The organism is Aestuariibaculum suncheonense (genome assembly GCF_014596935.1).
Taxonomy (GTDB): domain Bacteria; phylum Bacteroidota; class Bacteroidia; order Flavobacteriales; family Flavobacteriaceae; genus Aestuariibaculum; species Aestuariibaculum suncheonense.
In genome coordinates, this window is sequence record NZ_JACVXC010000005.1 from 191,635 (window position 1) to 248,489 (window position 56,855).

A 56,855-nucleotide genomic window follows, 5' to 3' on the forward strand; every position below is an offset into this window, starting at 1 on the left:
CCTGAAACGGTAATTACCGACTCAGGTTTTAAGCGAACCAATTCATCCAGGTTGGGGAAGGATTCACGACTTAAGCGTACTTGAAAAATCTCGGTACTTGAATCGCGCAAATCAATGAAAATTAATTCGCCGTGATCACGAACACTTGATACCCATCCAGCAAAGGTAACTTCCTGATCAATGCTTTCGTCTATGATATCTGTGATTAAATGGGTTCGGTATTCCTCTTTGATAACGATAGGGATTTCAGGTAAAACTTCTTCCTGTTCTTTTTTAGAAGTAGCCTGAGTTTCTGCTTTTGTTTTTACCGTAGTTTCTCCTGATGAAGTTCCTGAGGTATCTGCTTGTAGGGCACTTAAAATGCCTTCGCGAATCACTTTCCCTGAAGCACCTTTGCCAATAATCGAAATCACTTTTCCGACTAAAATACCAGCTTTACCTTGGTTTCCGGCTTTGATATCGTTGGCAATAGTTTTGTTTTCAGCAATCACTTGAGCGATAGCATTCTGAATTTTATCTTCAGAAATGGTGTTCTCATCAAAATATTGGTTATAATCAAAATGCCTGTCCTTTAAATATTCAGTAATCGCATTTTGAACTAGAACAGAAGTGATTTTTTCAGATTTAAACAACTGAAAAATTTCAATTAAATGTTCAATTCTGTGAATATCTCCGTATTCTTCTGGTTTGATGTTGTTGGTCAATGTTTTGGCAACAAATGACGGGTCTTGAATAACTTCATTAATTGCTACAAAAGTTTCTGAACGTAACGAATCTGCTGTAAAAAATTTCGCATCCTGAGGTAATACGCCACCTTTTATCAAAATAGATTCTACAGCAAACGGAAGTGAACTGACGTCTACATCAATCGATTCCACCACGTCTTTGATGCAAACAAAAGGGAGGTCTGGTTCCGAAATAAAACGGTAATCGGCCTCATATTCCTTTTTACGCATGGTTTTGGTTTGCTTTAAATCGGCATCCCAAAGTACCGTGGTTTGATCGGGTCTGAATTCTTTATGTTCGATGTAATAGTTTAGTTGTTTTTCAACTTCTTCTTTTAAAGCATCAACCATAAACTTAAAGGAGTTTAGGTTTTTTATTTCCGTGCGCGGATTTAAAGCATATGAATGTTTTTTACGGAGTGATACAGATACATCGGATTTAAATTCTCCTTTTTCCAGATTGGCTTCAGAGATTTTTAAATTTTGAACAATACGCTGAATGTATTGCGCATATGTTGAGGCATCTTCAATATGACGAATACAAGGCTCTGTAACAATTTCAATTAGTGGTACACCAGCTTTGTTGAAATCTACCAAAGAAACCGTTTTTTCGTGCATCAATTTCGCAGCGTCTTCTTCTATATGGACTTGTGTTAAGTTTACCGTGAATTGTGATCCGTCGTTACGGAAACAAGACACTTGCCCATCTGGAATAATGGGGTTGTGAAACTGCGTAATTTGTATGTTTTTTGGATTGTCCGGGTATTCGTAATGTTTTCTATCCCATGAAATCACCTCGTTGGAAAAGGTCGATTTTACAGCTTTTCCGAAATAAATTGCTTTTTTAACGGCTTCTTTATTTACGGCAGGTAAAACCCCCATTTGCCCAGTACAAACGGAGCATATATTTTGGTTAGGCGTTTCAATTTCCTGATTAGGGCAAGAACAAAACAGTTTGGTTTTAGTGTTTAATCGTACGTGAGTTTCCAGTCCGATAACCAATTCTAATTCGTAGGCTTTTAAAAGCGCGTCTAATTGTTCTAATTCCATTATATCGTATCTTTTAAGAAGTTAGCAAACTTCAAAACAAGTTCGTCATTCGTTTTTGCGGCTGTAATTTGTAAGCCTGTTTCTGTACCTTGCGGAACCGTTAATGTTGGTAATTGTCCAAGGCTAAAGCCAACGGTATATGCATCGCTTAAATACATGGCGTGCGGGTCTTTTAAACTGTTGCCTATTTCAGGAGGTGTGCTTGGTGTTACCGGAGATAAGATGATATCAACATCTTTAAAATCCTCCTCAAAGTTTTCTGAAATCGCATCGCGAAGGGCTAAACTCTTTAAATAAATTTCATCTGAAAATCCTTGTGATAATACCTGGTTTCCACCAACAATGCGTCGTTTGGTTTCTTCTGAAAAATTTTCAGAACGTGTTACGGCGTAAGATTCTTTTAAGTTTTTATCTTCAATACGGTTACCGTAGTTGGAGCCATCTAAACGCGATAGGTTAGAAGCTGTTTCGGCCATGGCAAGCGTATAATACGTCGATACTAAAATATCGGATTGGAAGAAATCCAATTCTTTAACCTCGATACCTTTTGCTTTTATTTTTTCAATTGTACTTAAAAAGTCTGCTTTAATTTTCGGGTCGATCGCATCACTTTCAATAAAGTTTTTAAAGTAACCTACTGATTTAATTTCAGAAGTATCTGAGATACTGTCGGCGTTAATTTCCGCGGAAGCGTAAGTCGTCTGATCTTTTACATCTTTACCGCTCATCACGTTTAAAATAATACGAATATCTTCAACCGATTTAGCAATTGGTCCAACACAGTCGGTAGATGAGGCATAAGCCATTAGGCCATAACGTGAAATGCGGCCGTAAGTAGGTTTTAGTCCGTAAACATGGTTGTAACCAGCCGGCTGACGAACCGAACCACCAGTATCGCCACCAATAGAAAATACGGTATAATCTTTAGCAACGTTTACTGCCGAACCACCACTAGAACCACCACCAACAAGTTCTGGATTTATAGCGTTTTTTACTGCGCCAAAAATGGTGTTTTCACTTGAAGAACCATGACCGAAACTGTCGCAGTTTTCTTTAACTACAGGGATGGCACCGGCATCTAACAATTTTTGAATCGCCGTTGCTGTATAAGCTGATTTGTAGTTTTTAAGTAAATCGGAACTCGCTGTGGTTGTCGTTCCCTGAAGCATATAAACATCTTTAATACCAAAAGGAATGCCTTCCAACAAGCCAATGGTTTCGCCATTGGTAATTTTAGAATCGACTTTAGCTGCTAAGTTAAGCGCTAAGTCATCTAAAGTAGAATTTACCGTATTATGTGTGTTTGCCTTTAAAGCATTTAATTTTTCCGAAACCAATGCAACACAGGTTATGTCTTTGTTAACCAGTTGTTGGTGAATTTTATGTATTTGAGACTCCATGTGTTATTCTTCTATAATTTTTGAAACCACCAAATAGCCTTTTTTCTCTTTAGGAAAGTTTTCAATAATGATTTGCTTTTCGGTGGTCGAACTTTCAATCACTTCGTCTTCTCTTAAATCGTTTATCGATAGACAATGATTACGATTATTATTAAAAGAGTTATTATTTGTTGGCTGTGCATTTTTAATTACATCAAATAATTTGTTCACGGCCTCACTGGGCTGGGCTCCTTTAATACTCGACAAGATGTCGACGGTCATAATTTTACTCATGTCTTAATAATTTTGGGTTAAAAAAAAGCCTTCCGAACTCGGAAGGCTTTTTTACATATATTTTAAACAATAACCTTCCTGTCCTAACTTTTAGGATTATTGAAATTATTATTGTTATTGATTACTATCATTTTTATTTCTTTGTTTTCAAATATATAGAGAATAAACATACGATACATTATTTTTTTAAGTATCCTGCAAGGTATTATTGAATTGTTAAAAAAGATTAAAATAATTTGTTGTTTGTATAATGAAATGGTTGTTTGTGTTTAATTTTTAAAACCGGACTTAATGAAACGAAATTTGATATTGAAGCACAACCATGCCTTTATAGTCCTTTTGTTCTAAGGATATGGCGTCAAATATCGGGCGATGCTGATATCCAATGCTTATTTTATTGTCGTGAGAGCCTTTTATTAGAAAGTTTACTGTAAAATCATAAACTGTCATGTTATCATTTAAAGCGTCCCAATTGGAATGTTGTATGGCAATATTAGGTTGAATAATTGTAGGAAGGTTTAAAACGTTTGTTTCTTTAAATGCGTAACCAAATTGCCCGTACCAGGTGATTCCTGTTCCAATCATAGGAAATGCAACGCCTGAACCATTAAAGTCGGTTCCACCTCCGGTTGTTGGATTATTCGCTCCAACATTACGGATATAGTCTTTCCCAAAATCATAATTGAAGTAGCCCAAGTAGGCCGTAATGGCATTGCCATTAGATAGCGGAAGATTTAAGAACGAATCTGCTGCATAATGCGAAATGTCATAAATGTTAGTGTCTTCAAGATTGGCATCGCCATCGCTCATGGCTTCGGGTTGAAATTGAAATCCACCACCTATATTAAGGACTTTTTTCTTTTGCAGATAGGTGCCTGTTTGATAAGCCGATTTGTTAGATTCGTGATTAAAAAATTGATATTTTACATATGCCGAAGTTTTTACTCTGGGCTTGTTATTCGCAAAATTAACTGCACCATTGGGAATAGTTTTCACGTAGAAAGGTCTATTAAACGTCATACGGTAATCAAAATGACCTGCCTGACCTTTAATCCAAAGTCCGAACAAACGGCCAATATCATCGTTAATTTCAACAGAATTCAAGGTGAATAGAGGTGAGTCCAGGCCCATAAGCGTTTTGCTGCTTCGTATATTCCATCGGTTAAGGCCTTGCCAACCCGATTTTCCAAAGCCAATTTCAAAGTACTTGGCAAAAGAATATTCTGCATATAAGTCTAAAATACCAATAGGGAAGGTGTCACCCTTAAAATTGTAATTGTTGCCACCAAACATGGCATAAGTATATATTTTCGGGGTTATTTGAGCTGAAATAGGAATGCGTAATCTACGAATGGAAATATCGAAAAATTCTGAAGTCGGTTCACCATGAATTTCTGAGCCTTCATTTAAATCGGAATACCTGAGCCAGAATTGTGAAGTAATATTCCAGTTAAATGTTGGTTTGAATTTATCATTTTCCTGAGCGAATAGTGTTGCAGGGAATATAAATAGGAGTAGTAGGTAAAATATTATAGTCTGGTTGTTTATTTTCATAACAATGGTAAGTTGTTTAAAGGTTACTAAACAAAGTTATTACGAACTAAATGATGAAAATGTGACAAACATCATGTTTACCATGAATTTAAACTTTTTATGCTAAAAAGGGGTGGTTTTTCTTGTGAAAAAGTCATTTTGAAGTGGTATTGTAAACCGTAAATAAGTCTTTAAATGCGTTGTAATTGATTTTTGTAAAATTCAAATTTTACAAAACAAATAAAAACGGCAAAATCAATTTTAAGGCCTTTTTTAAGCGATTTAAGACATTTTTAATTAATTAACAATTGTTGATAATTTATGGATAAAGTCGATAAAAAGCTTTTTGAAAGCTTTGTTATTTCGTATATTTGTTTGTATCGAGAAAATGATGCCTGTGCGTCATTTTTTTATGCGTAAACTAGAACAAAATTTAAGATAATTTCGAAATATGAGCGAAGCAAAAGAAGAATTTAACAAGCATGGCTATTCGGCCGATAGCATCCAGGCTCTTGAGGGTATGGAGCACGTGCGTATGCGTCCGTCAATGTATATTGGAGATGTTGGAGTTCGTGGATTACATCACTTAGTATATGAGGTAGTTGATAACTCGATTGACGAGGCTTTGGCAGGGCACTGTAATAATATAACAGTTACCATTAATGAAGATAATTCTATTACTACTGAAGATGATGGACGAGGTATTCCTGTAGATTTACATAAAAAAGAAGGTATTTCAGCACTTGAGGTTGTAATGACTAAAATTGGTGCTGGAGGTAAATTCGATAAAGATTCCTATAAAGTATCTGGTGGTTTACACGGGGTTGGAGTGAGTTGTGTTAACGCACTTTCAGAGCACCTAAGAGCAACCGTGCACCGTGATGGTAAAGTATGGGAACAAGAGTATGAGCGCGGTAAATCGTTATATCCTGTAAAGCAAATCGGGGAAACCGATAAGCGCGGAACTATTGTGACTTTTAAGCCGGATGCAACTATTTTTCAGCAAACTGTAGAGTATAGCTATGATACATTAGCAAGTAGAATGCGTGAGTTAGCTTACTTGAACAAAGGCATCACTATCCATTTAATAGATAGACGAGCAACCAAAGAAGATGGGACGTTTGAAGGTGAAACTTTTCACTCAGAAGAAGGTCTTAAAGAATTTATTAAGTATTTAGATGCTACTCGTGAGCCTTTAATGAAAGATGTAATTTCTTTTGAAGGCGAGAAAAATGGGGTGCCTGTAGAGGTAGCTATGGTGTACAATACATCGTATGCTGAAAATTTACACTCTTACGTAAACAACATCAATACACACGAAGGAGGAACACATTTATCAGGGTTCCGTCGTGGGTTGACGCATACATTAAAGAAATATGCGGATGAATCAGGTATGTTAGACAAGTTAAAGTTTGATATTGCGGGAGATGATTTTCGTGAAGGTTTAACAGCGATTGTTTCGGTAAAAGTTGCCGAGCCTCAGTTTGAAGGACAAACCAAAACGAAATTAGGTAACCGTGAAGTATCTGCTTCTGTAAGTCAGGCGGTTTCTGAAATGTTAGCCGATTATTTAGAAGAACATCCAGATGATGCTAAGATTATTGTTCAAAAAGTGATTTTAGCAGCTCAAGCACGTCACGCGGCTCAAAAAGCACGAGAAATGGTTCAGCGTAAAACCGTTATGAGTATTGGCGGTTTACCAGGAAAATTAAGTGACTGTTCGGAGCAGGATCCTTCAAAATGTGAAGTATTCCTTGTCGAGGGAGATTCGGCAGGAGGTACAGCAAAACAAGGTCGTGACCGTGCGTTTCAGGCGATTTTACCTTTACGTGGTAAGATTTTAAACGTTGAAAAAGCGATGTCGCATAAAGTGTTTGAAAACGAGGAGATTAAAAATATTTTTACTGCTTTAGGGGTAACCATTGGCACTGAAGAAGATAGTAAAGCCTTAAACTTATCGAAATTACGTTACCACAAGATTGTAATCATGTGTGATGCCGATATTGATGGTAGCCACATTGCGACGTTAATATTGACATTCTTTTTCCGTTACATGAAAGAACTTATTGAAGAAGGTCACGTGTATATTGCAACACCACCTTTATATTTAGTTAAGAAAGGTAACAAAAAGCAATATGCTTGGAATGATAAAGAACGTGATGCTATTACAGAAGAATTTGGTGGTAGTGTGAGCGTTCAGCGTTATAAAGGTCTTGGAGAGATGAACGCAGAACAACTTTGGGATACGACTATGAATCCTGAATTCAGAACACTGCGTATGGTTCAAATTGATAATGGTACTGAGGCTGATAGAATTTTCTCTATGTTAATGGGTGATGAGGTGCCACCGCGTAGAGATTTCATTGAAAAGAATGCAGTTTATGCGAATATTGACGCTTAATTTATAGTATTGAATATATTGAAAAGGTCGCTTATTTTAAGCGACCTTTTTTTATTTTATATGTTTTTTTGAAATTTATAAAATACCTAAACGAACACCAGGTGTGCTTAGGCGAACGCTGGTGTTAAAGGAGCGTTGTCTTGGAGCATTGTAATAATAATGATATTGATATCTGTAGTAATAAAATGATGCGTGCTGATAATAATGATCACTATGGTGACAATGATTGTTGCAATGGGTGTAATGTTCGGCATAAGCATCCTGTTTGCCTTTCATATAGGCTTTATATGCTTTTTTATCACGACGTTTTAAGGCTTTTTCATAGTCTTTTTGCTCTTCCCAAAATGTGGTTTCATCGGCTTTGGTTTTCGCTGAAAATTGCTGCTCAAATTTAGCGTCTTCCGCGGCACGTTTCTGATAATACGATGTTTTATCTTGCGGGTTTTCATTTTGTTCCTGAGCTTGCAGATTAAAAGAAAAGCTTAACGCTAGTAGTATTGCTGATGTTTTAAAAAGTTTCATAGTCCTTATTTTATGTTTTACATGACGCTCTAAGGGCGTTTCATTAATAAGACAACTATATTTAGTTTTTCCCTACCGCAGTTTTATGCAAAACAAAAAAAGTCAGCTTAATTTTAAGCTGACTTTTATTAGGACGGTAAGATGGGATTTTAAAAATCGAATCCCACTGAAAATTGCCATACACGGTTTTTAGGGTTTCCATCATCATAAATGTCTCCCATACCTAGGTGGTATCTTATGCCAAATGAAACGCCGGAATCGGTTTTAAAGCCGCCTCCAAAGTTTACGCCCCAATCAAAATTATCAGGTTCTGTTTCTCGATATCCATCAAAAAATAAACCTTTATATTCTTCTTTATGTGACACGGCTAGGCCTACTTGTGGTCCGACTTCTAAAAAGAAGTTATCAGCAGGGTATAGTTTTAGCATTAAGGGCAGGTTTAAATAATCCAGTTTTTGCGTGAAAGTTGCATTGCTGTTTTCGAGTTCGTAACCTTGTTGTGAGTATAAAAATTCAATTTGGAGGGCTATATTTTCATTGAGAAAAGATTCGCCGTAGAATCCAATGTGGAAACCGTGGCGTTGTCCTGTTTCGTAGTCGTTATCATATTGCACGGCAGCTAAGTTGTAGCCTCCTTTTATACCAAAATTTGAATCTTGAGCAAATGTGTTTAAGCTAAAAACTAAAGCACAAACAATTGTAAAAAATAAATTTTTCATGAGTGTAGGTTTAATTAAATTAATGAGTTATTTGCCGCCGTTTGCTTGTAAATCGGCCAGGCATTTCGGGTCTAGTTGCGGTACTGTTCCGGCATTAAAAAGGTTGCCAAGGCTTGATGAGCTTTCGGCTGCCCAGTACATTAAGCAGCTTTCAACATCGCAATGTTTTTCGTGTTCAGGATCTTCGTGGTCTTCGGTCATGGCGGTGCCTAAATTGGTAAGTCCTAAGATGTGACCAAATTCGTGGTTAATGACCGTAGATTCTAAAGTAATTCGGTTAGGTTCGTATCTACTATCACTAAATCCGTGTAGGGTTTCTTCGTAAATAACGAAGGAAGTATTTCGGTATGCTGTGCCTAATACCACGCTGGTGTCGTCATTCTGGTCGGACTCACCATCGGCAAAAAACATCCAAATAGCTATTTGGTCTTCGGTATTGTAAAGTGTGCGATTTTTGTCTTCAATAGCCGCAATTTCTTTGGTGGTATAAGGTGATTCTCCGGGTGATGCAATAGCCCGTTTTTCTACGGTAATACCTCCGGGTTTGTAAATTCGAGCGTTTAAAAAATTTTGAAAGTTACTAATGGCGGTTGATGTAGGAGCAAAACCTTCAACATAAACTAATTCTATGATTAAGCTTTTATAGGTGTCATCAGAAAGAATATCGAAAGCAGAGCTTCCTGTTGCCTGCTGATTTTCAATTTTAAAATTGGTTGAATTGCTAGAGTTGTCTTTGGTACACGAGCTAAAAACCAATGCAGCCGTAAGTAATAGAAGTAGTTTGTGTTTCATGATTGTAAATATAACTTTTTTTAAAAACAGCCACCTGTTTTAGGTGGCTGTTTTATCATAACATACGTTAAAAATGTAGGTATGGTTCTAAATTTTCACAAGCACAAGTTTTAGTAATGAAGTCGTCGAGCTTTCTAATGTTATGGTGTTTTCGTCATAATTGGTTACTGTCCAGGTTTTATTTAATAAGTTTAGAGAGGTATTGCCCAAGAAGCTTAATTCCAGCATTACTTCTAATTCTGAATCTACCATATAAGACCCATTAACCGTGTTTAAAGAATTATCGGCAACAACACTTAAATCGTTAGAGAAAGCTATGGTATAGTCTACAAAATCGCTGGTTGTGTCTATACCGGCCACAAGAAATGATTCAACTTTAAAACTGGTATCTGCCAAAATTTCTTCTAAAGTTTTCGCATCTTCTTCAGCTTCTTCCATAGTTTTTTCGGTAGCTGTACACTCATCAATACGGGTTTGTAAATCGGCGTCACTTGAAATTTCAATAGTACTATCGCCATTGATTGTTGCTGTGATTGGGTAAGAAATACTGTAGCGTTCGTCGTCACCCATACTGCTCATGTAAGTATAAAGCGCCTGATCGGTTTCTACAACAAAACTGCCAGTTTGTTCAGCATTTATATCAAAAGTTAATATAGTAACCGGGTAGTCGATGTTTAAACAGTTAATAGCTTCTTCAGCATTGGCTTCGGCTTCGGTACATGCATCCATTAGGGCGTTGTATTCTGCTTGACTGTTTATCGTTGCTTCGGTATAATTGCTAAGTTGAACAGTTAAAGGGAAGTGTAAAATAACGGTGTCTTCATCGTTAGTAATTGCTCCCAAAATGTTTAAGACTAGAGATAAATCTAACTGACTTAATAAAGTAATTTCCTGATTATTTACAGTAGCGGTGTAGGGGTACATGATAGACGAGCAGGAGATGCCATCTACAAAATCGTCAAAGCTTCCGTCGTACATTGAAGTACGTTCAAAATTACTCGTTGCCGTAGAGTTGGCAGAGTTTGTGTTCGGGTTTAGTCCGCTTTCGCTATCAATTTCATCCTGACAAGAGGTTAAGGTTAATGTTGCGGCTAAAACTAAAGATGTAATGAATTTTAATTTTTTCATGATCAATTTTTTAGGGTTGTATTTTTCTTTTTTCAGCAAATTAATTTTGCATTTCTATAGGTTAGACACCCACAAGAAAATTTACCCTACCCCTTTTTTTTAAAAATTTAAAAATAATGCAATTGCTCTAATTTTAATATATTGTCACACCTTAATAACCAATTGAACTAAAAAATAACATGTTCTTTATTGGAGAGCATGCCTCAATTTTAAAATTAGAATGGAAAGTAACGAAAATAAGCTTTGTGAAGAAACCTACTTTAATACCTTTTATTTACAACATGTGCAGTCGGCTTCTAACTTTGCATATTACAAGTGTGGCGATAGCGACTCAGCTTTAGATTTTGTTCAGGATGCTTTTTCTAAAATCTGGGAGAATTGTTCTAAAATCGATTTTACAAAAGCAAAAAGTTATTTGTTTACTACGATTAATCATTTGTTTTTAAACAAGGTCAAACATGCTAAAGTGGTTATGCAATATGCTAAGGCTGTACCTTATATCGATCAAACTAACGAAAGTCCGGAGTATATTTTACAGGAAGAAGAGTTTAAAAAGAAGTTACAAGATGCGATTGCTTTGTTAACCGAAGCACAACGAGAAGTGTTCTTGTTGAATAGAATTGAAGGAAAAAAATATCGGGAAATAGCAGAGTTATTAGGTGTGTCCCAAAAGGCAGTCGAGAAACGTATGTCGGGAGCTTTAAAGGTTTTGAGGGAACATATTGAAAATATTTAAAAGACGGGTAGGGTAAATTAAAAGCTAAGTGTCTTAAAATTGTAAGCTAGAAAAATGAAGAATAATAATGACATATTAAAATGGTTTGATAATGAGTTAAGTGAGCAGGAGTTTTTAGAATTAAAACAAACTGAAAATCTTGAAATACTGGAAAAAATAGCTCATTATGCTAAACATATGCAAGCGCCTGAAGTCGATGCTCAGGCAGCTTTGACGGCATTTAGAAATCGAAAGTTACGTAAAAAATCACCAAAAGTGATAACTTTTAATTTTAATACCGTGTTGAAGATTGCTGCTATTTTAGTAGTTATGTTAACGTCATCTTATTTTTTATTTTTTAATAATGATGTAAACTTTGAAACTGAAATAGCCCAAACCGAAACGCTCACTTTACCCGATGGATCGGAGGTTATTTTAAATGCTGCTTCAAAATTGCATTATAGTAAAAAGGAGTGGCAATCTAATCGCTTACTGGATTTAGACGGCGAAGCTTTTTTTAAGGTTCAAAAGGGAGAAAAATTCACAGTTAATACGTCTGCAGGGACTGTTCAGGTTTTAGGAACTCAGTTTAATGTTAAAAAACGTACGGGTTATTTTGAAGTACAGTGTTACGAAGGTCTGGTAGCTGTAAATTATAATAGTAAAATAGTAAAACTATCACCGGGAAAATCATTTAGAGTGGTTGATAATACTATTCAATTGGTGGACGATTTTAAAGCTGAAATACCATCTTGGCTACAGGAAGAATCATCTTTTGATAATGTGCCTTTAGGTGAAGTTCTTAAAGAGTTACAACGCCAGTATAGTATAATAGTAACATTGCAAAACGTAGATGAATCGGTATTGTTTAAAGGAGCATTTACTCACAAAAATTTAGAAATTGCTTTGAAGTCTATAACAATTCCTTTAGATTTAAATTATAAAATTGAAGGCAAGCATGTTGTACTTTCAAAGAAGTAAACACCTTAAAATAGTTTTTTGTGTTGTTCTGTTTGTAAGTCATTTTGGTTACGGACAGAACGCTGATAAAATCAAATTATCCCAGTTTATAGCAACAGTTGAACAGCAGTTTGATGTTAAGTTTTCTTATGCGTCTCAGGATGTATCTGATATTTTTATCAAAGCTCCACAATACGAATTAACACTTCAGCAGGTTATAGAATATCTAAACGTCAAAACCCTTTTAAATTTTCAGATTTTAGATAATCGTTATGTGACGGTTTCAAAAACAGATAAGCAGATTTCTGTTTGTGCCCAGGTGTTTGCAGCGGAAGATAAACAGCCGTTGTTTGGAGCATCCATTTATATTAAAAATTCACAAACAGGAACGGTGACTGATGATCAGGGCTATTTTGAATTGAAAACCATTCCTGTGGAATCCGTTATTACCTTGTCTTATTTAGGATATAAGGACGTTGAATTGAATGCCGTTGATTTGTTTTTAGGTAATCCATCCTGTAAATCAATATTTCTGGAAGAAAACAGCGAGCAACTTAATCAGGTTGTGATCACGAAGTTTTTAACAAACGGAATACAAAAGTTGGTGGATGGAAGTACCGTATTAAACACAAAGACCTTTGGAATTTTACCCGGATTAACCGATCCTGATGTGCTACAGTCTATTCAGGCGTTGCCAGGAATTGAAAGTGTAAACGAAAGCATAGCCAATATCAATGTGCGTGGGGGCACCAATGATCAGAACTTAATCTTGTGGGATGGTATAAAAATGTATCATTCCGGTCATTTTTTTGGATTGATTTCTGCCTATAATCCCAATTTAACGGAGAAGGTTACGGTAACAAAAAACGGTACAAGTAGTGAGTTTAGTGATGGTGTGTCGAGTACGATTGATATGCGAACAAAAAACACCCTTACGAATAAGTTTTCTGGTGGTTTTGGCGCAAATTTAATAAGTGCCGATGCGTTTTTGGAAATCCCTTTAGCGAAAGATCTGGAACTTCACATTTCAGGACGTCGCTCGTTCACCGATGTCTTTAAAACCTTTACCTATAATAATTATTTCGACAGAAGTTTTCAGGATAGCGATATTCGAACTCAAAGAGAAACCAGTGGTGATATCGATACATCTTCTGATTTCAAATTCTACGATTATACGGCTAAACTGTTATTTAATTTAGGAGATAAGCATAAGTTTAGAGCCAATTTCATTGAAATCAATAATGATTTAGTGTACACCGAACAAGTGGTAAATACTTCAGGAGAAACTCAATCGAAATCGAGTAATTTGTCTCAGAAAAATAAGGGGTTTGGGGCACAATGGCAGGCGAATTGGACGAATGCTTTTATAACAAAATTTAATGCCTATTATTCGAAATATAATGTTGATGCTCAGGATTATAATGTAGATTCTGATCAGTTGTTAACCCAGGCAAATGAGGTTTTAGAAACCGGTTTTAAATTGAATACACATTATAAATTCAGTAAAGACGTGACGTTTTTAAATGGTTATCAGTTTAATGAAACCGGTATTTTAAATGAAACAGCAGTAACAGTCCCTTCGTACTTTAAAATTAAAAAGGATGTGTTGCGTAATCACGCTTTGTATTCGCAATTAGAATTAAATACCGCAGAAACGTTTTTAAGAGCTGGTATTCGATTGAATTATTTCGAAAAATTTCATCGGTTTTTAGTTGAACCCCGATTGAATATCAGGCAGAAGTTGGTTGGCGCGCTTTCTTTGAAACTGGGAGGTGAATTCAAAAATCAGTCAGCCACACAAATTGTCGATTTTCAGGATGATTTTTTAGGAGTTGAAAAGCGTCGCTGGATTTTAGCAAACGAAGAATCTATTCCTATTTCTCAAAGTAAACAAAGCTCTTTAGGCGTTGAATGGAATAAAATGCATTTTAACATGGGTGTTGCTGGCTTTTATAAAAATGTAAAAGGCATCACGGCGAGTAATCAGGGGTTTTACAATAACTTTCAATACCTAAGTGCGATTGGTGAGTACAGTTCCAGAGGCCTAGAATTTCTGGTGAATAAAACGGCAAACAAGTACAGTACGTGGCTGAGTTATACTTATTCGGTAAATGAATATAGGTTTGAGACTTTTGAACCTTCAGTTTTTTCAAATAATGTAGATATCAGGCATTCGGTTTCTCTGGCGTTTAATTATGATATTTTAGAGCATTTAAAAATATCAGTCGGCGGCATGTGGCGTTCAGGGTTGCCTTATACAAAACCTGTTGAAGGGAACGAAACGATACAATCAGGGAATAATATTTATGTGAATTACGATACCCCAAACAGTGAAAATCTAGATGAGTTTAAGCGGGTTGATGTATCCTTGAGTTATAAATTTCAGATGTCATCTTCGGTAAATGCCTCATTAAAAGCTGGAGTGTTGAATGTAACGAATTCTAAAAATATCATCAATAGATATTATAAAATCGATCCCGATGATTCTAATAAAACGATAGAGGTAAATAATACATCATTACGATTAACACCAAATATGAGTTTCAGAGTACTATTTTAAGTAAATTTAATGTCGTTAAAACGTTAATTTTTAGCGTTGAAACGAAATTATGATTCTTTTTTTTACTTTTGATTATAACCCTAAACATACATAATGAAAAAAATAGCCTTATTCACAATCTTTGGTTTAGCAACTTTAGTGTCCAAAGCTCAAAACGATGTCGATGCCCTACTTATTGCCGGTGTTGAAAACGCCCAACGTTTTGCAAATGATTATTTAGCGCCAGCAACTAATGGTTTAATGTATAGTATGAATGCCAATTGGTTTAATACGGCAGATGCTAAACCTTTAGGTGGTTTTGAAATCTCGCTAGTAGCAAATGCGTCTTTGGTGGGTAAATCGGATAAGTCGTTTTTAATGAATATTGCAGATTATAATAGTCCGGATTACGATTTTACCTTGGCATTCGAAGATGCATCGGCTTCAAAACAAGTCGCTACGGCTTTGGGTGAAAATAATCCTGATATAGATATCATTATTACAGATAAAACTAATCCGTTGTCAAGCGAACGCATCACTTTGCCTTCTGGTATTGGTAATGCCAGTGGTAATTTACTGCCTTCGGCATTTATACAGGGGAGTGTTGGTTTAATAAAAGGCATTGAGGTTAAAGCACGTTTTATGCCGGAAATAAAAACAGATGAGGTGGCTTTTAACATGTATGGAGCCGGGTTGCAATTTGAAATGACCAAGTGGTTGCCTGCCGATAAATTATTACCTGTTGCACTTTCAGGCTTGGTGGCTTATACGCATCTTGGTGCTTCTTACGATTTAACCGAATCTTCAGGTGTTGATGGAAATAATCAAAGGTTGGAGAATGATACAAATACTTGGTTGTTTCAGTTAATAGCTTCAACTAAGCTGCCAGTTATTAATTTTTATGGAGGGGTTGGGTATATTAGCGGAAAATCCGAATCTGATTTATTAGGAACCTATATTATTACCACAGGACCTTTAAGTGGGTCTGAAGCTATAACAGATCCATTTTCAGTTTCCAGTAAAGTTTCTGGCGTGCGAGGAACTTTAGGAACTAAATTGAAAATTGGCTTTTTCAGATTCAATGCCGAATACCATTTAGCCGAGTTTAATGCCTTTTCTGTTGGTTTAAATTTTGGTTTTAGATAAGAGTTAATTGTATAAGGAAAAATAATTCAAAAAGTGTGAGATTTAATCTTGCACTTTTTTTATTTAGAGTATATTAATTTGTAAATTTGTTAGGGAAATTCTAAGTTTTTAGCTTATTCTTGGCTAAACTATTCCCTAAGTTCTATCTTTATAACATTGATAAAATTCAAAATACATATTAAACTATAAAACATTAACATATGAAAGTTACAGTAGTAGGCGCAGGCGCAGTGGGAGCTAGTTGCGCAGAGTACATTGCCATTAAAAATTTTGCTTCAGAAGTCGTTTTGGTAGATATTAAGGAAGGTTTTGCGGAAGGAAAAGCCATGGATTTAATGCAAACCGCTTCGTTAAATGGTTTTGATACTAAAATTACAGGAGTAACAGGAGATTACAGTAAAACAGCAGATAGCGATATTTGTGTAATTACATCAGGAATTCCAAGAAAACCGGGTATGACTCGTGAGGAATTAATTGGTATTAATGCAGGAATTGTGAAGTCTGTGGCATCCAGCTTAATCGAATATTCCCCAAACACCATTATCATTGTAGTAAGTAATCCAATGGATACTATGACGTACTTGGTGCACAAAACAACAAACTTACCTAAAAACCGTATTATTGGTATGGGTGGTGCTTTAGATTCAGCACGTTTTAAATACCGATTAGCTGAAGCTTTAGAAGCACCTATTAGTGATGTAGACGGGATGGTTATAGGCGGACACAGCGATACCGGAATGGTACCATTAACATCACATGCAACAAGAAACAGTGTAAAAGTATCTGAGTTTTTATCAGAAGAACGTTTACAACAAGTAGCTGAAGATACTAAAGTTGGAGGAGCAACGCTTACTAAACTTTTAGGAACGTCGGCTTGGTATGCCCCAGGAGCAGCTGTTAGCGGATTAGTTCAGGCGATTGCCTGCGATCAGAAGAAAATGTATCCGTGTTCAACCTTATTAGAAGGAGAGTACAATTTATCTGATATCTGTATTGGTGTTCCGGTAATTTTAGGTAAAAACGGTATTGAAAGCATTGTAAATATTCCGTTAAGTGATGCCGAAAAAGCACATATGCAAGCCAGTGCCGAAGGGGTTAGAAAAACCAATGGCTTACTGGAATTATAAGATTCTATTATAAAAATTTATATATTTTAAGGAAAGACTGTAGAAATACAGTCTTTTTTTTATATTTGGCGCATGAGAACAAAATGGTACTTTGGTGCTTTAATCGTATTAATTTCCTTTTTAGGTATTTATCAGAACAGAACATCTGAACCTAATCAGGAGATTATACTGCAATTTACAGATGTTGAAGTGACATCTGATGAAGCCCATACAGCCATTTTAGAGGTAACCAGCCAACTACAGGCTATAGGAGCCGATGCCGTTCAGGTAAAGCAACTGCAAAATGGCAAAGTGGTTATCTCATACTACAGTACTGCCGATGTAGACAGTATTAAAGAGTTATTGTCTGATGACGATTCGCTACAGGTTGGTTATGCTAATACAGCGAAAAATAACTTCCCTTCGGACGACTCTAAAGCATACAAGTTCGATGTGTTCGAAATTCACAAAGCCAATGATGTGCCGTCAGGCTTTGGAGGAAAGCACATACTTAGTGCTAAGCAGGACTTCGACAGGTTTTTTAATCCGTACGTTTATTATTTTAATACTTCAGAAGACCTAAACGATGATCTTATTGTTGAGGTTGCGTTAAAAGTATTTAGTGATATCGCTGTTACCATAGATAATACAGCGGGTAATATACCGGAAGTACGAGCGGGCCCAGTAACTTTAGGGTTAGCTTAAAATAAACATCTGTTGATTATTAAGTAATCGACAACAAGTCTATACTTCAGTTTTAAATAAAGGCTTCCCAATAACTCAAATTATATTCTTAAAACACTCTGAAAGATTTTAACCTTTTAGAATATTTACAATTTTAATTAACTAAAAGCGTGTCAAAAAGTTAGTCATCGGTTTTGATGAATCAGATGAAGATGAATTAGACACAAAAACAACAAAACATGCAAAATAAAGGATTAGTAAAATTATTTGCAGTTTTATTCGGATTGGTTAGTATTTACCAGCTATCATTCACGTTTAAAGCAAGTCAAATAGAAAGTACGGCAGAAGAAGTTGCCATTAACAAAGTCTCTGAAACAGAAGACGATTATCGTGCAAAACGCAGTGCAGAAGAATTAAAGTATTTAGATGCGATTGCTAACGATACTGTATTTAACATGGGTATTGCTAAATTCACTTATAGTGAAGTGAAGCAAAAAGCCATGAACCTTGGTTTAGATTTAAAAGGAGGTATTAACGTAATTCTTCAGGTGTCTGTAAAAGACATCTTAAAAGGATTAGCAAATCATACTAAAAACCCTGTATTTAATAAGGCATTAGATGATGCTTCAGAATTACAAAAAGATTCTCAAAACACCTATTTAGAAGATTTCTTTATCGCTTTCGATAAAATTAAAGGCGATACCAAATTAGCATCTCCTGATATTTTCTATACAAAAACTTTAGATGGAGAGATTGATGGAAGCATGACCGATAGTGAAGTAAAAGTCGTTATCGAAAGGAAAATTGATGAGTCTATCGTTTCAGCTTTTGAAGTATTACGTAAGCGTATTGATGAGTTTGGGGTAACATCTCCAAACATTCAGCGTTTGGGAACTTCTGGTCGTATTTTAGTAGAGTTACCAGGGGTTAAAGATATTGAAAGAGCAACATCATTATTACAAAGTACAGCACAATTAGAGTTTTGGGACGCATACAGAGGAGAGCAGTTTTTCGGATTCTTATCTCAGGCAAACGAAACTTTAAAAGATATTGTTGATACAAAACCGGAAACAGCGCAGGTTGAAAGCAACGATCAGGAAGATGCAAAAGAAGATGCTATCGATGATCTTTTAGGAGATGCAACTACCGATTCTACTGCTGTAGATACTGTAAATCCAATTTTCGATTTAATTCGTGGTCCCGGATACCAAGGCGGACCAATTGTTGCTTATTTTGAAGTTGCAGATCGCGCAAAAGTATTAGACTACTTAAACAAGCCACAAGTAAGAGCGTTACTTCCTGCAGAAATGCGTTACACAAAGTTTGCTTTTGGTAAACCGGAGAAAAACAGTGAAGTAGTTGGATTATACGCTTTGGCCGGAAACAGAGATAACGAGCCACAATTAAGTGGAGCAGTAGTAACAGATGCACGTCAGGAATATGACCAAATGAATAGACCAACAGTATCTATGCAAATGAATGCAAAAGGTGCTAAAATCTGGGAAGAAATGACGGGAGAGGCATTTACTAATGGAAGCCAGATAGCTATTGTTTTAGATAACGTAGTTTATTCGGCTCCAGGAGTAACTTCAGGACCAATTTCTGGAGGTAACTCATCTATCTCAGGAAGCTTTACCTTAAACGAAGCGATTGACTTAGCTAACGTTTTACGTGCTGGTAAATTACCTGCATCGGCAGATATTATTCAAAGTGATGTTGTTGGACCATCTTTAGGTCAGGAAGCGATTGACAGTGGTACTATGTCATTCATGATTGCCTTAGCTTTAGTATTAGTATGGATGGTTATCTACTATGGCAAGGCCGGTGGATTCTCTGATATTGCAATGTTATTAAACATCTTATTAATCTTTGGTATCTTATCGGGATTAGGTGCGGTGTTAACATTACCTGGTATTGCGGGTATCGTATTAACTATTGGTATGTCGGTTGACGCGAACGTAATTATTTTCGAGCGTATTCGAGAAGAGATTGCCAAAGGTAAAGGCCAGAAAGAAGCGATTCAGGATGGATTTAGCAATGCCTTATCATCTATTTTAGATGCGAACATTACAACTGGTTTAACTGCATTAATTTTATTTGTATTTGGTACAGGACCAATCAAAGGTTTCGCAACTACATTATTAATTGGTATCGCAACATCATTATTTACAGCTATTTTCATTACAAGATTATTAATCGACTGGTATGTAAACAAAGGCGGTCAGTTAGAATTCTCTACGCCGCTTACTAAAAACTTATTCAGAAGAATTGATATCGAGTTCTTAAAGAAACGTAAAGTAGCATACATCATTTCAGGAGCCATCATCGTATTAGGATTAGGATCGTTATTTACTAACGGATTAGATCAAGGTGTAGATTTCGTTGGAGGTAGAACATACCGCGTAATCTTCCCTCAGGATGTGAGCGCTTCAGAAATTAAGAGTGTATTATCTCAACCAGATGTATTCAACAGTGCTGATGCTAAAACGGTAGGAGAAAGCAATAGCTTAAAAATTACTACCAAATACAAAATTGATGAAACTGGTAAAGAAGTAGATGAAGAAATCAGAACAAAATTATTCACAGCTATTCAACCTTATTTAGGAGGTCAGTCTTACGAAGAGTTTATCGATAACAACAATGTGAATAAAGCGATTGGATTAATGGAGTCTTACAAAGTAAGTCCTACAATTGCCGATGATATTAAGCAAGCATCATTCTGGGCGATTTTAGGATCGTTAATCGTTGTGTTCCTTTATATCTTATTCCGTTTCAAAAAATGGCAATATTCACTTGGTGCTGTTGCAGCAGTATTCCACGACGTATTAATTGTATTAGGAGTATTCTCAATAACGTACAAATTCATGCCATTCAGTATGGAAATCGATCAGGCATTCATTGCGGCGATCTTAACGGTAATTGGTTACTCATTAAACGATACGGTAATTGTATTCGATAGAATTAGAGAGTACGTTAACGAACATACAAGCTGGGATTTCAACAAAATTGTAGACACTTCATTAAGCAGTACATTAGGAAGAACTTTAAATACATCGTCTACTACATTGGTGGTATTATTAGCGATCTTCATTTTTGGTGGAGATTCTATTAGAGGATTTATGTTTGCTTTAATCGTTGGTATCGTAGTTGGTACATACTCTTCATTATTTATTGCATCGCCAATTATGTATGATACAGTAAAACGTTTAGAAGGTAAAAAGAAGAAAGAAGACTAATTTAGTTAGTTCTTAATAATAAAAAGCCCGTTAGTTTTAACGGGCTTTTTTTATGCTTAAAATTTAACATAATTTCTCGTTGAAGGCTGTATACAACTGATATGTTATTTATATACATTTGCTTAAAATTTATCTGTGATGAATTATCAATTAATACTTCAAACTGTTTAGGTGAAAACCCAGACACAGTCGCGAAAAAAGTTTCTTTTTGTTTCGCGTTGGGGCGAGTCTCTGGACATTGCTAACACAATTTACTTAGAAGGTCACGCCGTAAAATTATACATAGAAGACAAAGCGTCTAAAGAAATCGGTTATGGTTTTGTGCCCAAAGCAGCACAATGGGAAAAGCATGTTGATTGGGCCGATGTTATCGTATTCGATTATACAGGTTATGGAAAAATTGCCAGTGCATTAAGAGCCAAAGGCAAATTGGTTTTAGGAGGAACCGAGTATACAGATAATTTGGAATTAGATAGGAATTTTGGTCAGGCCGAATTAAAGAAGCATAAAATAAAAGTGATTCCTTCAAAGGAGTTTACCACGTTTAACGACGCTATTCATTATATAGAAACCCACCCGAGTTCGTATGTGTTGAAACCTTGTGGAGAAACTCAAGAACTCAAACAATTGTTGTTTGTGGGAAGTGATGAAGAAGGCCTCGACGTGATTCGAGTGTTAAAAGCTTATGAGAAATCTTGGGGAAACAACTTCGGAAATTTTCAGCTTCAGCGAAAAGTTAAGGGTGTTGAAATATCAATCGCGGCGTTTTTTAATGGGAATGAGTTTATCTATCCGATAAATATCACTTTCGAGCATAAAAAGTTATTCCCTAAAGAGCTTGGTGTTTCAACAGGAGAAATGGGAACCAGTATGTTTTGGGTTAAAGATTCTCCAATTTTTGAAGCGACTTTGCTTAAATTTCAGCATACGTTAGCCAAGCATCATTTTATTGGACATATCGATATCAATTGTATCGTGAATGGAAATGGCATTTATCCATTGGAGTTTACTTCGCGTTTTGGGTATCCGCAGGTGTTAATTCAACGCGCCGGAATTAATGAACCCATAGGGGAGTTATTTTATAAATTGGTGACCAAGCAAAAGTTTAAAATCAACACGAAGAAAGGTTTTCAGGTAGGCGCTTTTATTGTGGTGCCACCATTTCCTTACGACGATAAAAAAACGTTTAATTTATTCTCTAAAGATGCGGTAGTCGTGTTTAAAAAGAATGGAAAAGAAGGCGTGCATCCGATGCATTTAAAAAAGGTAAACGACGAATGGCTCATTACAGGAAATACAGGCATAGCCGTTTTGGTAACCGGTGTTGGCAATACCATGAAAGATGCTCAGAAAATGATGTATAACCGTATACATAACGTAATTATCAATAATGGCTATTACCGCACTGATATTGGTGACCGTTGGACTGAAGACTCCGATAAATTATGGTCTTGGGGATTACTTTAATGTTATAGGGTTATGAATTTTGAGAAGTGTTTCGAGGTAGAATCCTTTTTTTCAATCCTTCCCTTGGATTGGCAGGAAAGTATACTGCCGTTTTGGGATGATTACAAAGCTTCAACCGAATGTTTTGTTTTAAAAGAAGAAGATGATATTATAGCCGGAGGTTTAGTCTTTTCTGAATGTCCGCCAGATATGCTATATGCTAAACAGCAAGCTGATTTTTGGTTTGATACCGGTTACAAATATTTGGGGTTCATTTATGTTTTAGAATCAAAACGAGGTCAGAATTTAGGCTCTTTATGGTTGAATAGTTTGAAAGATACTTATATGCATGGCAAGTTTTGGTTAACCATAGAAGACATAAACCTGCACCATTTTTATGTTAAAAATGGTTTCCGATATGTAAAGACTTTAGATCATGGCGAACAAGAGGAAGGTTTATACATTTACCCAAATTAAACCTGAGATTTATTAAAAAGTGGGCACTTTAATTTAACTTGCAACTTTTAATAACAGGTTTAAAAAATGAGTTTTAAGACAGTTTCAATATATATTCTTTTTGTATTCGTATTATTTCAAGGGTTAAAGGGGGCCTCACAAAACATTGAAATAAAAGGCGTTGTTGTTGATGAAGTTAGTAAGCAACCATTGTCCTATGCTACCATTGTAGTTGCCAGTCTTGATACTAAACAAGCTATTGCAGGTGCTATAACTACTGAGGATGGTAGTTTTTCTCTTAACACCAAAGCATCAAAGTTTTATATAGAAGTAAGTTTTATAGGGTTTCTATCGAAAACTATTGAACAATTCAATTTAAAAAATAATACCATTAATCTGGGAACCATTGAACTTCAGGAGGATGCTTCGCAGTTAGACGAAGTGGTAGTGAAGGCAGAAACGTCCAGAACTGAATTTAAATTAGATAGGCGTGTTTTTAATGTGGGTAAAGATATTTCCAGTACAGGTATGAGTGCTTTGGAAGTCCTCAATAATGTGCCTTCGGTTAGTGTAAATATAGAGGGGATTATAAGTTTACGAGGGAGTAGTGGTGTACAGATTTTAATTAATGGAAAACCTTCTATTCTTACCGGCGAAGGTGGGGCGCTGGGAAGTATTACTGCCGATATGATTGAAAGTATTGAAGTTATAACAAACCCATCTGCAAAATATGATGCCGAGGGAACTTCAGGTATTATAAATATCATTATTAAAAAAGAGGAGCGTAAAGGTTTGAACGGTTCTTTAAGTCTAAATTCTGGAGTTCCAGATAATCACAGTATCGGATTGAGTTTAAACCGACGTTCGGAAAAGTTTAATTTATTTACACAACTGGGTATTGGCCGACGAAGTAATCCTAACGAAGGGGAGAATATTAATACAGATCTGATTAATAATACCGACCTGATGAATTCAGGAAACGAATACAGAAATGAAAAGTTTTATAATATCATTTTAGGAACCGATTATTATATCGATCCCAATAATGTGGTAACGCTTTCTGGAAATTTTGCTTATGAGGTAGAAGATCAACCTTCAAATAATCTGTTTAAGTTGTTTGATGAGAATAACAGTTTAGTATCCCAATGGGAGCGAACCGAAGTAACTGAAGCAACTAATCCTAAATGGCAGTATGAGCTTCAATATAAAAGGGATTTTGACGATCATGAAGATCACGATTTATTGTTTAGTGCTCTAGGGCAGTCATTTGCCAAAGACCAATCTTCTTTATTTAATGATGTTACGGTTTCGGGTGAAAATCGAGATGCCGTTCAACGCACTCGAGCCGATTTTAGTGATTACACGTACACATTTAAGTTAGATTATACTAAACCATTTTCAGAACAATGGCGTCTGGAAACCGGTGCTCAATATGTAATAAATGATGTAAGTAACGATTATGAAGTGGAGAACTTTGTTGATGGAAATTTTGTGACGGACGAAGGGCTTACCAATATTTTTAATTACAATCAGAATGTTTTTGGGATTTATGCAACAGGGTCTTTTGAGGGAGCGAAATGGGGATTGAAAACAGGACTTAGGGTAGAACAAACCGATTTGAAGACTTTATTGGCAAATACTAATGAAGCAAATAATCAAAATTATTTAAATCTGTTTCCAAGTGTACATACATCATATAAAGTATCAGATATGGTTTCTTTGCAAGCCGGGTATTCTAAGCGCATTTACCGCCCACGATTATGGGATTTAAATCCGTTTTTTAATATAAGGAATAGTTTTAGCATTCGTCAAGGGAATCCTAACCTAATGCCTGAATTTACAGATTCGTACGAATTGACCAGTATTTTCGATATCGGAAAAACATCGCTTAATTTTGGAGTGTATCATCGCTACACCACCGATGTGATTGAACGTATTACAACTTCCAAAGATAATGTAAACATAACAAGACCCGAGAATATTGGGGCGAACAGTACTTACGGAATTGAGTTTAATACCAAGTATAGCCCGATAAATTGGTTAACACTTAATGCCGATTTTAATTATAATACCTTTAAACGTGATGGAAGTTTTGAAGCTCAGGTGTTCGATTTTAAAGGAAATCAGTGGACTTCCAAGTTAATGGGGAAATTTAAATTGCCTGCTGATATAGATTTTGAAGCAACTGGAAATTATCAGTCCAAATATAAAACCGTACAAAGTGTAGTGAGCGATATGCTGTTTTTAGATTTAGGCCTTCGGAAAAAAATACTGAAAGGCAGAGGTGTTTTAAATGTAGGAGTTCGCGATGTTTTTGCTTCAAGAATCGATGAGAGATTTACTACCCAAAATACTTTTTTGGCTTATAGTAAAAATGCACGTGGTCGCTTTGTTACATTTGGTTTTAGCTATGGTTTTGGTAAAGGAGAAGCTATGGAATATTCCGGAGGCAGACGACATTATTAAGGTGTTTTTACAAAACTAATACTATCGTTAACAGAAAGCCTCCATTGGTCTGCTAGACCTGCATTAACTTCTAATACATATTTTGCTGGCAGGTTTGATGGTAATGATGATTCATCAAAAGGTTTGGCATTTTTCTGAAAACTCACAATTTTGTTATCATCACCAATGTAAATAATGTCTAATGAAATTCTCGTGTTTTTCATATAGAAATAACGCTCTTGAACATCATCAAAAATAAAAAGCATGCCTTGTTTGGGTTTCATGGCATCTCTATACATTAGGCCGGTCTCGCGATCAAATTCGGTATCGGCGATTTCAATATCTAGATAGACCTGAGTAGAATCGGCTTTAAAAATGGTAAGTTCGCCTTCTTTGGAGAATTGAACTTGGGTTTGTTTTACAACTTTTTTATCCTCTTTGCAACCTGTAAGGCTTAACGCTAAACAGGCTGCAAAACACAGATAACATAATTTAAAACGATTAAACATCATGTTATAATACAGGTTGTTTTGGTTTGTAAACAAACATGAAATACAGCCCGATAAGTATAAACGGAATGCTTAACCATTGTCCGGTATTTAATCCGAACCAGTTGATGTATTCGTCGCCTTGAGGTTCTTTTACAAATTCCACAAAGAATCTAATGGTCCATAACAGGATTAAAAACAATCCGAATAAAAACCCGGTTTGATCTTTTTTAGTGGTTTTAGAGTAGAAATACCATAAAATTAAAAATACAAAAACGTAGCAGAATGATTCGTATAATTGTGCCGGATGTCTGTAAGGTACAACGTCTAATAAGTTTTGAAACTGCGGATTACTAGTCACGGCATTATAGGCTTCCTGAACATCTTTGATGCCGGTTAACTGTACAATCTGACTCTTGTAATACTGATCCTGAATAAAACGTACACCAAAAGCGGAATCGGTAACCTTTCCTATAATTTCCGAATTGATAAAGTTTCCAATTCTAATGAATACGGCACCTGAAGCAACAGAAATTACGACGCGGTCTAAAATCCATAGTAAGGATTTGTAATTGTATTTTTTACGATACAAGTACATGCCAACAATAATTCCAATGGCGGCACCGTGGCTAGCTAAACCTTGAAATCCTGTAAATTCAATACCACCTTTAAATCGGAAAGGTAAAAAGATGCTAAAAAAGTCTTCTGAAATTAATTCAGACTGATAAAATAAAACATGTCCTAAACGCGCACCAATCATGGTGGCTAAAACGGTATAAATGAATAATGGGTCTAAATATTCTAAAGACACTTTTTCTTTAGTGAAAATACGTTTCATAATAAACCACCCTAGAACAAAGGCCGTAACCCACATTAAGCTATAAAAGTGTAGTTTAAAATTTCCAATGATATCGATACCTGTTATAGGGTTCCAATCAAATTTTAATAGGTACATAAGTTTTATTTTTTTAAATATGTATGTTTATCTTACTTTAAAGTGCCTCTATAATTTCAACTTCAAAAATTAAGTTGGCACGCGGTGGAATACCACGATTTCCCATTTCGCCATAGCCTAAGTGATACGGAATAAATAGGGTCGCTTTATCACCAACGCTTAATTGTTGTAAACCTTCTTTGAAACCTGGAATCATACGAGCATCCGGACTAATTTCAGCTTCAATTGGGCGATACATTCCGGCATCGCGTTTCCCTGGATTAACTATTTCGTGGGCCTCAGCAAGTTCTAATTTACTTGTGTCGAAAAGCTTTCCATCTTCCATGTATAGGCTATAATCAGTGAGTATTATGGCGGTTGACGGTAGTTTATTACCATCACCTTTTTTGCTGATATAGTATTTTAAACCTGAAGGTAAGGTGGTTGCTTCAGCTTTTTGTTGTTCAAATCTTTCTTTGGTTTCTTTTAATAAAGCTTCCATTTTAGCTGCTTTTTCTTTTTCCAGACGTTCAGCTTCAATAAAATGATTAACGAAAATATCAGGAGCATCAAAGCGTTTCGCTTCTTTACCTTTTCTAATGATGTTCAATTCTTTAATATAAACCGTATCAATTGGCGCGTCCATCATTCCAGTTTTTACTTTCGAAATACTGTCTTCAACATCTAAACCAATAACCAGTTCACCAAAAACAGAATGCTTATTATCTAAGAATGGTGTAGGCTTGTCGGTGATGAAAAATTGACTACCATTGGTGTTTGGTCCTGAATTAGCCATAGACAAAATACCAGCTTTGTCGTGTTTTAATTCCGGAGAAAATTCATCTGAAAATTTATAACCTGGTCCACCAGATCCGTTCCCGTAAGGATCGCCTCCCTGAATCATAAAGCTGTCTATAACCCGATGAAAGGTTGTGCCATTATAAAACTTTTTTCCTTTAAATTGTTTATCAACCATTGTATTTGTGCCTTCAGCTAGCGAGACGAAATTAGCAACCGTTACCGGAGTCTTATCGTAAGCCAGTTTCGCAACCATAATACCTTTACTTGTTACAAACTCGGCATACATACCATCTTCAAGTTCCGGGTATTGCGCTTTGCAAGAGGTTAAATTGGTAATCAGGGTAACAATGAAAAGTAATTTAATTGAAATTTTTAAGGGATTCATGTGGTATTCTAAATGTTTAATAGGGAATAGTTGATTTTTTATGCTTTTGTTTCAAAACTAGTCGTCTTTGGTTTTTGTGATAGAATTTAAAGTGACTTTACACATTAAAGGTGTATTGCTTCCAATTTTATTTTCGTCGCCATAATAGCCGTAAGCTTTTTGTGATGGAAATAGAAAGGTAACGGTTTCACCAGCTTTCATTAGTTTTAGCCCTTCGCGTAATCCTGTAAAAAGTTCTTCTTTATCTATTGTATACGTACGTGTTTTAAGTTCAGCGAAAGAGTAAATCGTGCTGCCATTTAAGGTTTTAACATCGTAATCGTAGTTAACAATATCACCAAAAGCAGGAGTTTGTAACGAATCGATGTCTGTTTTGGTATTATAAAAATACCAGAATCCGCTTTCTGAAGCAATATAGTCATTCTCTTGTTTTTGAGTCATGAACTTTTCTATAAGTGCTTGTTCCCTTGCATTTAGTTTTTTATTGCGCTCTACCGAAGCGTCAATAAACGAGCCCGATTTTACAGAAATAGGTCGTCTTGCTTCCGGAGATTTGCAAGCAAACGTGAATGCAATTAAGGCCAGAGTTAAAAATTTATTCATTATTCAGGGCTTTATTATAACTAGGCAATATACTAATAAATTTTTCAACGGTATCGTTTAGTGATAATTCACTTCGACCACCAGCAGCATTGATATGTCCGCCACCATTAAAATGTGATCGCGACATGTCGTTTACCGAGAAGTCACCTTTTGAACGCAAAGATATTTTAACAATGCCTTCCTGTTTGTCTTCAATAAAAATAGCAGCTAACACGATATTATCTAACGACAATCCGTAATTAACAATACCTTCGGTGTCTCCTTTTTTGTAATCATATTTATTTAGTTCTTCCTGAGAGAGCGTGATATATGCCGCGCGATGTTCTGGTAGAACGTTTAAATTCGTTAATGCACAACCCAATAATTGCAAACGCTGGTAGCTATTGGTGTCGTAAATGTTATTGTGTATTTGAGAATTGTTAGCACCTTTATCAATTAAATCAGCTATTATTCTGTGCGTTTGACTCGTTGTTGAAGGAAAACGGAACGACCCGGTATCGGTCATAATACCGGCATATAAGCAAGAAGCAATATCGGCATCAATTAAAGTTGTATCTCCTAACATAGCGATAAAAAGGTATACCATTTCGCAGGTTGAACTCATGTTGACATCGCTATAGGTATAAAGTGCGTAATCATCTGGAGTTTGATGATGATCGATCATGATTTTAATTCCGGTACTTTGAGCTAAAGCCGTTTCCATATTTCCGGCACGGTTCAGCGCATTGAAATCCAGAGTAAAAATAATATCGGCATCACTTATTAGAACATCAGATTCTTTGGTTTGTGCATCGTATTTTAAGATGTTGGCTTCACCTGGCATCCATTTTAAAAAATGCGGATAATCGTTTGGGGCGATAACATGAACTTGATGTTTGCCTTTTAGTAGATAATGATAAAGGCCTAATGTTGATCCGATGGCGTCTCCATCGGGGTTTTTATGAGGGACAATAACTATCTTTTTTTCAGTAGATAATAGTTGCTTTATGCTTGTTATTTCTTCATTTTTCATAGATGACGAAGATACAATTTTTTTAAAATTACATCGGCTTGTTTTTATTGATAAATAGCGTACTTTTGCAGCAAAATTAAAAGAGCTCCATTGTGAAGTGGTTTTGGAAATGTATTTACGTTTGTAAGAATGCTTTTAGATGGAACAAAAACAGAAAAACACTAAAAATTAAAAATGGCAACAAATAGAACATTTACAATGCTAAAGCCAGATGCAGTTGAAAACGGACACATTGGCGCAATATTAGAAAAAATTTCAGCTTCAGGATTTAGAATTGTAGCAATGAAATTAACGCAAATGACCAAAGCGGATGCTGAAGCATTTTATGCAATTCACAGTGAGCGTCCATTCTTCGGTGAGTTAGTAGAGTTTATGACTCGCGGACCTATCGTAGCTGCTATTTTAGAAAAGGAAAATGCGGTTGAAGATTTCAGAACTTTAATTGGAGCTACAAACCCAGCTGATGCTGCTGAAGGAACGATTCGTAAATTATATGCTGCTTCTGTTGCGGAAAATGCGGTTCACGGAAGTGATAGTGATGAGAATGCAGCTATTGAAGGTGCGTTCCACTTCGCAGGAAGAGAGCAGTTTTAATTAAAAACGAGGCTTATATAAAACGAAAAATCCCGCTGATGCGGGATTTTTTGTGTCTTAAAAAAATTAAATAGTATATATTAAATTACTTTTACATTTACTGCGTTTAATCCTTTTTTACCTTCTTTCAGTTCAAATTCAACTTCATCACCTTCGCGAATTTCGTCGATTAAACCTGAAATGTGAACAAAATGTTCTTTTTTTGAACCTTCTTCGATAATGAAACCAAATCCTTTAGAATCATTGAAGAATTTTACTGTTCCTGTACTCATAATTGAAATATTAGTTATTAATTGAGTTAAATGTAGTATAAAATTTTTTGAAGTTTATTTTTTTTTCGTAAAATTTTTGATAAAATTTTACGCACAAAAAAAGGCTATCAATAATTATTGATAGCCTTTTTATTGTAATTGTTAAAGTATATGTATTAGATTACTTTTACGTTTACGGCGTTTAATCCTTTTCTACCTTCTTGTAGATCGAATTCAACTACATCACCTTCACGAATTTCATCGACTAGTCCAGAAATGTGTACGAAATGTTCTTTGTTGTTGTCATCTTCAACGATGAAACCAAAACCTTTTGAATCGTTGAAGAATTTTACTGTACCTTTACTCATTGTATTTGTATATAAAAAATTTAAAGGTCAAAGGTAATGTAAATAAGTACAGCTTGTTAGAAATAAAGCGCTTTTATTATTTTTATTTTAAATTAAAATTATCTGAGAATCAATTTTTTAACGATTTCTTTACCGAGAGCCTCATTAATCATAGCTATAATCTTTTCTTTTCCATAGCTTAATTCTTCTCGTAAAACACTGGAATTAAGTTGCACGTAAAGTGTGTCTCGTTCTAAATTAACCGATCGGGTGTAATTATTAACACCATTACCCATAAGTTCTGCCCAGGCATCGGCCACATTAACTTTATCTAAACCTTTTTCTAATTTATTGGTTTCTACAAATTCTTTTAAAGCGTCGGAGATGCTAATATGTTCGTTGTTGCGTTTTGCCATGAATTTGGAGTCTTGAGAAGTGGCAAAGGTACTATGTTTTAAAGTTCAAATTGAAATAACTTTTCAACAAGCGCTTCTTTTTGATACCAGTCGTTGTAAACCAGTTCTAAACTTTCAACTTTAAAGGATCCAAAATCGTGATCTTTAAAGCGTTCAATGGTTTTTATGAAGTGGTCTTTTTGCTTTAATTTATTTTTAAAACGGACAACAGTGGCGTGTGCGGTTTGTATCGTGTAGCGTTTATCTATACTTTGTTCTAAAGTGGAATGTTTAAAATTTTCTCTGAGATTATCACGAATATCATTTAAGGCGGAATTGTTCATAAAACCTTGTAGCATAATACAGGAAGGTGATGCGGTTAAACCTTTAAAATGAATTTGAATATTAGGGGATTCAATTAAGCTTTGTTTGATAACCTCAATATAATCCTGAATGTTAATCTGGTTTAGTTGAAATCCGCTGTAACACGAAATAATAGACATGACGGTAATATGAATGTCTGAATTAGTGTAGTAATATTGATCAGAATCAATCCTCTTTAATTCATCAAGAAACTGTTGAATATTGGTTTTAGCAGCTTCCGAAGGTCGTAATAAAAGGGTGATGCCAAATCGGTTGTCATTTTCAGATTCTATTAAAGAATCGATGTCGTAAGTGTTGTTTTTTATTTTTTCAATAGATGTATTGTAAAGTGTGGTATAATGTTCTTCAAGATTCATAGGTTTTAAAGTCTGAAAATTTCGTACGATTGATGGGCTTGTTTTACGGCATTCTCGGTACGTTCGGCGTGTGTGTCACTTATAAAAATTTGTCCGAAGTTAGCATCATCCACCAGTTTGATAATCTGTGTTACGCGATTTTCATCAAGTTTATCAAAAACATCATCTAATAATAAAATGGGGTTAACGCCACTTTGCGCTTTTATAAAATCGAATTGTGCTAGTTTAAGCGCTATTAAGAACGATTTTTGTTGCCCCTGACTTCCGAATTTTTTTATCGGGTGATCTTCAATATTAAAATTTAAATCATCCTTGTGAATGCCTACACTGGTGTATTGTAAAGCTTTGTCTTTGTTGATGTATTTTTGTAAAAGGGACTTTAAATCATCTTCAAATAAACCACTGTTGTACTCTAGTTCAACGTTTTCGTTACCATTACTAATGGCTTTATAACGCGCTTTAAAAATAGGAATGAAGGTTTCTAAAAAGGCTTTGCGTTTCTCAAAAATTTGTGTGCCGTAGTCGTTAAGCTGTTGGTTGTAAATGTCTAATGTTTCCTTATTAAAGGTGTGATTTAATGCAAAGTATTTTAATAAGGCATTACGCTGAGCAAGGATTTTGTTGTAATTAATCAGGTTGTTTAAGTAGCCTTTGTCGCTTTGCGAAATAACCCCATCAATAAATTTTCGACGGGTGTCACTACCTTCAACAATCAGGTCGCGATCGGCGGGAGAAATAATTACCAAAGGCAGAAACCCAATATGGTCGCTAAACTTGTCATAAATCTTTCCGTTGCGTTTAATCACTTTTTTTTGACCGCGTTTTAAACTAACCGTAATTTTTTCAGATTTATCGGCTTTCACATAATCGCCATTCACCACAAAAAACTCTTCACCATGCTTAATATTTTGTGTTGCTACCGGATTAAAATAACTTTTTCCGAAGGATAAATGGTAAATGGCATCGAGCACATTGGTTTTACCAATACCGTTATTTCCAACAATACAATTGATTTTATCGTTGAAATTGAAGGATTTGCTTTCGAAATTCTTATAATTTAATAGAGAAAGTGATTTTAAAATCATATAAAAAGTAGCTTAAAGCATGTTAAGGAGTCGCGACTCTTTAAAAGGAGGTGCAAATTATTGAAAAAATACAAATAAATAACCTTTTGTATATGAAGAAAAATTATATTTTTGCGTGGCATTAACTTTAGAATAAATACATGGCAACATATAACAAAAGAGGTTACAAACCGAAAACGAAGGAAGAAAAGATTGAAGTAGAGGAAGTAGAATCAACAACAGCAGAGGTTTTTAACACGTTAGATGAAACGGCGTCAAAAACAGAAGAATTTGTTGAGAAAAATCAGAAATACATCTTCATGTTTATTGGTGCAGTAGCGGTTGTTGTATTAGGTTATTTAGGTTATAGCGAGTTTATTGCAAAACCTAAGCAAGTAAATGCGATGAACGATATGTTTCAGGCGCAAAAATATTTCGACCAGGCAGTAAACGGTGTAGAAAAGGATTCATTATTCAACTTAGCGCTTAATGGTGGTGAAGGTAAATATGGTATGTTAGACATTATTGAAGAATACAGCGGAACACCATCGGCTAACTTAGCACACTATTATGCAGGTACAGCTTATTTAAGATTAAAAGATTACAAAAATGCGATTGAGTATTTAAGTGATTTTAAAAGTGATGATGAAATTTTAGCACCTTTAGCAAAAGGTAATATTGGTGATGCATTCGTACAATTAAATCAACAAGATGATGCTTTAGGTTACTACGAAGAAGCTGCTAATATGAGAAATAACGGGTATACAACGCCAATGTACTTATACAAAGCAGGAGCAATTGCTTTAGAATTAGGTAAGGCAGGTAAAGCGTTAGATTACTTTAACAGAATTAAAGAAGAATATCCAAATTCTACCGAGGCTGCAACTATCGATGTATTTATTGGTAAAGCTCAGGTATTGGCAAGTAAATAATATATGGCTACGGCAAATAAAAATTTATCAGATTACGATAAAGCTACAATCCCAAATGCGAAGAAATTTCGATTTGGGATTGTTGTTTCTGAATGGAATGATACCATTACAGAAGGCTTGTATCAAGGGGCTTACGATGCACTTATAGATAATGGGGCATTGCCTGAAAATATAATTCGTTGGAATGTGCCGGGAAGTTTTGAATTAATCTATGGCGCAAAAAAAATGCAGGAGCAAATTGTGAGTGCAGTTATTGTTATAGGAAGTGTAATTCAAGGGGAGACCAAGCATTTCGATTTCGTGTGTGAAGGTGTAACGCAAGGTATTAAAGACTTAAACGTTATGCATGAAACACCGGTGATTTTTTGTGTGCTTACCGACAATACCATGCAACAGGCTATCGACCGTTCAGGTGGTAAACACGGTAATAAAGGAACAGAAGCTGCTATTGCAGCAATTAAAATGGCTGAGTTACGAAACAATAGCTAAAAGACTGCAGATTAGTTTTTAATAAAATAAAAGAGATGCTTGGTCGGTAAAAGGATTAAGCATCTCTTTTGTTTTTGAACATTTTGAGACGATATCTGTTAACAATTTTTGGCAATACTATTTCTTGATTCTGCCTATTTTTAAGTACTTTTGAAGTATAAGTATTCATCTATTTTGTTTAATCAGCGTAAAAATAAATCCTTTAGTTATCAACCTCGATTTTCACAGGAAACCGAGGAGAAGTCTGGTACAACGTCTTCTAAAGATCATGATTTCATATCGAAATGGGAACGTACCAGAAGCACCAAGCGAAAAGTAAAGGGCGCCATGTCTATTCGTACATTACTATTAATTTTGGTATTGTTATTGATTTGTATGTACCTACTAGATTCAAAATTCAATTAACCTAAACTTTAGACATTATGGGCATTTTTAAAACACGTAAAAACAAAAAATTTAGTTATACCCCTCGTTATTTTAATGGCGGAGAAGAAGGTAATCCTTTTGAAATCAAGCATAAGTTTGACGAATACAGAAAAACGGTGGGAGGTAATACTGGCCTAAAAACAAAATTAATCAACGCATTAGATGATTTAAAAAATAATGAAGATAATGAGGCAAACCGGCGCATTTTAATAATTGTTGCGATTCTTGTTATTATCTTTTTATTTATCATCGATTTCGATTTATCCATATTTTTTAAATAATTCATGGCAGATATTATACAACTTTTACCCGATCATGTCGCAAATCAAATAGCTGCAGGAGAAGTTGTACAACGCCCCGCTTCTGTTGTAAAAGAGTTGTTAGAAAACGCCATTGATGCTGGTGCTACAACCATTAAACTTATTATAAAAGACGCCGGAAAAACGCTTGTACAGGTTATAGACGATGGTAAAGGTATGAGTGCTACCGATGCTAGATTAAGTTTCGAGCGTCATGCGACATCTAAGATTCGCAGTGCAGAAGATTTATTTCAGTTACATACAAAAGGGTTTCGTGGTGAAGCGCTGGCCAGTATTGCGGCCATTGCGCATGTCGAGTTACGAACCAGACAGGAAGATGATGATGTAGGAACCGGAATTCTTATAGAAGGCAGTAAAGTTGTCGCTCAGGATGTGGTGGTAACACCTCCGGGAACCTCAATATCGGTTAAGAATCTGTTTTTTAATATTCCGGCACGTCGAAACTTTTTAAGGTCGAACAACGTTGAATTACGCCATGTTTTAGATGAGTTCCATCGGGTGGCTTTGGCACATCCCGATATTAGTTTCGCTTTTTACAACAATGGAAGTGAAACATTTAATTTGCCTATTGGGAATTATAGGCAGCGTATCGTTAATATTTTTGGTGCCCGAACCAATGAAAAATTAGTTCCGGTTGAAGAGGATACAGAGGTTTTAAAAGTGTCAGGCTTCGTTGGGAAACCAGAATTTGCCAAGAAGACACGTAACGAGCAGTATTTCTTCGTAAACGATCGTTTTATAAAAAGTGCTTACCTAAATCACGCGATTAATGCGGCTTTTGATGGCTTGTTAAGAAATGGAACACATCCGAGTTATTTCTTAAAGTTAACACTCGATCCGCAGTCTATCGATATTAATATCCATCCGACAAAAACCGAGATTAAGTTTGATGACGAGCATACCTTATATGCATTGTTACGTTCGGCGGTAAAGCACAGTTTGGGTCAGTTTAATATTGCACCGGTTTTAGATTTTGATCGTGATGCGAGTTTAGATACGCCTTACGAGTTAGAGAAAAAGCCTGTAAAAACGCCAACTATTGAGGTTGATAGAGATTATAACCCGTTTAAAGAGGAAGTTAATTCTATTGTAAGAGCCATTGCTCAAAAGAGTGATCAGGCTGTGTCTTGGGAAAGTCTTTCCAGAGATTTAGGTGTTGGAATTTCTGAAAAGGATATTTATAAAAAAGCAAATTCAGAGTTTATTCCATCACCGGAATCGGAATTAGGACATGTTTACCATGACGAGCAAGATGAAGAGGAAGAATATTATGAGGATGATGAAACTTACGTTGAGACGAATCAGCATACAGAATTTGTAAGTCCTCAACAACAGCCACAAAGTTTTAATCAGGTTAAGTTTGAAGCCGAGGAGACAACCATATCAGCCTTCTCTGAAGAAAATAAAGTAGAGCAGAAGCAAACCACCTATCAGCTTCATAATAAATATATTGTGAGTACTATAAAATCTGGGATGCTACTAATAGACCAAAACAAAGCGCATCAACGTATCTTATACGAGAAGTTTTTACGTCAAATGACGGTAAGGAATGTGGTTAGTCAGCAGTTATTATTTCCGCTTCAGCTTCATTTTTCAAATCAGGAAATGCAGGTTATTCGCGATTTAAAGAGTGATTTAGAGCATACCGGATTCATATTTGCAAAGATACAAGCTGGATTGGTGGAAATTACTGGTGTTCCGGTAAGTGTTCCTGAAAGTGAGGTGTCTATCATTTTAGAACAGTTGATCAGTGATGTGGAAAATGAAGTGCCGGATAGCAGCTTTAGCGCTACCGATTTAATGGCAAAATCTATGGCTAAGAGTTTAGCGATTAAAACAGGGCAAGCTTTAGAAAAAGAAGAACAAGAACACTTGGTAAATCAGCTGTTTGCCTGTAAAGAACCAAGTGTGTCACCAGCAAATCGCACCACCTTCATAACGATGAGTGTTGACGAGCTGGATAAAAAATTTATATAAACTATGATGCGAATTTCTGAAACAGTAAAACACCTAATCATTATTAATGTGATTATGTTTGTAGGAACATTAGCTATTGGAAATGGTATGTTTTATGACTGGTTTGCGCTATATTTTCCAAAGAATGAGATGTTTAAGCCATGGCAAATTGTAACGCATATGTTTATGCATGGTGGGATATCTCACATCTTGTTTAATATGTTTGCGCTTTGGATGTTTGGAACACCAGTGGAGCAGGTTTTGGGAAGTAAACGTTTTTTATTTATCTATTTTTCGGCAGGAATAGGAGCAGTTTTACTGCAATTAGGGTATTATTACGTTGAGTTTATTCCAAGTTTTAACGATTTAATAGCTTCAGGATTAACTTCCGATCAAATTACTCATATGTTATCGGAAAACAAAGTGTTGAGCGGAGTTTCCAATCAGCAGTTAACCGATTTGCAGAATATTTTTCCGGTATATAAAGCCAGTATGGTAGGCGCTTCAGGCTGCATTATGGGGGTTTTGGCGGCTTTTGGTATGATGAACCCAAATGCTGAATTGATGATGATTTTTTTACCAATTCCTATAAAAGCCAAGTATTTTATTCCCGGAATTATTATCTTAGATTTAGTATCAGGTATTACAGGACAATCCTTTTTTAGTCCAAGTAACACGGCGTATATGGCGCACGTTGGTGGGGCTGTTATTGGCTTTATTATCATGTGGTACTGGAAAAAGAATCAGTTTAACCAAAATCGTTGGTATTAATGAGTAGTTTATTCGATGATTTAAAATATAAATTAGCGAGACTTAATGTCCTTGAAAAAATAATAGCCACAAATGTGGTTGTTTTTGTTATTGGCTTACTGCTTCGGTCTTATTTGGTGTGGTTTGAGTTACCGAGTAACTTCAACAGTTTTATCATCAGACCTTGGTCTATTATTACGTATGCCTTTTTACATTACGATCCGTTACATATTTTATTTAATATGCTTTGGTTGTATTTTATCGGGCAGATGTTTTTAAACTTATTTAGCTCTAAAATGGCCATTAACATTTATTTTTTAGGGGCGATGAGTGGTGGAATGTTATTTCTTTTAGGCTATTCACTATTTCCAGGATTCTTCGGAACAAATTCAACGTTAGTCGGCGCATCGGCAGCAGTTCGTGCTTTGTTGATTTTCATTTGTGCCTATATGCCTAATCAGGAAGTACGTTTTTTTACCTTTAATATCAAATTGTGGTATATAGGTGTGGCGATTGTTATTTTGGATATTTTTGGATTATTCGGAATGAATGCTGGTGGAAATTTAGCACACCTTGGAGGTGCTTTATTAGGGTATTTTTATGCTAAACAATTGGTGAAAGGCAATGATATTGGCCGTGGATTTGAAAGTCTGGTGGGTATGTTTTCGAATATGAAACTTTCAAAAAAAGGACCTTTAAAAACAGTTCATAAAAATAAAACTAAAGTAAGTGGGTATACTAAAGCCGATTTTAATGAGTTTAATACACAAAAGAAAATTGATGTTATTCTCGATAAAATAAGTAAAAGTGGTTACGATAGTCTTACAGCCGAAGAAAAGGAGTTTTTATTTAGAGCAGGTAAATAAGGTATCTGTTTATAAGACGTTATTAAACCCATGAAAAACCTTAGCGCTATTAACAAGCTTATTTATCTAATTAATGCGGTCATAGCGTTAGTGCTTTTGTTTTCTTATGCTTTACCTTTTTTACCTCCCAGGACATTTGCGGTATTATCGGTGCTTAATTTAGGAGTGCCTTTCCTGATTGTTGTTAACGTTTTATTTTTCTTATATTGGTTGATTCGGGTGAAAAAACAGCTGCTCTTATCGCTTGTTGTTTTGGTTGTTGGGTATTTTTGTTTTGGATCCTTATATAAATTTTCGACATCAAAAAAGGTTGAAGATCCGAAAAATTTTAAAGTAATGAATTACAACGTGAGGTTGTTTAATTTATTCGATTGGATTCCTGAAACCGATATCGACACAAAAATGATTGATTTTGTAAAGAAAGAAGCACCAGCTATTTTGTGTATTCAAGATTACCACCCTCGTAAAAATAACGATTTGTCGTTTTTTAAATACAAGTACGAACACCTCTCAGGAAAAAAAATAAAACATGGTCAGGCTATTTTTTCGCAATATCCTATTATCAATTCAGGGTCGGTAGAATTTCCTAATACATCGAACAATGCTATTTATGCAGATGTTGTTAAAGGAAAAGATACCTTGAGAATTTATAATGTACATTTAGAATCGTTGCGTATTGAAACCAAACTAGAAAGCTTAAAGAATGAAGATTCAGAGCGATTGATTAATCGTATAGGGTCAACATTTAAAAAGCAGCAATCACAAACCGAAATGCTTTTGAATCACAAAGCAAAGTGCCATTATAAAATGATTATTTGTGGAGACTTTAATAATACGGCGTATTCGTATGTGTATCGAAAAATGAAAGGCGATTTAACTGATACTTTTGAAGCGGCAGGTAATGGCTTTGGCCGTACCTACGATTTTCAGTTTTTTCCGGTGCGCATCGATTATATTTTCTCTGATGAAGCCTTTGCTGTTAACGGATTCAAGTCGTATAATGAACATTATTCAGATCATTATCCCATCATGGCTACACTGGCTTTAAAGCAAAAGGAATAGTTACATAAACGAACAGTCGATGACATCGGCTATAATGTGAATCACCAAGCCTAAGCCAATCAATCTCGTTTTCTTCGGAATTAATAACAGGACATAAACTCCAATCGCGTAATAACTGTGCAGGGGATGAAAGTTGATGCTGCATCGATTCGGACTAAACATAGGTGTGGCTAATAGATGGTCGATATCAATTAAAAATCCTGCTAACATGATGCTATAAGCCATCATCACCTGTGGTTTATACCAGATTAACGCTACGATGAGAGGTAAAAACACATGGCAGCCGTAATGCGCAATAAACTGAACCATTACAGAGGTGCTAAAGTTTGGTTTTCTAAATAAGTCAAGGCATTCGGGCCTTCGTTAAAGAGTAAATCCAGAATACTCAGGTTGGGTATGAATCCATGTTTATCATCAAATACCTGCGTGTAGGGTTCAAAAAGTTGTTCCAGTTCTTTTTTAGCGTGAACTAAATAGCGATAATCGGTAGTATGCTCATTAACTTCTTTTTGAAAGACTTCCGTTTTAACAGGGGCGATATCCAGTTGTAAACAATCACAGATGACTTCAAAACAGTTCAGGTTAAAATCTAAAATATAATCTGCTTTAGTTTCAAATAAAGGTTTCAGTTCATCTTCGTAATATTCAAAGAACGGTGATGTTCTATAGGCCGATATTAAAGATTTCCAATGATTACTTTGCCAGTTGTCTTCATTGAAAATCCTTACATCTTTATATTTTTGTCTGTTTTTCTGTGTGTGAATTACAGGAATATTTAAGGTTTGCTTACCATTAGCGCCGTAAATATAAGCCCGGTTTCTATAGGTTTGTTTTAAGAAATTATCATCAACTTCTAAAGTTACGTCATCCGCGTTCGCAATAGCAACAAACTGTGCTATACTTGGGAAATAAGTCGGGTGAATGATAATATTCATTTTAAAAAATAAGCCAATTAAGCATTTGCTTTTTTACGAGCTCTCCATTTGCTGAATACATAATAACCAGCTAATAAAATCAGGAAGGGAATTAGGAACGATGTCGCTTTTCCTTTACCACTAACGGTCGTAAAGAAACGATCCCAACGAGGCGATTTGCCATCCCAGCTCATCCAAATAAATACTGGTTTTCCAACCACGTGATCGAAAGGTACAAAGCCCCAAAATCGAGAATCGATAGAGTTGTGGCGGTTATCACCCATCATCCAGTAATAGTTTTGTTTAAAGGTATACGAGGTAGTTGCTTCACCATTAATCAAAATCTGGTTGCCTTTAACTGAAACATTGTTGCCTTCGTATTCGCTAATGGCGCGTTTGTAAAGCGGTAAATTTTCGATATTAAGTGCAATGCTTTTTCCTTGTTCAGGAATGACAATCGGTCCGAAGTTATCAACATTCCAGTTGTAATTTGGATCGTGGGGGAAAATAGAAGCATCACGTTCGCCTTTAGGTTTTTTGTTCGGTGTGATACTAACCACATTAGGATTGTCTTTAAACTTAGCTAACGCTTCATCTGAAATAGCGGAGAAGTAATAGGTATTTTGATTGTTCATAATACCAAAGCCATCCGTAATGTCGTAGCGATCTTTTAATACTTTAGGGTTAAACTGTGTGCTTTTTGGTTGTACTAAATAACTAAACTGTAAATGTGCACGGTCCGGTAATACATTTTGTACTCCATTGATAAACACATAACCATCACGAATTTCTAAAGTATCACCAGCAATACCGACACAACGTTTTACCAGATTGGTTTTTTTGTCAATAGGTTTGTAATAGTTTCTATCCGGATGGAAGTTATTCATATCCAATAGTGTATCAGCTGGTTGGTTGAATACGACAATATCATTTCGCTCAATATCCTCAAAACCAGGAATACGTAAATATGGTAACTGTAACTTATTTACTAAAGAGGTTTTTCTGTCTTCGTAATGGTCATCAAAAAGGTATGATTTTTTGTTAAGTCCTGGAATGGTATCGTGAACCATTGGAGCTCCAACCGTTGTCATTGGTATTCTTGCTCCATAGTGAAACTTACTTACAAACAGGAAATCACCTACCAATAATGATTTTTCTAGCGATGATGACGGAATGGTAAAAGGTTGAATAAAATAAGTATGAACAATAGTTGCCGCAACGATAGCAAATAATATAGAACTTACCCAATCGCCAACATCTGTAGTTGGCTTTAAACTGCGGTCTTTTATGTGTTCTTCGTTAGTCGCATAGTTCAGGTAATAGTTGTAAAACCCTAAAGTAATAACAGCTAACAGGGTATCTGTTCTTGAGTTTTTACCAAAACTTCTGGCAGTTTCAACCCAAACTACCGGAAACATAATCAGGTTAACAATAGGCAAAAATAATAAGATGGTCCACCACCAAGGGCGGTTAATAATGTGCATTAACCCTATGGCGTTATACACTGGTACAAAGGCTTTCCAGGCTTGTCTGCCTGCTTTAATATAAAGTTTCCAAGTTCCTAAACCGTGAATCACCTGAATAATCAAGATGAAAATAAACCATTGCATTAATGTCATACCTATGTTGTTTTGTTTGTGTCGTTAGTGTTTAAACTTACTTCATTTGTTACTTCAAATACAGGTGTTAACCAATATTTAACACATCATTCATGTTGAAAATGCCTTTTTTACCAATAATCCACTCAGCTGCAATCACAGCGCCTAAGGCAAATCCTTGACGGTTGTGTGCTGTGTGTTCAATAGTGATGGTGTCGACTTCACTTTCGTAATTAATAGTGTGTGTGCCAGGAACATCTTCAATACGTTTTGCAACAATTGGAAGGCTTTTTTCAGCAGCTTCATCTAATTTCCAGTTGTCGTAACCGCTGTGGTTTTCAATAATACCTTCGGCTAAAGTAATAGCGGTACCACTTGGCGCATCTAATTTTTGTGTATGATGAATTTCTTCCATAGTCACATTATATTGCTTAAGTGTATTCATCATTTTAGCCAATATTTTGTTTAGCTCAAAAAAGATGTTAACACCTAAACTAAAGTTAGATGCATAAATGAAAGCACCTTGTTTTTCTTCACATAAAGCCACAGCTTTATTGTAATCCTGCAACCATCCTGTAGTTCCTGAAATAACAGGAACACCGTTATTTAAACAGTTAGAGATATTGTTAAAAGCCACTGTTGGGATACTAAAATCGATGGCAACATCGGCTTGAGTAATATCGTAAGCATCGTCATTCTTGTCTACTTTTAAAACAATTTCATGTCCGCGTTTAATAGCAATTTGTTCGATGGTTTTCCCCATTTTTCCGTAACCAAGTAAAGCTATTTTCATAATCAAAATTTAAAATTAAATGTTAGGCCGAGATTGCTTGTTGCATCGATCTCGTTAAATCTGTAATGTGGCGCTAATGATAAGTTTTCATCAATGTTATACTGCATAAGGTGTGCATCAACATTAGCATCAATAATATTCAGGGCATAAATGCCCAGTGTCACTAAAAGTGAAATCTCTTTGTTTTTTCTGTAGAATTTTTGTCCGCGTTCCAACCCTTCCGTGGTAACACGAGGTGTATTTAATTTGTTGCCTTCCGAATCAAAATAAAATTCATCATTTTCAAATCCGGCTAAACGGCTTTTATAGGCATCGCGATAACGGTTATATTCTTTGTTATTGTTAATGTAGAAATACACACCGGTACCCAAACCAGCATAAACCAAAGGAATTTTCCAAAAGCGTTTATTGTAGGCCTGACCTAAACCTGGCAGCACAGCAGAGTAAAAAGCTGCTTTAGCGGGCGATAACGGATTAAATTCCTGAGGCAATTGTACAAGGGTATCAACAACCACTTCTTTCGGAAGTTCTGGTTTTTTGTTGTTTTTTTCTTGCGCTGATACACACAAACCAAACAAAAGCGCTAATGCGCTTGTTATTAAAAGTTTATTTGGCACCCTTTACTAATTTTGTTATTCGATTGAAATCTTCTTCTGAATGAAACGGAATGGTAATTTTACCTTTACCGTTTTTAGATACTTTAACGTCAATTTTATGACCAAAGTATTCAGAAAAAGCGCCAATGCCATCTTTTATGTAGGTAGGTACAGTTTCGGTTTGTTTTTTTGGAGTTGGTTCGACAGTTTTGGTTTCGCCGTAAGTTCTAACCAGTTCCTCTGTATTTCTTACCGAAAGCTGATTAGATAGAATTTTTTCGTAAATATCCAGCTGGGCACTTTGGTCTTCAACAGTAATTAAAGCACGACCGTGTCCCATAGAAATGAATCCGTCGCGCATCCCGGTTTGAATAATCGGGTCTAGTTTTAAAAGACGCAGGTAGTTCGCAATGGTTGAACGTTTTTTACCCACGCGCTCACTCATTTGTTCCTGAGTTAGATTGATTTCGTCAATTAAACGTTGGTATGATAAGGCAATCTCGATAGGGTCTAAGTCCTGACGTTGAATATTTTCAACTAAGGCCATTTCTAACGATTCCTGATCGTTTGCAATTCTAATGTATGCCGGAATGGTTTCTAATCCAATTAGTTTAGAAGCTCTGTAACGACGCTCTCCTGAAACCAACTGGTATTGGTTAAACCCTAACTTTCTAACCGTGATAGGCTGAATAATACCTAATTCTTTTACTGAAGACGCTAACTCGCGCAGTGATTCTTCACTAAAGTTGGTACGTGGTTGAAACGGGTTAACTTCAATAAAATCGATGTCTAATTCAACAATGTTTCCAATCACTTTATCTGCACCCTTGTCCTGTACCGATTGTATATCGTTATCAGGGTCTTTTAAAAGTGCCGATAATCCTCTTCCTAAAGCTTGCTTTTTTGTTGCCTTAGCCATATTTATGCGTTTTTATTGATAATTTCTTTAGCTAAACTTAAGTAATTTGTTGCGCCTTTACTAGCCGCATCGTAATTAATTATGCTTTCGCCGTAACTTGGGGCCTCACTTAAACGTACATTACGTTGAATAATAGTTTGAAAAACCATATCGTTGAAGTGTTTTTGAACTTCTTCAACCACTTGGTTCGACAGTCTTAAACGCGAATCGTACATGGTAAGCAATAAGCCTTCAATGTCTAATTCTTTATTGTGAATTTTTTGAACACTCTTTATGGTGTTTAGTAATTTTCCTAAACCTTCTAAAGCGAAGTACTCACACTGAATTGGGATGATAACAGCATCAGCAGCCGTTAAGGCGTTTAAAGTAAGTAGGCCTAATGATGGCGCACAGTCGATAATGATGTAATCGTAATCGTCCTTAATCTCAACCAATGCTTTTTTAAGCATGTATTCGCGCTGGTCTTTATCAACAAGTTCAATTTCGATAGCTACAAGGTCGATGTGTGCAGGAATAATATCCAGATTTGGCGTGTCGGTTTTTACGATGGCGTCTTTAGGAGCATGCGAATGTTCTAAAAGTTGGTAGGTTCCAATTTCTACGCTCTCGACATCCATTCCAATTCCAGAAGTTGCATTTGCCTGAGGATCAGCATCAATAAGTAGTACTTTTTTTTCTAAAACTCCAAGAGAAGCCGCTAAGTTGATCGATGTTGTTGTCTTACCAACACCCCCTTTTTGGTTAGCAATTGCAATTATTTTACCCATGAAATGATTTGGTTTTATTAGGGGTAAAAATACAACTATTATTTAGTAATAAAAACGGAATTTGTTAACAGTGGCTTTTAATAAAATTTTGAAGTTTCTTTTGTTAATAAAATAATCCGTTAGTCGATTAAAATCTCTAAAATTTTTATCGCCGCTTCACTAATTTTTGTCCCCGGACCAAAAACAGCAACAACACCGGCATCGAATAAAAATTGATAATCTTGTTTAGGAATCACACCGCCAACAATAACCATAATATCCTCACGGCCATACTGTTTTAATTCTTCAATTACTTGGGGGACTAAGGTTTTGTGTCCTGCGGCTAAAGAGGATACACCCAGAATATGTACATCGTTTTCAACGGCTTGTTTAGCAACTTCCTGTGGAGTTTGAAATAAGGGAGCGATATCGACATCGAAGCCTAAATCGGCATAAGCGGTAGCGACCACTTTGGCGCCGCGATCATGACCATCTTGTCCCATTTTTGCAATCATAATGCGAGGGCGTCTACCGTCCTGTTTTGCAAATATATCGGCAAGATTTTTTGCTTTTTTAAAAGCATCATCGTTTTTAATTTCGTTACTATACACCCCTGAAAAAGATTTTATTTGAGCTTTATGTCTCCCAAACACCGTTTCTAAGGCCATGCTAATTTCACCTAAAGTAGCGCGTTCGCGAGCGGCTTCAATAGCTAAATCTAATAAATTTTCACGTCCTGTTCGGGCAGCTTCCTTTAATTTTTCCAAAGCATCATTAACTTTATTTGAATTTCGATTGGCTTTAATGGTTTTTAGCTGGTCTATTTGGGCTAATCTAACGGTTTGATTGTCGACTTCGAGTGTAGTAATCGGATCCTCCTGTTTTAAGCGATAGTTGTTAACACCAACAATAGTATCCTGATTAGAATCTATTCGGGCTTGTTTTCTAGCAGCGGCTTCTTCAATCCTAATTTTTGGAATTCCAGCTTCAATAGCTTTAGTCATTCCACCTAAACCTTCAATTTCTTCAATTAATGTCCAGGCTTTTTCAGCGATATCATTAGTGAGTTTTTCAAGGTAATAACTACCGGCCCAGGGATCTACAGTCTTGGTAATTTTTGTTTCTTCCTGAAGAAATAGTTGTGTGTTTCGGGCAATACGTGCCGAAAAATCAGTTGGAAGGGCAATGGCTTCATCCAAAGCATTGGTGTGTAAACTTTGTGTGCCACCAAAAACGGCAGCAGCGGCTTCAATCGTGGTTCTTGCAATATTGTTAAATGGATCTTGCTCGGTTAAACTCCAGCCACTGGTCTGACAGTGTGTTCTTAGGTTTAGTGATTTTTCGTTTTTAGGGTTGAATGGTTTTATCAGTTTTGCCCAAAGCATACGTGCAGCTCGCATTTTGGCGATTTCCATAAAATGATTCATACCGATTCCCCAAAAAAAGGATAGGCGAGGAGCAAAATCGTCGATATCTAAACCAGCAGCCAATCCTGTTTTAATATATTCTAAGCCATCGGCTAGGGTATAGGCTAATTCAATATCTGCGGTTCCGCCGGCTTCCTGTATATGGTATCCTGAAATGCTGATGCTGTTGAATTTAGGCATGTGTTTGCTAGTGTATTCAAAAATATCGGAGATGATTTTCATAGAAGGTTTAGGTGGATAAATATATGTGTTACGCACCATAAACTCTTTTAAAATATCATTTTGAATGGTCCCCGATAGTTGATTTTGGCTAACACCTTGTTCTTCGGCGGCGACAATATAAAATGCCATAATGGGTAGAACAGCGCCATTCATGGTCATGGAAACGCTCATTTTATCCAATGGAATTTCATCGAACAGTCGCTTCATGTCTTCCACAGAATCTATGGCTACTCCGGCTTTTCCAATATCTCCAACCACACGGTCGTGATCAGAATCGTAACCGCGATGCGTTGCTAAATCGAAAGCGACCGATAAACCTTTTTGTCCGGCTGCTAAATTACGCTTGTAAAACGCATTGCTGTCTTCGGCTGTGGAGAATCCTGCATACTGCCTTATGGTCCATGGTTTTCTAACATACATAGTTGTGTAGGGGCCACGTAGGTTAGGCGTGATACCGGCAGCAAAATTCAAATGGTCTAAATCTTCAATATCTTCCTTTGAATAGATTGATTTTACAGCAATACCTTCCGCAGTCTCGAACAATTGGTTTTCGGACTTCAGGTTTTGGTCTGCTGATTTAAGGGTGATATGTTGAAGATTTTTTCTGGACATGAATTAGGATTGAGGTGTTTTATTTAAATTGAAAAGGTTAGCATAAAACAAATCGAAAGCTACGTAGGTTGCCAAATATTTATCAGATAAAATTGAACGATAGCTCGACATTAAAGGCGCGCCAAATAATTTTGGACTCATGCTGTTGGTTGAAATCAATGCATTCATAGTGGTTTTTAAACTTTCATCATGAATGTTTGTTGCTACGCAACTCATTAACGTGCCTTTGTAATTTAAGTGGCTATTTGGGTTTTCGGCATCCCATAAATCTCCTTCATTTTTTAAGGCTTCAAAAATTTTTAAGGTGTGTTCTGATGCAATTCCTGAATAATTAACACGTTTGGCGTTAGCATCACGAATAAATTGATAATACGCCTGAGTTAAGCTATTATTAGGTTTTTCTTTGCCATAGAAAGCGACGATATCGTCTTCAAAAGCGTACAACGCTTCTTTGTATAAGTTAGGGACTAAACCTTGGCAGGTTATGGTTTCCGGCTTTTCAGCGTATTGAAAATCTGAAAAAGTTGAACCGTTTTTACAGCTGAAAAAAGTGATGACTAATAAAAATGCAAAAAAGTTAAGATTTGACTTCATATTAATTTTCATTGTTTAAGCGTTTTTGTTCTAAAGTTTCGGCTAATCGTTTTTCTATAATGGGTTCGATTAATGTTTTTCTATAATGAGTTTTAACGAAAGGATATAATTCTAATGTTGCTTTCATTCGGTCATCCGGATTTGGATATTTATTGGAACCTACCAGAATTTCCTCTTTGTTATCGAATTGAATTTGTTCTTTTTGAGCACTTTCCTTTATTTTTCGTTGAATAGTACCTGATTTAAGCTGTTTTAAAAAGCCACCATTCGCTTCAATATCTTTAAAAAGTATTAAGGCTTTTTCGGCTAGCTGCTGGGTTAACGATTCTATATAATACGCACCATCTGCCGGATTATTCACTTTGTCAAAGTAACTTTCGTGTTTTAAAATAAGTAGCTGATTTCGTGCAATGCGTTCGCTAAAGGTGTTTGATTTATGGTAAACAGCATCATAAGGTAAATTAAAAACCGTATCTGCTCCGCCAAGAATAGCACTCATGCACTCGGTTGTAGAACGCAAGATGTTGGTGTTGTAATCGTAAACCGTTTTGTTGCGCTTAGATGGTGTTGTGAAAATTTGACATTCTGTATTAATGTCGTATTCAGATGCTAAAGTTTTCCATAGTAATCGCAAGGCGCGCAATTTGGCAATTTCGAAAAAGTAATTACTGCCTGCTGAAACGTTAAAAATGACTTTGGTTTGTTGTTTAGCTTCGGAAGTTAAATCATCATCTAGTATATTTAAATACTCGTTGGCATGGGCTAAAGCATACGCTAATTGCTGAACCATATTTGCTCCCGCATTTTGGTATAATGAACTGTTGATGCTATAAGTATTCGTAATCTCAATTATAGATTTGAAGTTTTCAATATCAGCATTCATATTGTTAAACCAGTTGCCGGTTTTAGCAAGTTTGCCAATAATATCTGTATGAACAAATATGTTTGGTTTTGAAACCGTATTCAAAAGCTGTTTTGTGAATTCAACATCTAAAAAATGCAATTCAAAATGCAGTTGAATAGCTTCTAAATCAATATGGTTTAAAAGCGTTTCAATAGGAATATCGTTGTTTGGAATGATGAATTTTATGCTTTCAGCCCCATTTTTGATGACTTTTAGAGCTTTGCGGTTGGCGTTTTCAGCATCGTTAACAAATACAGTATCACAAATGAACCATTGGGTTGTTTTGACGTTAGAAGTCAAGGGAAAATCTTTAATGTCATCGGCATTATAAAAGGGTTTTACCGAAATATCTTCATTAGATTGCCAAACAAGGGTTTGGTAATCCGCGCCATTTAGCTCGAATTGAATTTTTTGTTTCCATTGTTTGGTAGAAACGGCATCAAATTCGCTAAATAGTCCTTTATTCATTAGATGTTGTTTTTAAACTGTCTTCGTATTCGATGATAAAAATTTCTTCGCTATCACGTTTCATATAATACTCTTCGCGCGCAAACTTTTCAATACCTTCTTCTGTGCTCAGTTTTTTCAGGGCCTTTTTATCTTTTTCTATTTGCTTTAAATAGTATTCTTTTTCGGCTTCCAAATCTTTAATATCAGAATTTAACTCATTGTGAATAAGCCAGGAATTGGCGTCAAAAAACAGCATCCAAACCACAAAAAGCGTGATGATGAGGACGAAAATATTTTTAAAAGGTTTGAATATTTTATGTTTGAATAAAGCCATTCTTTATAATCGGTTATTAATAATAGTTCGCACAATATCTACCGCAACCGTATTGTACTTGTTGTTGGGGATGATGATATCTGCAAATTCTTTCATGGGCTCGATAAATTGGTCGTGCATGGGTTTTAAAGTGGTTTGATATCGACTTAAAACTTCTTCTAAATCACGACCACGTTCTGAAATGTCGCGTTTTAAACGGCGTATTAAACGCTCATCGGAATCGGCGTGAACAAATATTTTAATATCGCACATGTTTCTTATTTCGGGGCTGGTTAAAATTAAAATACCCTCAACAATCATCACCTTTCTGGGGTGTGTTAAAATGGTATCTCCGGTTCGATTGTGTTTTACAAAAGAATAAACAGGTTGGTGTACCGGTTTATTGCTTTTTAAATCTTTTAAATGACGCTCAAGTAAATCAAAATCTATCGATCTTGGGTGATCGAAATTGATTTTTACACGCTCTTCGTAACTTAAATGTGAGGTGTCTTGATAATATGAATCCTGCGAAATCACACCTATTTCACTCTCCGGTAATTCGTTAAGTATTTGGTTTACAACCGTTGTTTTACCACAACCTGTTCCGCCTGCAATTCCAATAATAAGCATGTGTAATGTTGTTTGATTAGCCTTCTACAAATTTAAATAAATGTAAAACAATTAATCGAGAATGTGCTTATTTTTTGATTTTCTCAACGACTTCCTTGGTGACCATTTTTTTATTTTTGTTACCCCAGGAGTTGTTAATGTAATTCATGACATCGGCAACTTCGGTGTCTGACAATCCTAATGGAGCCATAACATTTTTATAAGTCATGCCATTTACTTTTGTTTCACCAGTCATGCCATACTTTACGGCTCTTATACTGGCTTCCTGATTTTTAGTAAGAAAGTCTGATTTAGCGAGTGGGGGATATACATTTTTTACCCCCTCCCCACTAGGTAAATGGCAGTTCATGCAAAAATCGGTGTAAATTTCACTCCCACGTTTTATGCTTTCCTCAAGGGGGGAGTTTTGCTTTAAGTTATAGGTGATCGAAGAGGCCGTAATGATTAAGCTTAGTAAGATGAATTTCATAGTTTAAATTAGTTTTTTGGAACAATTTTATAGATGCCTTTACCTTCTACACTTAAATAGATATAGCCGTCTGGCGCTTGACGAACATCTCTAACCCGACCTATAGATTCGAATAATTTTTCGCGTTTTACAACCTTATTATTTTCAAGAATGAGACGTTCTAAATATTGAAATTTTAATGAACCAACCAGTAAGTTGCCCTTCCAGTTCGGATAATTATCAGAATTTACAAAAGCCATGCCACTGGGTGCTATGGAAGGAATCCAATAAAAAAGTGGTTGTTCCATGCCTTCTTTTTGGGTGATGTCAGTGAAGGTTGTGCCACTGTAGTTAATGCCGTATGAAATTACCGGCCAGCCATAGTTTTTACTTTTTTGAATAATATTAATTTCATCGCCACCTTGCGGACCATGCTCATGTGTCCAGATAGCACCGGTTTCAGGGTGTTTGGTCATGCCTTGAGGATTTCTGTGTCCGTAACTGTAAATGGCAGTTTTTGCTCCAGAGTTGTTAACAAAAGGATTGTCAGTTGGAACAGTACCGTCAGCATGCAATCTGTAAATTTTACCACCATCTCGGTTAATATCTTGTGGGTTGATGTCTCGTTGTCCGCGTTCACCAATCGAGAAAAATAAATAACCTTCATTGTCAAATTCAATTCGAGAACCAAAATGTTGTCCTTTGGTAGTATTTGGGACAGCTTTATAAAGTTGCTCCTGGTTTGATAATGACGAGCCGTTTAATTTTGCTCTCATAATCGCTGTGTTTCCACCTTCGCCTTCACCTTCGGGAGAGGCATATGAGAAGTATATCCAGCCGTTATTTTCATAATCAGGGTGCAATTTAATGTCCATAAATCCGCCTTGACCACGCACATAAATTTCCGGTAAACCACTAATTGTGGTTTTGGTGCCATCTTTAAAATGAATAAGCTCACCAGATTTTTCAGTTACTAAAATGCTCTCATCAGGAAGAAAAGCCATTCCCCAGGCAATGTTTAAATCGGGAACAACGAGTTCGGTTGTGTATTCGATATTAACAGGAGATTCTGCTTTTATTTCAGATTCAGTTTGCTGAGCGCAGGACGTGTAAACTATGAATAAGGTTAATAAGTTGTAAATTGGTTTCATTGCTTGTTAGTTTATGTTGTATGTAACATTAAATCCTGAATAATAATTTATAGGATTTCCTGGGTAATAATACCTAGGTAGAGCACCATTGAAGCCCGTCGCATTGATAAGAATTTGAGAGGCATAGGCTGTATCAAATATATTATTTAAACCTAAAAATATATTAATATTTAGTTTTTTATTAAGTTTTTTTTGCCAACCTACTTTAAAATGGGTTAGGCTGTAAGAACTTGTATATAAGCTATTGCTGTCAGTGATTGGTATACTTCCAATGTTTTGAAAATTTATATTCCCGTAAATTCCAAAGGCAGTGTTGAAAATTAAACTCATGTTAAAGGTATGGTTTGGAACACCGGTTAAATCATTACCAGAATAATCGTTATCGCCATCAACATAATCTTTAAATTTAAAATGATTTAATGTATAGCTAAAATCTGTATTTAATTTATAATTTTTATTTTTTAACCACTGAAAGTTACCACTTAATTCAAAACCGTTATGTTGCGTTTTTCCTGCGTTAAGCCCAATGTATTCGTCGTTTCCTGTTCGTTTGGCAACAAGTAAATTGGAGATGTTTAATTGGAAAGCAGATACATTTAATCGCAGTCTGTTGTTAAAAAAAACCGAACGGGATCCGATTTCAAGATTCCAGCCAGTTTCGGGTTTAATATCTGGGTTGATTAAGCCATCGGGGAGTAATGTTTCAGTGGTAGTTGGAGGTGAAAATCCGTGACTGATATTAGAATAAAGTTTGATGTTTCTTGAAAGTGCATGTGTTAACCCAAAAGTAGGAGACAGGATACTTTTGAAGCCGTATGAGCCTGTTTGATTAGGGTTTGTTCCGTTGTTGGAATAGTCGTGAAGTTTATATGATGTTTTATTTAAATTCAACCCAAAGCTGACTTCGGTATCATGGTTTATGGCATAATTAGATTCCATAAAAATATTGAAGTAATGCCGTTTTTCTTTAAAGTTTGTAAGCATGTCACCCTGAACGCTGCCGGTTCCGGATGGATAGTTCTGATAAAGATTTTCGAAAGTTTTCCATTTGTAGAAATCTGTGAAAAATTCTATACCTACTGTCCATTTCAGTTTTCCGAGATCACCTAAAAGTCTACTTCTAATGCCTAAAGCCGATAAATTTTCCGAAAGGATATTAAAAGGTCTCGGTTCATACGCATTTTTTAAAGAAGTAAAAACACTGGTTTTTTGTAAAATAGTTTTACGGTATTGATGATGCCATGATAAGCCTAGAATACTTCGCTTTGTGTCTTCGTAACCTTTTGATTGTGCCCATGAAAAAGCAGCCGATTCTGGTGCATTTAAAAAAGTATTTTCGTTGATTGAGCTTGGTATGTAGCCTTTTAAATCTACAAAACTTCCGAGAAGAGAAATTTCATTCTGTTCATCTATAAAGTGATTAGCGTTTAAGGTTATGGTTTTTCGATTGTATGCACTGTTGGCTCTGTATCCATCACTTTGTGTATGACTGTAAATAGCATTTAAGCTTGTGTTTTTATACCCAGAACTGAATTCAATAACATCTTTAAATACCCCAAATGAGCCGATAGTTGAGGTGTTTTGTATTTTAGTTTCATTAAAAATGGCGGTTTTCGGAATTAAATTGATGGTTCCACCTAATCCGGCACCATAAATACTAGACCCCGAACCTTTTATAATTTCAATTCTTGAGAGGGCACCTAATTCAAAATCTTCAATAGTTGTTTCGCTGTTTCCTGTAGTTAAAGGAATGTCGTTAAAATAAGCTCTGATTTTACTGGTGCCATATAACTGTCTTGAGCCAATACCTCTTATGGTAATTCGGTTGGTATTTAAAGCGCCATTTTGCATAAAAATTCCCGGAACCTGGTTTAGTATAGTGGCAAAGTTTATGCTGTTATTTTGTTGAATATCTTGAGATGATATAACTTCATAGGAGGCATATGAAGTATTTAGTGTTTTGGGGATTTGATTCGCATTAATAACAACTTCATTTAATTCGGAAGGATTTATTTGAAGTTGAACAATAGGATTGTTCTTCAGAATAGTTATTTCTTTATCTAAGTATCCCGATTTTTTAACCATATAGGTTCCTAAAGCATAAATTTCAAATTGTCCTTGGTTGTTAGTATATATAGTGTCTCTATTATTTTTTAAAACTATTGAAGCTTTAGAAATCGGGGCATTTGTATCAAGGTCAATTACTTTTCCACTAATTTTTTGCTGAGAGAAACCTGTGAAGAAAATAAATATTGAAATACTAAATAGTAGAATAACTTTTTTAAAGTTCAAGCTTAAAGTGTGTTAGATGGTTGTCGGCTAAATTAGCTAAAAATTAAATGTGTGATTAATTGAAAATTTTAAGAAAAAGGGTTGTGTATTTAATATAAAGAAGTATATTTGCACCCCGTAATGAGATAACCATTATACTCGGGGTGTAGCGTAGCCCGGTTATCGCGCCTGCTTTGGGAGCAGGAGGTCGCAGGTTCGAATCCTGCCACCCCGACAAACTTAGTAATAAGTTAAACTAAAACACTGTTAATCTTTTGATTTTCAGTGTTTTTTATTTTTCATGCATTTGTTTGAATTCATTTAAAACTAAATGTTAGGTGTGCAATTCGGTGTGTAGAGGTTTAAACGAAATGTATTATGGACTTCCTATATTAAAATGGAGACTGAACACCTCACGCCTCACGCTTCACACCCCACTGTCATGCCGCACCTGATGCGGAATCCATTTATCTAAGCCCCACAACAGCAAACTACGACTTAACGACTCACGTCTCACGCCCCACGTTTCACGCTTAACACCCCACAACCGACAACGCTTAACATCCCACTATCATTCCGCACCTGATGCGGAATTCATTTATCTAAGCCCCACAACAGTAAACTGCGACTGTAACTCAACCACTCCTAGTCTCACGACACTCTCCCTTTTACATATTGTCTGACTTTCTGAATAGGAACATCAATAAGTATAAAACTGAATTTAGATAAAACGATAATTAGACCAAATGCAACAACAACTGTAAGTACACCTGTAAAACTATTATTTAAAACAGGCTTTCCCCAAAGCAACATTGTTGCAGCAAAACCAGCCTGCCAGTGAAATAAATAAATAGGATAACTGTAGTCCCCAATAGATTTATCTGTAGATTTCGATACAAAAGGAAGCTTATTATCTATTAAATAAACTATGATTAGCCCATTTAATATATAATTTAAATAAAAATTCATTTCATTAATATAACTAAGATCCTGCTTCAAATGAGTTACAGAACCTAATACCGCATTAAAAACTAACAGAATAAATAAAACATAAATATTAAGTTTTACGCCTATTTGACTTAAAACAGATAGAATAAATCGCTTATAATGATAAATAATAGCGCCTATTGAAAAAGTAAGACCTCCGGCTAAAATAAAATCATATCTATATCCCCTTCCCAATCCTACGAAATAGGTGCCAACAAAATATATCACACCTGAAAAAAACCATATTAAAGTACGCCTTTTTGTTTTCGATAGCCCGAAGGCAATTAGCGAATAAAACAACAATTCTACAGTTAATGCCCACGAAGGAGGAGATAACCTGGGATGAATCAAATGCGGAGTCCATCTTGGAAAGATTAATGAAAAATTATAAATAAATTCCTTCTTTTCTTTAGGTATATATAATGCATCCTTATAAGCTCTGGAATAATCTTCTCCGTAAAAATAAATAATTAAAATAGATACCAACAATATAAACCAGTAAGTTGGATAAAGTCGTAAAAACCTATTAATACCAAAGCGAAAAATCCCTTTCAAATCATATCCATAGGTGTGGTGCATAATATAGGTCATCAAATAACCACTTAATATAAAGAACCCATGAACAGCATATTGGCCTATAGCAGGTATTAATAATAAATGAGTGCATACAACTGCAATAGCTAATAACGTCCTGTAAGTTCCAAACATAAGTACTGGTTAAAGTTCAAGTAAATATAAATTAAATATATTATTCCATTCTTAAACTAATGATATTGTGTTTAACCTATAACAATTAAGTTTAATTACTTATTTTAATCTCTTTTCAATCTCTCGCAAAAGACAATCTCTCACGTTTTTTCAAGCCTAATGTCATTAATGATAAGCAAAGTAAAGTCATCTGTTTAAAACTGTAATAGAACTTTACGACTTAACACCTCACGCCTCACATTACCAAACTAGGGCTGTCAAAAATCAGAAATAATAAGAGGAGGAATGAAACTGCGATGCGTAGCATCAAGCATGCAATTCCGAAAACGCATGGTGCTTTAGCAATTTCCTATTTTTTGACTTGACTTTTTTGGTTCTTTTTTGGTCAAGCAAATTGCGAAGTACATCATGAGTTCAAAAAAAAACAATAGATAGGCACGAATAAAAGAGAACATCATGAGTTCTAAATAAGACAATAGACATACACGAATAAAAATGAACACGCTAAAATAAAACCCCTTGCCCCAATCAAATCTAGTGTTGACTAAGTAGAATCTTCGATTTCCTGCGTAGGTAGATTTGATATTAAGAGGAGTAAAATCGTTTACCGTCAAATCGAAAAAGGGGCTTGATTACTACAAGAAGGGACTAAACAACTGACATCTCACGCCTCACGTTTCACATCCCACTATCATGCCGCACCTGATGCGGAATCCATTTGTTTAAAACTTACAGGGTACATCAAACAAGATGTTGACCTATGATTCATTTCGTAGCAAGATCAGTTTTAAGGCGCAGTAAGGACAGAGAAGCATGGCCTAGCGTAGCGTTTGCCATGCGCTGTAAAGCCTTAAAACTAGAGATTCAAACTCTATTTGTCA

The 56,855-nt window shown here is 35.7% G+C and carries 54 protein-coding genes and 1 tRNA gene (1 of these 55 running past the window's edge); 21 read left to right on the forward strand and 34 right to left on the reverse strand.

Annotation, left to right across the window (positions count from 1 at the left end; genetic code table 11):
• The 4 genes from gatB/aspS to ICJ84_RS13565 all read right to left on the reverse strand — a co-directional run.
• Window positions 1-1,775 carry the 5' portion of a bifunctional amidotransferase subunit GatB/aspartate--tRNA ligase AspS gene (gene gatB/aspS / locus ICJ84_RS13550; RefSeq protein WP_188216951.1) on the reverse strand. The gene continues 1,561 nt to the left of window position 1, outside the view, so the window shows 1,775 of its 3,336 coding nt (coding positions 1-1,775); the start codon lies at window positions 1,773-1,775; its stop codon lies beyond the left edge, outside the window.
• A complete protein-coding gene (locus ICJ84_RS13555) occupies window positions 1,775-3,175 on the reverse strand; it encodes an amidase family protein (RefSeq protein WP_188216952.1) in 1,401 nt (466 codons plus the stop codon). Before ICJ84_RS13555 ends, gatB/aspS begins: the two co-directional genes overlap by 1 nt.
• Before the next feature lie 3 nt (window positions 3,176-3,178).
• A complete protein-coding gene (locus ICJ84_RS13560; protein ID WP_188216953.1) occupies window positions 3,179-3,448 on the reverse strand; it encodes an Asp-tRNA(Asn)/Glu-tRNA(Gln) amidotransferase subunit GatC in 270 nt (89 codons plus the stop codon).
• Window positions 3,449-3,736: 288 nt separating this feature from the next.
• On the reverse strand, window positions 3,737-5,002 hold the full coding sequence (locus ICJ84_RS13565; RefSeq protein WP_188216954.1) for a porin: 1,266 nt from the start codon (window positions 5,000-5,002) through the stop codon (window positions 3,737-3,739).
• 430 nt (window positions 5,003-5,432) lie between these two features.
• Between ICJ84_RS13565 and gyrB the strand changes: the two genes are divergently transcribed.
• A complete protein-coding gene (gyrB, locus tag ICJ84_RS13570; RefSeq protein WP_188216955.1) occupies window positions 5,433-7,382 on the forward strand; it encodes a DNA topoisomerase (ATP-hydrolyzing) subunit B in 1,950 nt (649 codons plus the stop codon).
• A 75-nt stretch (window positions 7,383-7,457) separates the two neighbouring features.
• Here gyrB and ICJ84_RS13575 read toward each other — a convergent pair whose 3' ends face one another.
• From ICJ84_RS13575 to ICJ84_RS13590, 4 genes are all read right to left on the reverse strand, one after another.
• Window positions 7,458-7,904 carry a hypothetical protein gene (locus ICJ84_RS13575; protein WP_188216956.1) on the reverse strand — a complete coding sequence of 149 codons (447 nt, stop codon included), beginning with the start codon at window positions 7,902-7,904 and terminating at the stop codon, window positions 7,458-7,460.
• 149 nt (window positions 7,905-8,053) lie between these two features.
• A complete protein-coding gene (locus tag ICJ84_RS13580; RefSeq protein ID WP_188216957.1) occupies window positions 8,054-8,623 on the reverse strand; it encodes a porin family protein in 570 nt (189 codons plus the stop codon).
• 27 nt (window positions 8,624-8,650) lie between these two features.
• Complete coding sequence (locus ICJ84_RS13585; protein WP_188216958.1) at window positions 8,651-9,415, reverse strand: zinc metalloprotease; 765 nt, start codon at window positions 9,413-9,415, stop codon at window positions 8,651-8,653.
• A gap of 87 nt (window positions 9,416-9,502) precedes the next feature.
• Window positions 9,503-10,543, reverse strand: a complete 1,041-nt coding sequence (locus tag ICJ84_RS13590) for a hypothetical protein (protein ID WP_188216959.1) — start codon at window positions 10,541-10,543, stop codon at window positions 9,503-9,505.
• Window positions 10,544-10,763: 220 nt separating this feature from the next.
• Here ICJ84_RS13590 and ICJ84_RS13595 point away from each other — a divergent pair, with 220 nt between their 5' ends.
• The 10 genes from ICJ84_RS13595 (at window position 10,764) to ICJ84_RS13640 (ending at window position 25,297) form a co-directional block, all read left to right on the forward strand.
• Window positions 10,764-11,279, forward strand: a complete 516-nt coding sequence (locus ICJ84_RS13595; RefSeq protein WP_188216960.1) for an RNA polymerase sigma factor — start codon at window positions 10,764-10,766, stop codon at window positions 11,277-11,279.
• 54 nt (window positions 11,280-11,333) lie between these two features.
• The gene (locus tag ICJ84_RS13600) at window positions 11,334-12,239 is read left to right on the forward strand and encodes a FecR family protein (RefSeq protein ID WP_188216961.1); all 906 of its coding nucleotides are present in this window, start codon (window positions 11,334-11,336) and stop codon (window positions 12,237-12,239) included.
• Window positions 12,217-14,778, forward strand: a complete 2,562-nt coding sequence (locus ICJ84_RS13605; RefSeq protein WP_188216962.1) for a TonB-dependent receptor — start codon at window positions 12,217-12,219, stop codon at window positions 14,776-14,778. Before ICJ84_RS13600 ends, ICJ84_RS13605 begins: the two co-directional genes overlap by 23 nt.
• A gap of 93 nt (window positions 14,779-14,871) precedes the next feature.
• Window positions 14,872-15,903 carry a DUF6588 family protein gene (locus ICJ84_RS13610; RefSeq protein ID WP_188216963.1) on the forward strand — a complete coding sequence of 344 codons (1,032 nt, stop codon included), beginning with the start codon at window positions 14,872-14,874 and terminating at the stop codon, window positions 15,901-15,903.
• A gap of 200 nt (window positions 15,904-16,103) precedes the next feature.
• Entirely contained in the window at window positions 16,104-17,030 is a 927-nt protein-coding gene (locus ICJ84_RS13615) for a malate dehydrogenase (RefSeq protein WP_188216964.1), read from the forward strand.
• Between the two features lie 72 nt (window positions 17,031-17,102).
• Window positions 17,103-17,714 (forward strand): hypothetical protein, encoded by a 612-nt coding sequence (locus tag ICJ84_RS13620; protein ID WP_188216965.1) that lies wholly within the window; start codon window positions 17,103-17,105, stop codon window positions 17,712-17,714.
• A gap of 218 nt (window positions 17,715-17,932) precedes the next feature.
• Entirely contained in the window at window positions 17,933-20,929 is a 2,997-nt protein-coding gene (gene secDF, locus ICJ84_RS13625; RefSeq protein ID WP_188216966.1) for a protein translocase subunit SecDF, read from the forward strand.
• A 171-nt stretch (window positions 20,930-21,100) separates the two neighbouring features.
• Window positions 21,101-22,396: a phosphoribosylamine--glycine ligase gene (locus tag ICJ84_RS13630; RefSeq protein WP_188216967.1), complete on the forward strand. Its 1,296-nt coding sequence runs from the start codon at window positions 21,101-21,103 to the stop codon at window positions 22,394-22,396.
• A 12-nt stretch (window positions 22,397-22,408) separates the two neighbouring features.
• Window positions 22,409-22,852, forward strand: coding sequence for a GNAT family N-acetyltransferase (locus tag ICJ84_RS13635; RefSeq protein WP_188216968.1), 444 nt, complete (start codon window positions 22,409-22,411; stop codon window positions 22,850-22,852).
• Between the two features lie 66 nt (window positions 22,853-22,918).
• Window positions 22,919-25,297 carry a TonB-dependent receptor domain-containing protein gene (locus ICJ84_RS13640; protein ID WP_188216969.1) on the forward strand — a complete coding sequence of 793 codons (2,379 nt, stop codon included), beginning with the start codon at window positions 22,919-22,921 and terminating at the stop codon, window positions 25,295-25,297.
• Here ICJ84_RS13640 and ICJ84_RS13645 read toward each other — a convergent pair.
• Genes ICJ84_RS13645 through ICJ84_RS13665 form a run of 5 tightly spaced genes read right to left on the reverse strand, consistent with a single transcriptional unit; the run spans window position 25,294 to window position 29,499 of the window.
• Window positions 25,294-25,788 carry a DUF192 domain-containing protein gene (locus ICJ84_RS13645; protein ID WP_188216970.1) on the reverse strand — a complete coding sequence of 165 codons (495 nt, stop codon included), beginning with the start codon at window positions 25,786-25,788 and terminating at the stop codon, window positions 25,294-25,296. The two genes, ICJ84_RS13640 and ICJ84_RS13645, sit on opposite strands and share 4 nt — an antisense overlap.
• Before the next feature lies 1 nt (window position 25,789).
• On the reverse strand, window positions 25,790-26,719 hold the full coding sequence (gene lgt, locus ICJ84_RS13650; protein ID WP_188216971.1) for a prolipoprotein diacylglyceryl transferase: 930 nt from the start codon (window positions 26,717-26,719) through the stop codon (window positions 25,790-25,792).
• Between the two features lie 37 nt (window positions 26,720-26,756).
• Window positions 26,757-27,884 carry a peptidylprolyl isomerase gene (locus tag ICJ84_RS13655; protein WP_188216972.1) on the reverse strand — a complete coding sequence of 376 codons (1,128 nt, stop codon included), beginning with the start codon at window positions 27,882-27,884 and terminating at the stop codon, window positions 26,757-26,759.
• A 57-nt stretch (window positions 27,885-27,941) separates the two neighbouring features.
• Complete coding sequence (gldI, locus tag ICJ84_RS13660) at window positions 27,942-28,487, reverse strand: gliding motility-associated peptidyl-prolyl isomerase GldI (RefSeq protein ID WP_188216973.1); 546 nt, start codon at window positions 28,485-28,487, stop codon at window positions 27,942-27,944.
• Entirely contained in the window at window positions 28,480-29,499 is a 1,020-nt protein-coding gene (locus ICJ84_RS13665) for a DHH family phosphoesterase (protein ID WP_188216974.1), read from the reverse strand. The genes gldI and ICJ84_RS13665 overlap by 8 nt, the downstream gene beginning before the upstream one ends.
• Window positions 29,500-29,673: 174 nt before the next feature.
• Between ICJ84_RS13665 and ICJ84_RS13670 the strand changes: the two genes are divergently transcribed.
• A complete protein-coding gene (locus tag ICJ84_RS13670; RefSeq protein ID WP_188216975.1) occupies window positions 29,674-30,093 on the forward strand; it encodes a nucleoside-diphosphate kinase in 420 nt (139 codons plus the stop codon).
• A gap of 80 nt (window positions 30,094-30,173) precedes the next feature.
• Here the strand turns inward: ICJ84_RS13670 and ICJ84_RS13675 are convergent, their stop codons facing one another.
• The 5 genes from ICJ84_RS13675 to recF form a co-directional block, all read right to left on the reverse strand.
• A complete protein-coding gene (locus ICJ84_RS13675) occupies window positions 30,174-30,365 on the reverse strand; it encodes a cold-shock protein (protein WP_188216976.1) in 192 nt (63 codons plus the stop codon).
• 155 nt (window positions 30,366-30,520) lie between these two features.
• Window positions 30,521-30,712, reverse strand: a complete 192-nt coding sequence (locus ICJ84_RS13680; protein WP_188216977.1) for a cold-shock protein — start codon at window positions 30,710-30,712, stop codon at window positions 30,521-30,523.
• A 98-nt stretch (window positions 30,713-30,810) separates the two neighbouring features.
• On the reverse strand, window positions 30,811-31,107 hold the full coding sequence (locus ICJ84_RS13685) for a DUF721 domain-containing protein (protein WP_188216978.1): 297 nt from the start codon (window positions 31,105-31,107) through the stop codon (window positions 30,811-30,813).
• Window positions 31,108-31,145: 38 nt separating this feature from the next.
• Window positions 31,146-31,826 carry a 2'-5' RNA ligase family protein gene (locus tag ICJ84_RS13690; protein WP_188216979.1) on the reverse strand — a complete coding sequence of 227 codons (681 nt, stop codon included), beginning with the start codon at window positions 31,824-31,826 and terminating at the stop codon, window positions 31,146-31,148.
• 5 nt (window positions 31,827-31,831) lie between these two features.
• Window positions 31,832-32,911: a DNA replication/repair protein RecF gene (recF, locus tag ICJ84_RS13695; RefSeq protein WP_188216980.1), complete on the reverse strand. Its 1,080-nt coding sequence runs from the start codon at window positions 32,909-32,911 to the stop codon at window positions 31,832-31,834.
• 140 nt (window positions 32,912-33,051) lie between these two features.
• Here recF and ICJ84_RS13700 point away from each other — a divergent pair, with 140 nt between their 5' ends.
• The 8 genes from ICJ84_RS13700 (at window position 33,052) to ICJ84_RS13735 (ending at window position 39,691) form a co-directional block, all read left to right on the forward strand.
• Window positions 33,052-33,822 (forward strand): tetratricopeptide repeat protein, encoded by a 771-nt coding sequence (locus ICJ84_RS13700; RefSeq protein WP_188216981.1) that lies wholly within the window; start codon window positions 33,052-33,054, stop codon window positions 33,820-33,822.
• Between the two features lie 3 nt (window positions 33,823-33,825).
• Entirely contained in the window at window positions 33,826-34,311 is a 486-nt protein-coding gene (gene ribH, locus ICJ84_RS13705) for a 6,7-dimethyl-8-ribityllumazine synthase (RefSeq protein ID WP_188216982.1), read from the forward strand.
• 150 nt (window positions 34,312-34,461) lie between these two features.
• The gene (locus ICJ84_RS13710; protein ID WP_188216983.1) at window positions 34,462-34,716 is read left to right on the forward strand and encodes a hypothetical protein; all 255 of its coding nucleotides are present in this window, start codon (window positions 34,462-34,464) and stop codon (window positions 34,714-34,716) included.
• A 17-nt stretch (window positions 34,717-34,733) separates the two neighbouring features.
• Window positions 34,734-35,018, forward strand: coding sequence for a riboflavin synthase subunit beta (locus ICJ84_RS13715; RefSeq protein ID WP_188216984.1), 285 nt, complete (start codon window positions 34,734-34,736; stop codon window positions 35,016-35,018).
• Window positions 35,019-35,021: 3 nt separating this feature from the next.
• Window positions 35,022-37,034 (forward strand): DNA mismatch repair endonuclease MutL, encoded by a 2,013-nt coding sequence (mutL, locus tag ICJ84_RS13720; protein WP_188216985.1) that lies wholly within the window; start codon window positions 35,022-35,024, stop codon window positions 37,032-37,034.
• Window positions 37,035-37,037: 3 nt separating this feature from the next.
• Complete coding sequence (locus ICJ84_RS13725) at window positions 37,038-37,784, forward strand: rhomboid family intramembrane serine protease (RefSeq protein WP_188216986.1); 747 nt, start codon at window positions 37,038-37,040, stop codon at window positions 37,782-37,784.
• A complete protein-coding gene (locus tag ICJ84_RS13730; protein WP_188216987.1) occupies window positions 37,784-38,629 on the forward strand; it encodes a rhomboid family protein in 846 nt (281 codons plus the stop codon). The genes ICJ84_RS13725 and ICJ84_RS13730 overlap by 1 nt, the downstream gene beginning before the upstream one ends.
• A 30-nt stretch (window positions 38,630-38,659) precedes the next feature.
• Window positions 38,660-39,691, forward strand: coding sequence for an endonuclease/exonuclease/phosphatase family protein (locus ICJ84_RS13735; protein ID WP_188216988.1), 1,032 nt, complete (start codon window positions 38,660-38,662; stop codon window positions 39,689-39,691).
• Here the strand turns inward: ICJ84_RS13735 and ICJ84_RS13740 are convergent, their stop codons facing one another.
• The 15 genes from ICJ84_RS13740 to ICJ84_RS13810 all read right to left on the reverse strand — a co-directional run bounded on the left by ICJ84_RS13740 (window position 39,692) and on the right by ICJ84_RS13810 (window position 54,300).
• Window positions 39,692-40,000 (reverse strand): DUF6122 family protein, encoded by a 309-nt coding sequence (locus tag ICJ84_RS13740; RefSeq protein WP_188216989.1) that lies wholly within the window; start codon window positions 39,998-40,000, stop codon window positions 39,692-39,694. It lies immediately after the preceding gene.
• Window positions 40,000-40,626, reverse strand: coding sequence for a WbqC family protein (locus ICJ84_RS13745; RefSeq protein ID WP_188216990.1), 627 nt, complete (start codon window positions 40,624-40,626; stop codon window positions 40,000-40,002). Before ICJ84_RS13745 ends, ICJ84_RS13740 begins: the two co-directional genes overlap by 1 nt.
• 17 nt (window positions 40,627-40,643) lie before the next feature.
• A complete protein-coding gene (gene lepB / locus ICJ84_RS13750) occupies window positions 40,644-42,224 on the reverse strand; it encodes a signal peptidase I (RefSeq protein ID WP_188216991.1) in 1,581 nt (526 codons plus the stop codon).
• A gap of 67 nt (window positions 42,225-42,291) precedes the next feature.
• Complete coding sequence (dapB, locus tag ICJ84_RS13755; protein ID WP_188216992.1) at window positions 42,292-42,996, reverse strand: 4-hydroxy-tetrahydrodipicolinate reductase; 705 nt, start codon at window positions 42,994-42,996, stop codon at window positions 42,292-42,294.
• Between the two features lie 2 nt (window positions 42,997-42,998).
• A complete protein-coding gene (locus ICJ84_RS13760; protein ID WP_188216993.1) occupies window positions 42,999-43,613 on the reverse strand; it encodes a DUF5683 domain-containing protein in 615 nt (204 codons plus the stop codon).
• Complete coding sequence (locus ICJ84_RS13765; RefSeq protein WP_188216994.1) at window positions 43,603-44,511, reverse strand: ParB/RepB/Spo0J family partition protein; 909 nt, start codon at window positions 44,509-44,511, stop codon at window positions 43,603-43,605. Before ICJ84_RS13765 ends, ICJ84_RS13760 begins: the two co-directional genes overlap by 11 nt.
• A 2-nt stretch (window positions 44,512-44,513) precedes the next feature.
• Window positions 44,514-45,278 (reverse strand): ParA family protein, encoded by a 765-nt coding sequence (locus tag ICJ84_RS13770; protein ID WP_188216995.1) that lies wholly within the window; start codon window positions 45,276-45,278, stop codon window positions 44,514-44,516.
• Window positions 45,279-45,397: 119 nt separating this feature from the next.
• Entirely contained in the window at window positions 45,398-47,518 is a 2,121-nt protein-coding gene (scpA, locus tag ICJ84_RS13775) for a methylmalonyl-CoA mutase (RefSeq protein ID WP_188216996.1), read from the reverse strand.
• A gap of 3 nt (window positions 47,519-47,521) precedes the next feature.
• Entirely contained in the window at window positions 47,522-48,112 is a 591-nt protein-coding gene (locus ICJ84_RS13780; RefSeq protein WP_188216997.1) for a hypothetical protein, read from the reverse strand.
• Between the two features lies 1 nt (window position 48,113).
• Complete coding sequence (locus ICJ84_RS13785; RefSeq protein WP_188216998.1) at window positions 48,114-49,484, reverse strand: methylmalonyl-CoA mutase subunit beta; 1,371 nt, start codon at window positions 49,482-49,484, stop codon at window positions 48,114-48,116.
• A complete protein-coding gene (locus ICJ84_RS13790) occupies window positions 49,477-49,800 on the reverse strand; it encodes an FtsB family cell division protein (RefSeq protein WP_188216999.1) in 324 nt (107 codons plus the stop codon). Before ICJ84_RS13790 ends, ICJ84_RS13785 begins: the two co-directional genes overlap by 8 nt.
• Before the next feature lie 3 nt (window positions 49,801-49,803).
• Window positions 49,804-50,409: a uridine kinase gene (gene udk, locus ICJ84_RS13795; RefSeq protein ID WP_188217000.1), complete on the reverse strand. Its 606-nt coding sequence runs from the start codon at window positions 50,407-50,409 to the stop codon at window positions 49,804-49,806.
• Between the two features lie 67 nt (window positions 50,410-50,476).
• The gene (locus tag ICJ84_RS13800; RefSeq protein ID WP_188217001.1) at window positions 50,477-50,878 is read right to left on the reverse strand and encodes a c-type cytochrome; all 402 of its coding nucleotides are present in this window, start codon (window positions 50,876-50,878) and stop codon (window positions 50,477-50,479) included.
• 8 nt (window positions 50,879-50,886) lie between these two features.
• Window positions 50,887-52,008 carry a PQQ-dependent sugar dehydrogenase gene (locus tag ICJ84_RS13805; RefSeq protein WP_188217002.1) on the reverse strand — a complete coding sequence of 374 codons (1,122 nt, stop codon included), beginning with the start codon at window positions 52,006-52,008 and terminating at the stop codon, window positions 50,887-50,889.
• Window positions 52,009-52,014: 6 nt separating this feature from the next.
• On the reverse strand, window positions 52,015-54,300 hold the full coding sequence (locus tag ICJ84_RS13810) for a TonB-dependent receptor domain-containing protein (protein WP_194408563.1): 2,286 nt from the start codon (window positions 54,298-54,300) through the stop codon (window positions 52,015-52,017).
• Between the two features lie 139 nt (window positions 54,301-54,439).
• Here ICJ84_RS13810 and ICJ84_RS13815 point away from each other — a divergent pair.
• Window positions 54,440-54,514: transfer RNA gene (locus ICJ84_RS13815), tRNA-Pro, on the forward strand.
• A gap of 416 nt (window positions 54,515-54,930) precedes the next feature.
• Here ICJ84_RS13815 and ICJ84_RS13820 read toward each other — a convergent pair.
• Window positions 54,931-55,974, reverse strand: coding sequence for an acyltransferase family protein (locus ICJ84_RS13820; protein ID WP_188217003.1), 1,044 nt, complete (start codon window positions 55,972-55,974; stop codon window positions 54,931-54,933).
• Window positions 55,975-56,855 lie beyond the last annotated feature (881 nt).

Bases quoted from the DNA above. Each gene is read 5' to 3' on its own strand.
- ICJ84_RS13555 (WP_188216952.1), bottom strand. From the start codon at position 3,175: ATGGAGTCTCAAATACATAAAATTCACCAACAACTGGTTAACAAAGAC.
- ICJ84_RS13560 (WP_188216953.1), bottom strand. From the start codon at position 3,448: ATGAGTAAAATTATGACCGTCGACATCTTGTCGAGTATTAAAGGAGCC.
- ICJ84_RS13565 (WP_188216954.1), bottom strand. From the start codon at position 5,002: ATGAAAATAAACAACCAGACTATAATATTTTACCTACTACTCCTATTT.
- gyrB (WP_188216955.1), top strand. From the start codon at position 5,433: ATGAGCGAAGCAAAAGAAGAATTTAACAAGCATGGCTATTCGGCCGAT.
- ICJ84_RS13575 (WP_188216956.1), bottom strand. From the start codon at position 7,904: ATGAAACTTTTTAAAACATCAGCAATACTACTAGCGTTAAGCTTTTCT.
- ICJ84_RS13580 (WP_188216957.1), bottom strand. From the start codon at position 8,623: ATGAAAAATTTATTTTTTACAATTGTTTGTGCTTTAGTTTTTAGCTTA.
- ICJ84_RS13585 (WP_188216958.1), bottom strand. From the start codon at position 9,415: ATGAAACACAAACTACTTCTATTACTTACGGCTGCATTGGTTTTTAGC.
- ICJ84_RS13590 (WP_188216959.1), bottom strand. From the start codon at position 10,543: ATGAAAAAATTAAAATTCATTACATCTTTAGTTTTAGCCGCAACATTA.
- ICJ84_RS13595 (WP_188216960.1), top strand. From the start codon at position 10,764: ATGGAAAGTAACGAAAATAAGCTTTGTGAAGAAACCTACTTTAATACC.
- ICJ84_RS13600 (WP_188216961.1), top strand. From the start codon at position 11,334: ATGAAGAATAATAATGACATATTAAAATGGTTTGATAATGAGTTAAGT.
- ICJ84_RS13605 (WP_188216962.1), top strand. From the start codon at position 12,217: ATGTTGTACTTTCAAAGAAGTAAACACCTTAAAATAGTTTTTTGTGTT.
- ICJ84_RS13610 (WP_188216963.1), top strand. From the start codon at position 14,872: ATGAAAAAAATAGCCTTATTCACAATCTTTGGTTTAGCAACTTTAGTG.
- ICJ84_RS13615 (WP_188216964.1), top strand. From the start codon at position 16,104: ATGAAAGTTACAGTAGTAGGCGCAGGCGCAGTGGGAGCTAGTTGCGCA.
- ICJ84_RS13620 (WP_188216965.1), top strand. From the start codon at position 17,103: ATGAGAACAAAATGGTACTTTGGTGCTTTAATCGTATTAATTTCCTTT.
- secDF (WP_188216966.1), top strand. From the start codon at position 17,933: ATGCAAAATAAAGGATTAGTAAAATTATTTGCAGTTTTATTCGGATTG.
- ICJ84_RS13635 (WP_188216968.1), top strand. From the start codon at position 22,409: ATGAATTTTGAGAAGTGTTTCGAGGTAGAATCCTTTTTTTCAATCCTT.
- ICJ84_RS13640 (WP_188216969.1), top strand. From the start codon at position 22,919: ATGAGTTTTAAGACAGTTTCAATATATATTCTTTTTGTATTCGTATTA.
- ICJ84_RS13645 (WP_188216970.1), bottom strand. From the start codon at position 25,788: ATGATGTTTAATCGTTTTAAATTATGTTATCTGTGTTTTGCAGCCTGT.
- lgt (WP_188216971.1), bottom strand. From the start codon at position 26,719: ATGTACCTATTAAAATTTGATTGGAACCCTATAACAGGTATCGATATC.
- ICJ84_RS13655 (WP_188216972.1), bottom strand. From the start codon at position 27,884: ATGAATCCCTTAAAAATTTCAATTAAATTACTTTTCATTGTTACCCTG.
- gldI (WP_188216973.1), bottom strand. From the start codon at position 28,487: ATGAATAAATTTTTAACTCTGGCCTTAATTGCATTCACGTTTGCTTGC.
- ICJ84_RS13665 (WP_188216974.1), bottom strand. From the start codon at position 29,499: ATGAAAAATGAAGAAATAACAAGCATAAAGCAACTATTATCTACTGAA.
- ICJ84_RS13670 (WP_188216975.1), top strand. From the start codon at position 29,674: ATGGCAACAAATAGAACATTTACAATGCTAAAGCCAGATGCAGTTGAA.
- ICJ84_RS13675 (WP_188216976.1), bottom strand. From the start codon at position 30,365: ATGAGTACAGGAACAGTAAAATTCTTCAATGATTCTAAAGGATTTGGT.
- ICJ84_RS13680 (WP_188216977.1), bottom strand. From the start codon at position 30,712: ATGAGTAAAGGTACAGTAAAATTCTTCAACGATTCAAAAGGTTTTGGT.
- ICJ84_RS13685 (WP_188216978.1), bottom strand. From the start codon at position 31,107: ATGGCAAAACGCAACAACGAACATATTAGCATCTCCGACGCTTTAAAA.
- ICJ84_RS13690 (WP_188216979.1), bottom strand. From the start codon at position 31,826: ATGAATCTTGAAGAACATTATACCACACTTTACAATACATCTATTGAA.
- recF (WP_188216980.1), bottom strand. From the start codon at position 32,911: ATGATTTTAAAATCACTTTCTCTATTAAATTATAAGAATTTCGAAAGC.
- ICJ84_RS13700 (WP_188216981.1), top strand. From the start codon at position 33,052: ATGGCAACATATAACAAAAGAGGTTACAAACCGAAAACGAAGGAAGAA.
- ribH (WP_188216982.1), top strand. From the start codon at position 33,826: ATGGCTACGGCAAATAAAAATTTATCAGATTACGATAAAGCTACAATC.
- ICJ84_RS13715 (WP_188216984.1), top strand. From the start codon at position 34,734: ATGGGCATTTTTAAAACACGTAAAAACAAAAAATTTAGTTATACCCCT.
- mutL (WP_188216985.1), top strand. From the start codon at position 35,022: ATGGCAGATATTATACAACTTTTACCCGATCATGTCGCAAATCAAATA.
- ICJ84_RS13725 (WP_188216986.1), top strand. From the start codon at position 37,038: ATGATGCGAATTTCTGAAACAGTAAAACACCTAATCATTATTAATGTG.
- ICJ84_RS13730 (WP_188216987.1), top strand. From the start codon at position 37,784: ATGAGTAGTTTATTCGATGATTTAAAATATAAATTAGCGAGACTTAAT.
- ICJ84_RS13735 (WP_188216988.1), top strand. From the start codon at position 38,660: ATGAAAAACCTTAGCGCTATTAACAAGCTTATTTATCTAATTAATGCG.
- ICJ84_RS13740 (WP_188216989.1), bottom strand. From the start codon at position 40,000: ATGGTTCAGTTTATTGCGCATTACGGCTGCCATGTGTTTTTACCTCTC.
- ICJ84_RS13745 (WP_188216990.1), bottom strand. From the start codon at position 40,626: ATGAATATTATCATTCACCCGACTTATTTCCCAAGTATAGCACAGTTT.
- lepB (WP_188216991.1), bottom strand. From the start codon at position 42,224: ATGACATTAATGCAATGGTTTATTTTCATCTTGATTATTCAGGTGATT.
- dapB (WP_188216992.1), bottom strand. From the start codon at position 42,996: ATGAAAATAGCTTTACTTGGTTACGGAAAAATGGGGAAAACCATCGAA.
- ICJ84_RS13765 (WP_188216994.1), bottom strand. From the start codon at position 44,511: ATGGCTAAGGCAACAAAAAAGCAAGCTTTAGGAAGAGGATTATCGGCA.
- ICJ84_RS13770 (WP_188216995.1), bottom strand. From the start codon at position 45,278: ATGGGTAAAATAATTGCAATTGCTAACCAAAAAGGGGGTGTTGGTAAG.
- scpA (WP_188216996.1), bottom strand. From the start codon at position 47,518: ATGTCCAGAAAAAATCTTCAACATATCACCCTTAAATCAGCAGACCAA.
- ICJ84_RS13780 (WP_188216997.1), bottom strand. From the start codon at position 48,112: ATGAAGTCAAATCTTAACTTTTTTGCATTTTTATTAGTCATCACTTTT.
- ICJ84_RS13785 (WP_188216998.1), bottom strand. From the start codon at position 49,484: ATGAATAAAGGACTATTTAGCGAATTTGATGCCGTTTCTACCAAACAA.
- ICJ84_RS13790 (WP_188216999.1), bottom strand. From the start codon at position 49,800: ATGGCTTTATTCAAACATAAAATATTCAAACCTTTTAAAAATATTTTC.
- udk (WP_188217000.1), bottom strand. From the start codon at position 50,409: ATGCTTATTATTGGAATTGCAGGCGGAACAGGTTGTGGTAAAACAACG.
- ICJ84_RS13800 (WP_188217001.1), bottom strand. From the start codon at position 50,878: ATGAAATTCATCTTACTAAGCTTAATCATTACGGCCTCTTCGATCACC.
- ICJ84_RS13805 (WP_188217002.1), bottom strand. From the start codon at position 52,008: ATGAAACCAATTTACAACTTATTAACCTTATTCATAGTTTACACGTCC.
- ICJ84_RS13820 (WP_188217003.1), bottom strand. From the start codon at position 55,974: ATGTTTGGAACTTACAGGACGTTATTAGCTATTGCAGTTGTATGCACT.